The organism is Aquincola tertiaricarbonis (genome assembly GCF_000969605.1).
In the GTDB taxonomy this organism is placed as follows: Bacteria; Pseudomonadota; Gammaproteobacteria; order Burkholderiales; family Burkholderiaceae_C; genus Aquincola; species Aquincola tertiaricarbonis.
The window spans coordinates 1-45197 of sequence record NZ_JZUE01000033.1; the positions used below are offsets into that span (position 1 = coordinate 1).

General features: G+C 68.9%; 39 protein-coding genes, 1 other RNA gene and 1 pseudogene. 14 read left to right on the forward strand and 27 right to left on the reverse strand.

The features are described from left to right. Positions 1-2304, forward strand: a pseudogene (locus tag VO99_RS31020) (hypothetical protein); the annotation flags it as partial. Positions 2305-2335: 31 nt separating this feature from the next. Here VO99_RS31020 and VO99_RS24955 read toward each other — a convergent pair. Both VO99_RS24955 and VO99_RS24960 read right to left on the reverse strand, forming a co-directional pair. Further along, positions 2336-2788: a ribonuclease H family protein gene (locus VO99_RS24955; RefSeq protein WP_046115669.1), complete on the reverse strand. Its 453-nt coding sequence runs from the start codon at positions 2786-2788 to the stop codon at positions 2336-2338. Positions 2789-2847: 59 nt separating this feature from the next. Beyond that, the gene (locus tag VO99_RS24960; RefSeq protein WP_046115670.1) at positions 2848-3699 is read right to left on the reverse strand and encodes a class I SAM-dependent methyltransferase; all 852 of its coding nucleotides are present in this window, start codon (positions 3697-3699) and stop codon (positions 2848-2850) included. Between the two features lie 86 nt (positions 3700-3785). On the opposite strand from VO99_RS24960, the gene gloB reads away from it, so the two are divergent. Then, a complete protein-coding gene (gloB, locus tag VO99_RS24965) occupies positions 3786-4583 on the forward strand; it encodes a hydroxyacylglutathione hydrolase (RefSeq protein ID WP_046115671.1) in 798 nt (265 codons plus the stop codon). Then, entirely contained in the window at positions 4580-6280 is a 1701-nt protein-coding gene (locus VO99_RS24970; protein ID WP_046115672.1) for a transglycosylase SLT domain-containing protein, read from the forward strand. The genes gloB and VO99_RS24970 overlap by 4 nt, the downstream gene beginning before the upstream one ends. A 27-nt stretch (positions 6281-6307) precedes the next feature. On the opposite strand, the gene recR is transcribed toward VO99_RS24970, so the two are convergent. From recR to dnaX, 3 genes are read right to left on the reverse strand one after another with little or no spacing between them, the layout of a single operon-like run. After that, complete coding sequence (gene recR / locus VO99_RS24975) at positions 6308-6913, reverse strand: recombination mediator RecR (protein WP_046115673.1); 606 nt, start codon at positions 6911-6913, stop codon at positions 6308-6310. Positions 6914-6932: 19 nt separating this feature from the next. Beyond that, a complete protein-coding gene (locus tag VO99_RS24980) occupies positions 6933-7259 on the reverse strand; it encodes a YbaB/EbfC family nucleoid-associated protein (protein ID WP_046115674.1) in 327 nt (108 codons plus the stop codon). Positions 7260-7293: 34 nt separating this feature from the next. Next, positions 7294-9435 (reverse strand): DNA polymerase III subunit gamma/tau, encoded by a 2142-nt coding sequence (dnaX, locus tag VO99_RS24985; RefSeq protein WP_046115675.1) that lies wholly within the window; start codon positions 9433-9435, stop codon positions 7294-7296. Positions 9436-9503: 68 nt separating this feature from the next. On the opposite strand from dnaX, the gene VO99_RS24990 reads away from it, so the two are divergent. Together VO99_RS24990 and ffs are read left to right on the forward strand one after the other, a co-directional pair. Next, positions 9504-10643, forward strand: coding sequence for an AIR synthase-related protein (locus VO99_RS24990; protein WP_046115676.1), 1140 nt, complete (start codon positions 9504-9506; stop codon positions 10641-10643). Positions 10644-10700: 57 nt separating this feature from the next. Further along, an RNA gene (gene ffs / locus VO99_RS29810) (signal recognition particle sRNA small type) lies at positions 10701-10797 on the forward strand. 15 nt (positions 10798-10812) lie between these two features. Here the strand turns inward: ffs and VO99_RS24995 are convergent. Next, positions 10813-12618, reverse strand: a complete 1806-nt coding sequence (locus VO99_RS24995; RefSeq protein ID WP_157039781.1) for a serine/threonine protein kinase — start codon at positions 12616-12618, stop codon at positions 10813-10815. A gap of 199 nt (positions 12619-12817) precedes the next feature. Between VO99_RS24995 and trxA the strand changes: the two genes are divergently transcribed. From trxA to VO99_RS25015, 4 genes are all read left to right on the forward strand, one after another. Then, the gene (trxA, locus tag VO99_RS25000; RefSeq protein ID WP_046115677.1) at positions 12818-13144 is read left to right on the forward strand and encodes a thioredoxin TrxA; all 327 of its coding nucleotides are present in this window, start codon (positions 12818-12820) and stop codon (positions 13142-13144) included. A 237-nt stretch (positions 13145-13381) separates the two neighbouring features. Then, a complete protein-coding gene (rho, locus tag VO99_RS25005; protein WP_046115678.1) occupies positions 13382-14644 on the forward strand; it encodes a transcription termination factor Rho in 1263 nt (420 codons plus the stop codon). A gap of 102 nt (positions 14645-14746) precedes the next feature. Next, positions 14747-15007, forward strand: a complete 261-nt coding sequence (locus VO99_RS25010; protein WP_046115679.1) for a type B 50S ribosomal protein L31 — start codon at positions 14747-14749, stop codon at positions 15005-15007. A gap of 73 nt (positions 15008-15080) precedes the next feature. Next, positions 15081-16748: a hypothetical protein gene (locus VO99_RS25015; RefSeq protein ID WP_046115680.1), complete on the forward strand. Its 1668-nt coding sequence runs from the start codon at positions 15081-15083 to the stop codon at positions 16746-16748. A 1-nt stretch (position 16749) separates the two neighbouring features. Here VO99_RS25015 and phoR read toward each other — a convergent pair whose 3' ends face one another. The 11 genes from phoR to VO99_RS25070 form a co-directional block, all read right to left on the reverse strand. Further along, positions 16750-18105, reverse strand: a complete 1356-nt coding sequence (phoR, locus tag VO99_RS25020) for a phosphate regulon sensor histidine kinase PhoR (protein WP_046115681.1) — start codon at positions 18103-18105, stop codon at positions 16750-16752. A gap of 28 nt (positions 18106-18133) precedes the next feature. Beyond that, positions 18134-18844 (reverse strand): phosphate regulon transcriptional regulator PhoB, encoded by a 711-nt coding sequence (gene phoB / locus VO99_RS25025; protein ID WP_046115682.1) that lies wholly within the window; start codon positions 18842-18844, stop codon positions 18134-18136. After that, positions 18841-19548, reverse strand: a complete 708-nt coding sequence (gene phoU, locus VO99_RS25030; protein WP_046115683.1) for a phosphate signaling complex protein PhoU — start codon at positions 19546-19548, stop codon at positions 18841-18843. Before phoU ends, phoB begins: the two co-directional genes overlap by 4 nt. Before the next feature lie 13 nt (positions 19549-19561). After that, complete coding sequence (gene pstB, locus VO99_RS25035) at positions 19562-20347, reverse strand: phosphate ABC transporter ATP-binding protein PstB (RefSeq protein ID WP_046115684.1); 786 nt, start codon at positions 20345-20347, stop codon at positions 19562-19564. Positions 20348-20362: 15 nt separating this feature from the next. Beyond that, positions 20363-21229 carry a phosphate ABC transporter permease PstA gene (gene pstA, locus VO99_RS25040; RefSeq protein ID WP_046115685.1) on the reverse strand — a complete coding sequence of 289 codons (867 nt, stop codon included), beginning with the start codon at positions 21227-21229 and terminating at the stop codon, positions 20363-20365. Beyond that, the gene (gene pstC / locus VO99_RS25045) at positions 21226-22203 is read right to left on the reverse strand and encodes a phosphate ABC transporter permease PstC (RefSeq protein ID WP_046115686.1); all 978 of its coding nucleotides are present in this window, start codon (positions 22201-22203) and stop codon (positions 21226-21228) included. Before pstC ends, pstA begins: the two co-directional genes overlap by 4 nt. A 149-nt stretch (positions 22204-22352) precedes the next feature. Next, a complete protein-coding gene (pstS, locus tag VO99_RS25050; RefSeq protein WP_046115687.1) occupies positions 22353-23423 on the reverse strand; it encodes a phosphate ABC transporter substrate-binding protein PstS in 1071 nt (356 codons plus the stop codon). Positions 23424-23523: 100 nt separating this feature from the next. Next, complete coding sequence (gene glmM, locus VO99_RS25055) at positions 23524-24858, reverse strand: phosphoglucosamine mutase (RefSeq protein WP_046115688.1); 1335 nt, start codon at positions 24856-24858, stop codon at positions 23524-23526. Between the two features lie 12 nt (positions 24859-24870). Next, entirely contained in the window at positions 24871-25710 is an 840-nt protein-coding gene (gene folP, locus VO99_RS25060; RefSeq protein WP_046115689.1) for a dihydropteroate synthase, read from the reverse strand. Between the two features lie 97 nt (positions 25711-25807). Beyond that, positions 25808-27712, reverse strand: a complete 1905-nt coding sequence (gene ftsH, locus VO99_RS25065) for an ATP-dependent zinc metalloprotease FtsH (RefSeq protein ID WP_046115690.1) — start codon at positions 27710-27712, stop codon at positions 25808-25810. A gap of 153 nt (positions 27713-27865) precedes the next feature. Further along, positions 27866-28543 (reverse strand): RlmE family RNA methyltransferase, encoded by a 678-nt coding sequence (locus VO99_RS25070; protein WP_046115691.1) that lies wholly within the window; start codon positions 28541-28543, stop codon positions 27866-27868. A gap of 20 nt (positions 28544-28563) precedes the next feature. Here VO99_RS25070 and VO99_RS25075 point away from each other — a divergent pair, with 20 nt between their 5' ends. Continuing rightward, positions 28564-29034, forward strand: a complete 471-nt coding sequence (locus VO99_RS25075) for a YhbY family RNA-binding protein (RefSeq protein WP_046115692.1) — start codon at positions 28564-28566, stop codon at positions 29032-29034. On the opposite strand, the gene VO99_RS25080 is transcribed toward VO99_RS25075, so the two are convergent. The 5 genes from VO99_RS25080 to VO99_RS25100 form a co-directional block, all read right to left on the reverse strand. Next, entirely contained in the window at positions 29015-29428 is a 414-nt protein-coding gene (locus VO99_RS25080) for a DUF4149 domain-containing protein (protein WP_232315529.1), read from the reverse strand. The genes VO99_RS25075 and VO99_RS25080 overlap by 20 nt on opposite strands. Positions 29429-29448: 20 nt before the next feature. Then, positions 29449-29925: a transcription elongation factor GreA gene (gene greA, locus VO99_RS25085; RefSeq protein WP_046115694.1), complete on the reverse strand. Its 477-nt coding sequence runs from the start codon at positions 29923-29925 to the stop codon at positions 29449-29451. Positions 29926-30006: 81 nt separating this feature from the next. After that, the gene (gene carB, locus VO99_RS25090; protein WP_046115695.1) at positions 30007-33273 is read right to left on the reverse strand and encodes a carbamoyl-phosphate synthase large subunit; all 3267 of its coding nucleotides are present in this window, start codon (positions 33271-33273) and stop codon (positions 30007-30009) included. Further along, positions 33274-34425 carry a glutamine-hydrolyzing carbamoyl-phosphate synthase small subunit gene (gene carA / locus VO99_RS25095; protein ID WP_046115696.1) on the reverse strand — a complete coding sequence of 384 codons (1152 nt, stop codon included), beginning with the start codon at positions 34423-34425 and terminating at the stop codon, positions 33274-33276. A gap of 194 nt (positions 34426-34619) precedes the next feature. After that, complete coding sequence (locus VO99_RS25100) at positions 34620-35024, reverse strand: heme-binding protein (protein WP_046115697.1); 405 nt, start codon at positions 35022-35024, stop codon at positions 34620-34622. 130 nt (positions 35025-35154) lie between these two features. On the opposite strand from VO99_RS25100, the gene VO99_RS25105 reads away from it, so the two are divergent. After that, the gene (locus tag VO99_RS25105; RefSeq protein ID WP_046115698.1) at positions 35155-35853 is read left to right on the forward strand and encodes a Bax inhibitor-1 family protein; all 699 of its coding nucleotides are present in this window, start codon (positions 35155-35157) and stop codon (positions 35851-35853) included. Between the two features lie 67 nt (positions 35854-35920). Here VO99_RS25105 and rlmD read toward each other — a convergent pair whose 3' ends face one another. From rlmD to surE, 5 genes are read right to left on the reverse strand one after another with little or no spacing between them, the layout of a single operon-like run. Then, a complete protein-coding gene (gene rlmD, locus VO99_RS25110; RefSeq protein WP_046115699.1) occupies positions 35921-37285 on the reverse strand; it encodes a 23S rRNA (uracil(1939)-C(5))-methyltransferase RlmD in 1365 nt (454 codons plus the stop codon). A 34-nt stretch (positions 37286-37319) separates the two neighbouring features. Further along, complete coding sequence (rpoS, locus tag VO99_RS25115; protein WP_046115700.1) at positions 37320-38339, reverse strand: RNA polymerase sigma factor RpoS; 1020 nt, start codon at positions 38337-38339, stop codon at positions 37320-37322. Between the two features lie 26 nt (positions 38340-38365). Next, complete coding sequence (locus VO99_RS25120; protein ID WP_083440919.1) at positions 38366-39289, reverse strand: peptidoglycan DD-metalloendopeptidase family protein; 924 nt, start codon at positions 39287-39289, stop codon at positions 38366-38368. Positions 39290-39305: 16 nt separating this feature from the next. After that, positions 39306-40127 (reverse strand): protein-L-isoaspartate(D-aspartate) O-methyltransferase, encoded by an 822-nt coding sequence (locus VO99_RS25125; RefSeq protein ID WP_046115702.1) that lies wholly within the window; start codon positions 40125-40127, stop codon positions 39306-39308. After that, positions 40124-40876: a 5'/3'-nucleotidase SurE gene (gene surE, locus VO99_RS25130; RefSeq protein ID WP_046115703.1), complete on the reverse strand. Its 753-nt coding sequence runs from the start codon at positions 40874-40876 to the stop codon at positions 40124-40126. The genes VO99_RS25125 and surE overlap by 4 nt, the downstream gene beginning before the upstream one ends. 108 nt (positions 40877-40984) lie before the next feature. Between surE and VO99_RS25135 the strand changes: the two genes are divergently transcribed. The 3 genes from VO99_RS25135 to VO99_RS25145 all read left to right on the forward strand — a co-directional run bounded on the left by VO99_RS25135 (position 40985) and on the right by VO99_RS25145 (position 45128). After that, positions 40985-41962: an NADPH:quinone oxidoreductase family protein gene (locus tag VO99_RS25135; protein WP_046115704.1), complete on the forward strand. Its 978-nt coding sequence runs from the start codon at positions 40985-40987 to the stop codon at positions 41960-41962. Positions 41963-42077: 115 nt separating this feature from the next. Beyond that, complete coding sequence (locus tag VO99_RS25140; RefSeq protein WP_046115705.1) at positions 42078-42812, forward strand: LuxR C-terminal-related transcriptional regulator; 735 nt, start codon at positions 42078-42080, stop codon at positions 42810-42812. Positions 42813-42860: 48 nt separating this feature from the next. Further along, the gene (locus VO99_RS25145) at positions 42861-45128 is read left to right on the forward strand and encodes a sensor histidine kinase (protein WP_046115706.1); all 2268 of its coding nucleotides are present in this window, start codon (positions 42861-42863) and stop codon (positions 45126-45128) included. Positions 45129-45197 lie beyond the last annotated feature (69 nt).

Sequence of the window (45197 nt, forward strand, 5' to 3'; positions counted from 1 at the left end):
GGCGCCACCTGGGCCGCGGTCGGCAGCGTGACCGACGACAGCGCGCTGCTGCTGCGCGCCACTGACCGCCTGCGCTACCTGCCCGACGGAAGCGGCGCCGACAGCGCCAGCCTCGGCTTCCGCGCCTGGGACCAGTCCGCCGGCACGGCCGGCAGCCTGGCCGACACCCGCCTGCCTGGCGGCAGCAGCGCCTTCAGCAGCGCCAGCGACACCGCGTCCATCAGCGTCGGTGCGGTCAACGATGCGCCGGTGCTCACGCCCCGCCATGCGGTGCTGCCCGCCATCACCGAGGACGACCTGCAGCCGACTGGCCACAGCATCATCAGCCTGCGCGGCGGCGTCACCGATGCCGATGCGGGCGGCTCGGGCTCGGGCGGCATCGCGCTCACCGGCGGCACGGCCGGCTCCGGCGGCAGTTGGCAGTACTCGCTGGACGGCGGCGCAACTTGGCAGGCAGTGGGCAGCGTGAGCGAGGGCGATGCCCTGCTGCTGCGCGACGCCGACCTGCTGCGCTTCATGCCCGATGGACGCCAGGGCGGCACCGCGCGGCTGGACTACCGCGCCTGGGACGGCAGCACCGGCAGCGCCGGCCAGCACGCCGATGCCCGCCTGAGGGGCGGCAGCAGTGCCTTCAGCAGCGCCGACGACAGCATCACCCAGCCAGTGAGCGACGTGCCCGACGCGCCGGTGCTGCAGCCCAGTGCGCCCATGCTGCCCACGGTGCGCGAAACCGACACCGACCCGGCCGGCGCCAGCGTCTCGTCGCTGCTGGCCGGCCACCTGACGGATGCCGATGGCGGTGCGCCCGGCATCGCGCTCACCGGCGGCAGCGAACAAGGCGGCCGCTGGCAGTACACGCGCGACGGCGGCGGCAGCTGGCAGGACGTGGGCCCGGTGTCCGAAGCCAGCGCGCTGCTGCTGGGCGCCGACGACCGCCTGCGCTTCCTGCCCGGCGGGCCGGACGGCGGCAGCGGCAGCCTGCAGTACCGCGGCTGGGACGCCGCCGATGCCGGCGCGGCAGGCAGCCGCGCAGTGGTCGCGGGCCCGGCCTTCAGCCAGGCCACCGACCTGCTGCAGGCGCAGGTGCAGGCCGAGAACGACGTGCCCCGCCTGGGCGGCACCACCGCCGTGCAGTGGACCGGCGCGCCGGTGGCGCTGGCACCGGCGCTGTGGCTGTCCGACGCCGAGCTGTCGGCGCGCGACGACTTCGGCGGCAGCCTGCTGACGCTGGCGCGTGCCGGCGGCCCGGTGGCCGGCGACCTGTTCCTGGCCCCCGGCCTGCCTGCCACTGCCGGCGCCCTGTGGCTGCACGACGGCCAGCCGGTGGCCACCGTGGTACAGCACGGCAACGGCCAGCTGCAGCTGCAGGTGCTGCCCGGCGTGGGCGCCGCGCCGCTGCAGGCCGCACTGCGCACGCTGCAGTACCACCAGGCCGACCCCGCCGCCCAAGGCGAGCTGTGGCTGCGCTGGACGCTGGACGACGGCAACCGGGGCGCGCAAGGCCTGGGCGGCGCCCAGCGGGCGCTGGCCGACAGCCGCGTGGTGCTGGCGGCGCCTGCACCTGCGCCGGTCCCCCCACCCGCACCCACACCGACCCCCGCACCGGCACCCGCACCGGCACCCGCACCGGCACCGGCCCCCTCGCCAGCTCCCGATCCGGACCCCGCCCCCGCAGCGCCGCAGGCCACGCTGGCCCCGCCGCCCTGGCCCGACGTGCCACCTCCTCCGCCGCCCACCGCCGACGCGCCCGCGCCCGCGCCTGTTGCATCGCTGCCGAGCCTCGCGGTGCACAAGGCGCTGCCGCCGGAGGCCGCCGCGGCCGGCCGTGCCGCGGCCGTGCTGCACACGCTGTCGGTGGCAACGCTGCGCTGGTCCTACACCACCGGCCTGCCGGCCGGGCCGTTGTCGTCCGACAGCCAGCCATCGTTCATCGCGCCGGCCGCCGTGTGGGCCGGCTGGTACGAGCCGGCGCAGCCGTCGCCATGGCTGTCGCCGGCCCTGCGGCTGGAGAGCGCGCCCCCGGTGCCGGACGCCGCAGCGGATGCAATGCAGCTGTCGCTGCAGGTCGGCGTGGTGCTGCTGTCGGCCGGTGCGCTGTGGTGGGTGGGCCGCACCGGCGGCCTGCTGGCCGGCCTGGCCACCACCGCGCCGGCCTGGCGCGACATCGATCCGCTGCCCATCCTGGTGGAGGAGGACGAGGACCGGGTGGCGCGCATCGGCTGGGCACCGCGGGACGATGCCGACGAGGCCGCATTCCAGGCCATCGACGACCTGTTCGAGCCCGCCGCGCCGGCGCGTGCCTGAGCGCGGGCGCCGGCGCGGCGGCGCCGGTGGTTCAGGCCGCGCTGCTGTCGCGCAGCCGCAGCGCCTGGTTGGCCAGGGCGTCGGCGCGTTCGTTGTAGGTCTCGCCGTTGTGGCCCCGCACCCAGCGGGTGCTCACGCGGCGCGCGTCCACCAGGGCGAACAGGCGCTTCCACAGCGCCAGGTTGGCCACCGGCTCGCCCTTGGCATTGCGCCATCCCTTGCGCTCCCATCCGGCGCGCCATTCGCTGATGCCCTTGAGCACGTACTGGCTGTCGGACACCAGCTCCACCGCCGCGCCCTCGGGCACGCGCGACAGGCCCTCGATCGCCGCGGTGAGTTCCGCGATCTGGTTGGTGCCGGGGCCGATGAAGCCGTAATGGTCGCTCTCGGTCACGCCGTCGGGCGCGATCAGCACCACGCCCCAGCCGGCCGGGCCGGGATTGGACGGCGCGCAGCCGCCGTCGGTGTAGGCCACCCACTTCATGCGCAGGCTCCGGCAGCGGCGCGGGAACGGGTGTGGTTCTCTGTTCGGGTCATGGGTTCTCAGTCAACAGGGAAATCGTCGGACGGTTGCCGGTGGATGGCCGGCTGCCGATGCGCGGCCACCGCGGGCGCGGCCTGGCGGGCCACCTTCTGCCGCCGCGCCAGGCCCACCAGCCGCATGCCGCGCACGCGCTTGACGGCCAGCAGGAAGTACACGGAGCCCAGCACCGGCCACCAGCGGTCGCCCACGCCGTCCATCCAGCCGAAGCGGTCCAGCCAGGGCTGCGAGCGCAGCGCCGGCCGGTAGCAGCCGAAGCGGCCACCCTCCACCTCGAAGCTCAGCAGCCGCAGCCAGTCGCGCAGCCGCCAGTAGTGGATCAGGTCGGGCGACTGCGGCAGGTACAGCGGCGCCTTGCCGCCCAGGCCGCGGCGGATGCGGCCCAGCCGCTGGCGCAGTCCCCACAGCCCGGCCGGGTTGAAGCCAAGGATGGCCACCCGGCCCTCGGGCACCAGCACCCGCTCCACCTCGGCCAGCGTCAGGTGCGGGTCGCGCGCAAATTCCAGCGTGTGCGGCAGCACCACCAGGTCGATGCTCTGGCTGGGAAACGGCAGTGCATCGAAGTCGCAGTGCAGCGCGACCTGCCGCGGCGGCGCGGTGATCAGCGGCTCCGCCGCGGCGTCGGGCGGCGTCCCGGGCGCGGCCGGCTCCGCGCTGTCGGTGGCCAGCCACTGGTGTGGCATGCGGTTGGTGCGCAGGCCGTCGAGCTGCGGCAGGCCCAGCTGCAGCGCATGGAAGCCGAAGAGGTCGACCACGGCGCGGTCCAGCCGGTCCTGCTCCCAGGCCAGCAGGTAGCGCCCGGGCGGCGTCTGCAGCCAGGCCACGAGCCGATCGTGATCCGGCACATTAAGCATCGTATGTAAAGTGGCGTTGCGCAAAGGCTTTCACGGGGGATCGGCTTTCTATAATTCCGCTTGACTCGCGGTAGCGACCCCCACGCATGAACCTGGTAGCCCTCAGCGCCTTCACCGACAACTACATCTGGATGATCGACGATGGCCGCCGGGCCCTCGTGGTCGACCCGGGTGACAGTGCGCCGGTGGAGGCGGCGCTCGATGCGCGGGGCCTCGAGCTGGCCGGCATTCTAGTGACGCACCACCATGCCGATCATGTCGGCGGCGTGGATGCCCTGCGACCCCGCCTGCCCGCCGCCGATCCGCTGCCGCTGTACGGCCCGCGCGCCGAGCGCCTGCCCGAGCCCTGCACCCGCGTCGACGATGGCGACCTCGTCACGCTGATGGACCTGCGCTTCGAGGTCATCGACGTGCCCGGCCACACCGCCGGCCACATCGCCTACCTGCTGCGCGACGGCCTGCCCGGCGCGCCCGATGCCGGCCCGGTGCTGTTCTGCGGCGATACGCTGTTCTCCGGCGGCTGCGGCCGGCTGTTCGAAGGCACGCCGGCACAGATGCACCACTCGCTCGGCCGCCTGGCGGCCCTGCCCGGCAGCACCCGCGTGTGCTGCGCGCATGAGTACACCCTGTCCAACCTGCGCTTTGCCGCGGCCGTCGAGCCCGGCAACGGCGCGGTGGCCGACCACCTGCGCTGGTGCGAGCACCAGCGCGCCGCAGGGCAGCCCACGCTGCCCTCCACCATCGCGCGCGAGCGCGAGATCAACCCGTTCCTGCGCAGCGAGGCCCCGGCCGTCGTGCGCGCCGCTCGTGACCACGGCGCGCCCGACGCGGCCCCGGTCACGGTCTTTGCCACGCTGCGTGAATGGAAGAACCAATTCAGATGAATCCGCCACATCCCCGAAGAACACAGGGCCTGGTCGCCCTGGCCGCCTCCCTGCTGCTGACCGCCTGCGCCACCACCGCGCCGCCCACCGGCAATGGCCGCACGCCGGACACCGAATCCACCACCACCACCCCTGCCACGCCGCTGCCCGAGGCCGTCTCGGCACCCAGCGCGCCGGCCCAGCCGCCTGCGGCCGAAGCCGCCGGCATGCCGGTCGACCCCTTGCGCCCCGAGGTGCAGATCGACATCGACGATGCCGCCTCCCGTGCCGACCTGTGGGTGCGAGTGCGCAACGGCTTCGCCATGCCCGACCTGGACAACGAGCTGGTGCGCAAGCATGAGCAGTGGTATGCCTCGCGCCCCGACTACGTGGAGCGCATGACCAGCCGCGGCGGCCGCTACCTGTTCCACATCGTCGAGGAACTGCAGAAGCGCGGCATGCCAGCCGAGCTGGCGCTGCTGCCCTTCATCGAGAGCGCCTTCAATCCCAAGGCCATGTCGGTGGCCAAGGCCTCGGGCATGTGGCAGTTCATGCCGGCCACCGGCCGCGATTTCGAACTGCGCCAGAACATGTTCCGGGACGACCGCCGCGACGTGCTGGCCTCCACCCGCGCCGCGCTCGACTACCTGCAGCGCCTGCACAACATGTTCGGCGACTGGCACCTGGCCCTGGCCGCCTACAACTGGGGCGAAGGCAGCGTGCAGCGCGCCATCGCGCGCAACGAGAAGGCCGGCCTGCCGACCGACTACCTCAGCCTGCGCATGCCCGACGAGACGCGCAACTACGTGCCCAAGCTGCAGGCGGTGAAGAACATCGTCAGCCGCCCGGCCGACTTCGCGCTGACGCTGCCGCCGCTGCAGAACCACCCCTACTTCCTGAGCGTGCCCATCGAGCGCGACATGGACGTGGCGCTGGCCGCCAAGCTGGCCGGCATGTCGGCGTCGGACTTCGCGGACCTCAATCCGCAGATGAACAAGCCGGTGATCCTGGCCTCGGGCACGCCGCAGATCCTGCTGCCCTACGACAACGCCAATGCCTTCCTGCACAACCTGCGCCGCCATGAAGGCGCGCTGGCCAGCTGGACGGCCTGGGTGGTGCCGCGCACGATGAAGCCGGCCGATGCCGCGCAGCAGGTGGGCATGGGCGAGTCGGAGCTGCGCGAGATCAACCGCATCCCGCCGCGCATGCTGGTCAAGGCCGGTTCCACGCTGCTGGTGCCGCGCAGCCCGCAGCGCCAGTCGGACGTGCCGGTGCACGTGGCCGACAACGCCGCCATGCTGCTGGCGCCCGACGTGCCGCCGCTGCGCCGCGTGGCGCTGAAGGCCGGCAAGAAGGGCGAGACGGTGGCCTCGATCGCCCGCCGCTACCGCGTGTCGCCGGCCCAGGTGGCGCAGTGGAACGACGTGGGATCGGGCGCACGATTCAAGGCGGGCAGCCAGATCGTGGTGTTCGTGCCCAATGCGGTGGCCACCACCCGCACCGCATCGGCCGCCAAGACGGTCAAGCCCAGCCAGAAGGCCATCGCCGCGGTCGTTACCAAGGCCAGCAAGGCACCGGTCAAGCGCGTGGCCAAGGCCAGTCCGCCGGTGCGCAGCAAGGCGGCCAAGAGCACCCGGGTGGCCGGCACCGGCGGCTCCAAGTCGACCGACCGTTCGGGCCTGCGCGTGGCCGAAGGCCCGGGCAGCGTCCGCCGCTGAAGGGCCCCGGCGGGGACCGGCGCTGCGTCAGCGCCGGTCGACCAGCGCGTGGGCGATGGTGGAAAGGTCCACATATTCGAGTTCGCTGCCGGCCGGCACGCCCCGCGCCAGCCGCGTGACCTGCAAGGGCCGGTCGTCCGGCCCCTGGATGGCGCCCAGTGCCTGCTGCAGCACATGGGCGGTGACGTCACCCTCGGCGGTGAAGCTCAACGCCAGGATCACCTCCTGCACCTGCCCGTCGCGGGCGCGTGCCATCAGCGGCTGCACGCCCAGCTCGCGCGTGCCCACGCCGTCCAGCGGGCTCAGCCGGCCCATCAGCACGAAGTAGTAGCCGCGGTAGCCGCCAGAGCGTTCCAGCGCGGCCTGGTCGGCGGGTGTCTCCACCACGCACAGCTGCCGCGCATCGCGGCTGCCGTCGCTGCAGACGTCGCACACCGGGGTGTCGGAGAAGGTGTGGCAGCGCTCGCAGTGGCGCACGTTCTCCATCGCCGCGGCCAGCGCACCCGACAGCGCGATTGCGCCCGGCCGGTCGTGCTGCAGCAGGTGGTAGGCCATGCGCTGGGCCGACTTCACGCCCACGCCGGGCAGCCGGCGCAGCGCGTCGATCAGCGTGGTGAGCTGCGAAGTGGCCAAGGCTGCTGCGCCGCCAAGCTCAGAAAGGCATCTTCATGCCGGGCGGCAGCGGCATGCCGGCGGTCACCTTGGCCATCTTCTCCTGGCTCAGCGCCTCGGCGCGGCGCACGCCGTCGTTGAAGGCGGCTGCCACCAGGTCTTCCAGCATGTCCTTGTCGTCGGCCAGCAGGCTGGGGTCGATGGTCACGCGCTTGACGTCGTGCTTGCAGGTCATCACCACCTTCACCAGGCCGGCGCCGGACTGGCCTTCCACCTCGATGGTGGCCAGTTCGTCCTGCACCTTCTTCAGGTTGTCCTGCATCGCCTGGGCCTGCTTCATGAGGCCGGCGAGTTGGTTCTTCATCATGGTTGGATCGCTCCGTTGAATGGGGTGGAAGACGTCATTGCGGCTTGATGGAGCCGGGCACGATGCGCGCGGTGGGAAAGCGCGACATCAGGCCCAGCACCACCGGGTCGTTGAGGATGATCTGCTCGGCCTCGCGCTGGCGGCGCTCGCGCTCGGCCCGGTCGCGCAGCGCAGGTGAGTCCTGTGGGATGCCGGCTTCGGGCAGGAGTTGCACCTGCAGCCCCGCCACGTCGGCCAGCACCGCCTGCAGCTTGTTGACCAGCGACGGCGTGCGCAGCGATTCGCGCTCGACGCGCAGCCGCCAGGCCGGCTTGCCGCCATCGGACGCGGCCTCGTCGATGCCCACCAGCTCGGCCTGCATGGCCAGCTCGCGCACCATCGCCACCACGGCCTGCTTCTGGTTGAGCTCGGCCACCACCGCGGCCCAGCGCTCGCCCAGGGCGGTCTGGTTCAGCACCAACGGGGCCGGCGCCGGCCGCGAGGCCGGGGCTGGCGGGCGGGCGACGGCGGGCAGCGCCAGCACGTCGGCCTCGGCCAGGTCGAAGTCGGCGGCAACGGCGGGCGCCTCGCGCGCCAGGTCGGGCGGCGCCTCGTCCAGCCAGGACGGCGGCTCGGGCAGGCTGTGGCGCGGCGCGGCGGCCGTCGGCCGGTTGGGCATGGCCGCAGCGAGGGCCGCAGACGGCGTGGGCGCGGCCGGATCCGGTCGGCCGGGCGCCGGAGCCACCGGCGCGCTCGGCGCCGGCCTGGCGGGCAGCGGCGCGACCCGGGCCGCGGCAGCCGCGGCCGCACCTTCGGGCATCGGCGGCTGCGGCCTGCCGCCAGGGCTTGCCGCTGGAGCTTGTTCGACATGCGGCTCGGCGTTGGTCGCTGCCGTCTGCTGCACCTTGGGTGGCATGGCTGGCGCCGCAGCTGCCGGCGTCACCGGACTGCCCGCTGCCGGCCGCCGCGGCGGCACCTGCGTGCGCGCCACCGCCTGCGCCACCGGCGCCTTCAACGCGGCCGACGCCGGCGTGGCGGCGGGGCTGCGCGCCGCCGTGGAACCGCCCGGCCCGGGCGCGGCCGGCGCCGGCTCCCTGCCCGCGGGCGGGAAGGCGAACAACCGCAGCAGCACCATCGTCAGCGCCGCGTACTCGTCGGGCGCCAGCTGCAGCTCGCCGCGGCCGTGCAGCGCCAGGCTGTACAGCAGCTGCGTCTCGTCGGGCGGCAGCAGGCCGGCCAGCTCGCGCGTGGCGGGCGTGTCGGGATCGGTCTCGTCCAGCGCGCCGGGCACCGCCTGCTCCACCGCCATCTGCTGCAGCAGCACCGTCATCTCTTCCAGCGTGCCGGCGGGCGACAGGCCGCGCTCGCGCAGCGTGTCCACGCCAGCCAGCAGCGCCGGGCCGTCGCGCCGGGCCACCGCCTCGACGAAGTTGGCCGCATGGCTGCGGTCGACCGCGCCCAGCATCTGGCGCACGCCCTCGGCCTCGATGCGTCCGGCGCCGTAGGCGATGGCCTGGTCGGTCAGCGACAGCGCATCGCGCATCGAGCCGCGCGCCGCGCGCGACAGCAGCCGCACCGAGGCTTCGTCATGTTCCACCGCCTCGGCGTTCAGCACATGCTCCAGGTGCTCGTACACCACCTCGGGTGCCATCGGCCGCAGGTTGAACTGCAGGCAGCGGCTGAGCACCGTGGGCAGCATCTTCTCGGGGTCGGTGGTGGCCAGCACGAACTTCAGGTAGTCGGGCGGCTCCTCCAGCGTCTTCAGCAGCGCGTTGAACGACTCCTTGGTCAGCTGGTGCGCTTCGTCGATCATGAAGACCTTGAAGCGGCCGACGCTGGGCTTGTAGGCCGCGCGTTCCAGCAGGTCGCGGATCTCGTCGATGCCACGGTTGCTGGCCGCGTCCATCTCGATGTAGTCCACGTAGCGGTCGGCATCGATCTCGGTGCAGGCGCTGCACACGCCGCACGGATGGGCGGTGATGCCGCCGGTGCCGTCGGGGCCGATGCAATTCAGGCTCTTGGCCAGGATGCGCGAGACCGTGGTCTTGCCGATCCCGCGGGTGCCGGTGAACAGGTAGGCGTGGTGGAGCCGCTGCTGATCCAGGGCGTTGGTCAGGGCACGGACGACGTGCTCCTGCCCCACCATCTGCTCGAAGCTTCGGGGGCGGTACTTGCGCGCGAGCACGACGTAACTCATCGGGGCATTCTACGAAGCGCCCGCACACCGCCCGGGCGGGCAGCGCCGCTCCCCGATAATCCCGCCCCATGAATTCGAACGAAACCCGCGCCGACGCCGCGCCCGCCGAAGCCGCCCTCACCTATGAGCAGGCCGGCGTCAACTACGACCTGATCGACCCGCTGAAGGTCAGCGCGCAGCGCGCCGCCGCGGCCACCGCCGGCCACCTGGCCGCGCACGGCTTCACCGAGGTGGCCGCCTCGCGCGGCGAATCGGCCTACGTGGTGGACGTCGGCCCGTTCTACCTGGCCAGCATCGTCGAATGCCTGGGCAGCAAGGCCCTGGTGGCCGACGAGATGCAGCAGCTCACCGGCAGGAGCTACTACGACGGCATTGCCCAGGACACCATCGCGATGGCGGTCAACGACCTCATCACCGTCGGCGCCACGCCGCTGGTGGTGCAGGCCTACTGGGCCGCCGGCGGCAGCGACTGGTTCGGCGACGCGCAGCGCGCACAGGCCCTGGTGGCCGGCTGGAAGAAGGCCTGCGACACCTGCGGCGTGGCCTGGGGCGGTGGCGAGACACCCGCGCTGGCCGGCATCGTGGAGGCCGGCCGCATCGACCTGGCGGCCTCCTGCACCGGCCTGATCAACCCGAAGGAGCGGCTGTCGGTCGGCGACCGGCTGCAGGCCGGCGACGCCATCGTGCTGCTGGCCTCCAGCGGCATCCATGCCAACGGCCTGAGCCTGGCGCGCAAGCTGGTGGAGCGGCTGCCGCAGGGCTACCTCACCGAGGTGCAGCCGGGCCTGAGCTACGGCGAGGCGCTGCTTGCGCCCACCACGCTGTATTCGCCGGTGACGGAGGCGCTGTACAAGGCCGGGGTGGTGCCGCACTACTGCGCCAACATCACCGGCCACGGCTGGCGCAAGCTGCTGCGCCACCCAGCCGAGCTCACCTACCGCATCCACACGGTGCCCGAAGTGACGCCGGTGCTGAAGTTCATCCAGCAGCACGCCAGGCAGGACGACCGCGAGGCCTACAGCACGCTCAACATGGGCGCGGGCTTCGCCATCTTCGTGAACGCCGCCGATGCCGATCGCGTGGTGCAGATCGCGCAGGCGCAGGGCGTTCCGGCGCTGGTGGCCGGCCGCGTGGAAGCCGGCCCGAAGCAGCTGCTGATCGAGCCGCTGAACATCACCTTCGGCAACGACGACCTGCAGCTGCGCTGAGCCGCCGATCCGGTCGCCCGCGCAGGGTGACCGGCGCATGCCCCTACAATGGTCAGCGACGGGCCTCCTCGCATGGAAGCGCGGCCAACCGGGTCAGGTCGGGAACGAAGCAGCCCCAACCGTTGCAACCAGTGCCGAGATCAGGCTCGTCACCTTTCCCGCCTCACCGTCAGGCGGGCGTCGCAGGCAGTTCCGTCGCCTCGCCGGCCACCACGGCCTCCTGGACCACCGGCTGCACGCCGGCCCCCACCTCGTCTTCCTCACCCGCCAGCGGATCGCCCTCGCCGCGCATCGCGCCCTGCGCCGCGTCATGCAGTTCGCGCGGCTGCAGGTGCAGCACCCGGGCATAGCGCTGCGCCACCTTGTCGAGCGCGGCCGGCACCTGCCGCGCCGGCAGCCCCATGGCATCCACCGCCTCGTTGGCCGCGCTGGCCACGGTGCGCAGGGTGTCGTCGTCGTTGTCGCAGTGGCGCACCGGGGTGTTCACCGGCACGCGGCGGATCATGTGCAGCACCGCATCATCCATGCCCCAGTGGCGGGCCACTGCGGCGCCCATGGAAGCAATGTCCACGCCCAGCACCGCGAAGGCCGCCACGTCCTCCGGCATGCCGGGTTCGTCCGGGCCGCCGTCGCGCCCGGGTGCGGGCTGCATCAGCCGGTGGATCTGCTGGGCTTCGTCGGGGAAGTGGTAGTGCACCAGCAGCCGGCCCAGGTTCTGCATCAGCGTGACGAGGTAGACCACCTCGGCGTCATAGCCGGCCGGCCGCAGCGCCTGCGCCAGCCGCGCCGCCCGCTTGACCCGCAGGATGCAGCGCGCCAGCTCCGCCTCGCCGCTTTCGTTCAAGGGGCCCGGCCAGGCACGCAGGCCCTGGGCCGCGCGGCGCAGGCCGTCCAGGCCGATCATCGCGATCGCGCGGCGAACCGTCAGCACCGGGCCGTTGCCGGCCACCTGCGCGCCGCGCACCTGGGCGGTGTTCACCTGGCGCAGCAGCTCGAACGCCAGCGCCAGGTCCTTCAACGCCAGCTCGGCCAGTTCGCTCGTATGGCCGCTTTCCAGCGAAGCCAGTCGCGCCGCGCGCACCGCGCCGCCGCGCATCGCTGGCAGCGCGCCGATCTGGCGCACCCGCTCGAGCAGCACGTCGTGGGCATCGCCGCCTTGCGAGGCATTGTCCAGCCAGCCGTGCAGCGCGCGGGCCAGCGTGCGGGCGCTGTGGTAGCGCTGGCGCTCCTGGCGGTCGGTGGCGCGGTTGACGATGGCACGCAGCGCCTCCGGCACCGGTCGCGGAATCGCCCACGGCAGGCGCACGATGTCGCGTCCGGCCGGAGGCATGCGTTCTATGCAGCGCCCGGTGTCGGCCTCGCCCAGGGCCGGCTCGGCCGCCAGCAGCTGATGCATCAGCAGGCCCAGCGAAAGCACGTCGCGCCCGGCGGCCGCACCCTGGGCCTGCAGCCCATGCGCACCACCCGGCAGCCGGGCCTCGACCATTTCAGGAATGGCTACTTCCAGGCCCATCACCTGGAGCTGGTCGGTGTCCGTCAGGGCCAGCAGGTGCAGCTGCAGGTCGCGGTGCGCGATGCCGGCCTCGTGGGCGAAGGCCAGGCCTTCCAGCGCCTGCGCCATCCAGCGCGCCACGTCGACGGCGGGTTCGCCTTCACGCGAGAGCTTCTCCGCCAGCGTGCGGCCGCGGGCATAGGCTACGTAGGGCCAGCGGTCGTGCGCGTCCACCTCCAGCGCCGGCGCCAGGCCTGGATGGTCCAGGCGGGCGGCCTTGCGCGCTGCCTGCAGCCAGCGCTCCAGGCCTTGCGCATCGCTGGGCTGCGAGCGCGGCAGCACCAGCACCCGTTCCTGCTGGCAGGCCGGATCCAGCACCGTCCACGCCATCGTGCAGGCACTGCGGCCAAGCAGATGGCGCAGCTCGAAGCGGCCGAAGGTGCGGACAACGGGTTTTGACGATGACGGTGCAGCGGCGCTCATGGCTCGACGGCGACTGAAAACATCCCGATTGGACCGTGGCGCCGGCCTGTGCATGCGCCGAACAAAGGGCGGTTTGGGCGCCAGATGGTCCCGGTTTGCCAGCGGGCTCAGGCTATGGCTGCCATAGACCGCGCCACCGCGTCGCGAGAAAGCGTTGTGTCAGAATCGTTTCGCGCCTCACGGCAATTCAGGAAACGACATGAGCGAACTCATCAAGCACATCTCCGACGCGTCGTTCGAAGCCGACGTTCTGCAATCCGACAAGCCTGTGCTCGTCGATTACTGGGCCGAATGGTGCGGCCCCTGCAAGATGATCGCGCCCATCCTCGATGAGGTTTCGAAGGATTACGGCGGCAAATTGCAGATCGCCAAGCTCAACGTCGATGAAAACCGCGACGTGCCCGCCAAGTTCGGCATCCGTGGCATTCCCACGCTGATGCTGTTCAAGGATGGCCAGGTGGCCGCCACGAAGGTTGGCGCACTGTCGAAGTCCCAATTGACCGCATTCCTGGACGGTCATCTATAATCTGCCGGAGCTGCTGGCGGAAACGGCTCCCAGCCCCGCCAGCTCCCAGATTGCCACCACGCCCGATGCCCCAGAGGCATCCACCGCGTGGAGTCGGCTCCTCCCACCAGCGTGTATTTGATAGCCCGCACGCGAGTTTGCTGATCCAGCGAATTCGCCCCGCGGCGCTGGCACAGCCCGAGCCGATCGTTCGGTGCGCTTGCTTGGCAGCGGCGCACCCTCCCAAGGTCCGCCTCCATGCATCTTTCCGAACTGAAGGCCCAGCACGTATCCGAGCTCATCAAGATGGGCGAGGCGCTGGAGATCGACAACGTCAGCCGGCTGCGCAAGCAGGAGCTGATGTTCGCGATCATGAAGAAGCGCGCCAAGGCCGGTGAACAGGTCTTCGGCGACGGCGTGCTCGAAGTGCTGCCCGACGGCTTCGGCTTCCTGCGCTCGCCCGACACCAGCTACATGGCGTCCACCGACGACATCTACCTGAGCCCGAGCCAGATCCGCCGCTTCAATCTCCACACCGGCGACATGATCGAAGGTGAAGTGCGCGTGCCCAAGGACGGCGAGCGCTACTTCGCGCTGGTCAAGGTCGACCGCGTGAACGGCCTGACGCCGGAGGAGAACAAGCACAAGATCATGTTCGAGAACTTGACGCCCTTGTTCCCCAAGGAACAGTTCAAGCTCGAGCGCGACATCCGTGCCGACGAGAACATCACCGGCCGCATCGTCGACCTGATCGCGCCCATCGGCAAGGGCCAGCGCGCCCTGCTCGTCGCCCAGCCGAAGACCGGCAAGACGATGATGATGCAGCACCTGGCGCATGCGCTGGTGGCCAACCATCCCGAGGTGCACCTGATCGTCCTGCTGGTCGACGAGCGGCCGGAAGAAGTGACCGAGATGCTGCGCACCGTGCGCGGCGAGGTCATCAGCTCCACCTTCGACGAGCCCGCCCAGCGCCACGTGCAGGTGGCCGAGATGGTGATCGAGCGCGCCAAGCGCCTGGTCGAGCTGAAGAAGGACGTCGTCATCCTGCTCGACTCCATCACCCGCCTGGCCCGCGCCTACAACAACGTGCTGCCGTCGTCGGGCAAGGTGCTGACTGGCGGCGTCGACGCCAACGCGCTGCAGCGGCCCAAGCGCTTCTTCGGCGCGGCGCGCAACGTGGAGGAAGGCGGCTCGCTGACCATCATCGGCACCGCGCTGATCGACACCGGCTCGAAGATGGACGAAGTCATCTACGAGGAATTCAAGGGCACCGGCAACTGCGAGATCCACCTGGATCGCCGCATGGCCGAAAAGCGCGTCTACCCGTCCATCCTGATCAACAAGAGCGGCACGCGGCGCGAGGAGCTGCTGCTGAAGCCCGAGATCCTGCAAAAGAGCTGGATCCTGCGCAAGCTGCTCTACCCGATGGACGAGATCGAGGCGATGGAGTTCATCCTCGACAAGATGAAGTCGACGAAGAACAACCTGGACTTCTTCGACATGATGCGGCGCGGCGGCTGACGCCCCACGCTATACTTCCGGGTTTTCCGCTCGTGGGAAAGTGCGCATGCATGGGGCAGGCGTGGCTACCGTGTGACGAGTGGGCTGATGAACGAGGCACGTATGAAAGAAGGCATCCATCCCGCGTACCGCGAGGTCTGTTTCGTGGACCTGTCGAACGGTTTCAAGTTCGTCACGCGCTCGTGCGCCCAGACGCGCGAAACCGTGAAGATGGACGACGGCCGCGAGCTGCCGCTGTTCAAGCTGGAAACCAGCAGCGAATCGCATCCCTTCTACACCGGCACGCAGAAGAGCATCGACAACCTGGGCGGCCGGGTCGAGAAGTTCCGCAACAAGTTTGCGAAGGTCGGCATCAAGAAGTGATGCACGCCTGCAACGGCAACAGGGCAGCCTTGGCTGCCCTTTTTCTTGCCCGCTTGAACCCGGCCTTGCCCGCATGAACATTCCGACCCCTGCCCTGGTGGCCCAGCGCGCGGCCCAACCGCTGCCGCGCTGGGCGCTGTGGCTGTTCTGCGCGGCCTACCTGCTGCCCGGCGTGGTGGGCCGCGACCCCTGGAAAAACGCCGACCTCACCGCCTTCGGCGTGATGGCGGCGATGGCCGAGGGACGCACCTCCTGGCTTTCGCCCTCGCTGGGCGGGTTGCCGGTGGACACCGCGCTGCTGCCGCACTGGCTGGGGGCCGCCTTCATCTGGCTGCTCACACCCTGGATCGACGCGCCAATGGCGGCCCGCATTCCATATGCGCTGCTGCTGGCCCTGACGCTGGCACTGACGTGGTATGCCACCTTCCAGCTGGCGCGGACCGAAGCGGCACAGCCCGTGGCCTTTGCATTCGGTGGTGAAGCGACGCCGGTGGACTATGCCCGCGCGCTGGCCGACGGCGCCATCCTGGCGCTGATGGCCACGCTGGGCGCGCTGCAGCTGGGCCACGAGACCACGCCCGAGCTGGCACAGCTGGCCAGCGTGGCGCTGGCGGTGTGGGCCTTGGCGGCGGCCCCCTTCCGCGGGCTGCGGCCCCGGCTGGCCATCCTGGCGGCGCTGCCCCTGCTGGCGGCCTGCGGTGCACCCGCCATGGCGATGGCGCTGGGTGCCATCGCCACGGTGTTGTGCGCACGATCGGGCTTCGACGCCGTGCGCCGATTCATGCCTTGGGTGGCGGCCGCCACGCTGGCGGCGGCGCTGGTCGGGGCCACGGTGCACAGCTGGGCCTGGCGCATCGACGCCGATGTGCTGACGGGGCTGCCGCGCATCGGCCGGCTGCTGGTGTGGTTCCTGTGGCCGGCCTGGTTGCTGGCGCTGTGGACGGCCTGGCGCTGGCGGCGGCACCTGCAGCACCGCCATATCTCGGTGCCGCTGGCCGTGGCCGGCCTGGCCGTGGTGGCCAGCGTGGCGATGGGTGGCTCCGACCGGGCGCTGATGCTGGGTCTGCCCGGTTTCGCGGTGCTGGCGGCCTTTGCGCTGCCCACGCTCAAGCGGGGCACCAGCGCGGCCATCGACTGGTTCTCGGTGTTCTTCTTCAGCGCCTGCGCCATCGGCGCGTGGGTGGTGTACGCCGCCTTCCAGACAGGGGTGCCGGCCAAGACGGCCGCCAACGTGGCCAAGCTGGCACCGGGCTTCAGCGCACGCTTTTCACTGGTGAGCCTGCTGTTCGCCATCGCCGGCACCGTGGCCTGGATCGGGCTGGTGCGCTGGCGCACCGGCCGCCACCAGCATGCGCTGTGGAAGAGCCTGGTGCTGCCGGCCGGCGGCGTGGCCCTGTGCTGGCTGCTGCTGATGACGCTGTGGCTGCCGTTGCTGGACTATGCCCGCAGCTACCGGCCGTGGACGGAACGCCTTGCGCGGCATGTGCCTGCAGGCGCCTGCGTGATCACGCGCGGGCTGCCGCTGTCGGCCGTGGCTTCGCTGGAGTATTTCGGGCGCTGGCGCGTGGTGGCGCATCCGCGGGGCACGACCGAGCTGCGCAGCGAAGGCAGCTGCCAGGTGTTGCTGGTCAGCGAGATCCGCGGTCGGCCGCAGCCTGCACCTGCCGGCTGGCGCCTGGTGGCGCGCGAGAACCGCCCTACCGATCGTGACGAGGTGACGGCGATCTACCGCCGTCCCTGATTCAGAACTCGGAAGCGAAGCTGGCGCGCTGGTCGGCCGACTGGCGCACCCGTCGCACCCGCGGCGCCGGCAGCAGCAGGCGGAAGCAGGAGCCGCGGCCCAGTTCGCTTTCCACCACCAGCTCGCCGCCGTGGCGCTGCACCACGTGCTTGACGATGGACAGGCCCAGGCCGGTGCCGCCGGTCTCGCGCGAGCGGCTGCCGTCCACCCGGTAGAAGCGCTCGGTCAGGCGCGGAATGTGTTCACGCGCGATGCCGATGCCGGTGTCGCGCACCTCCAGCTCGCCGCTCTGGTCGGGCCGCACGCGCCAGGCCAGCTCGATGCGGCCTTCCTCCGGCGTGTAGCGCACGGCATTGGTCACCAGGTTGGTGATGGCGCTGGCCAGCTCGCTCGGGTTGCCGGCCACCTCGTAGCCCGGCTCCACCTCGAAGCGGATCACGTGCCGGCCGGCCGACAGCGAGACGGCATCGGCGTGCAGGCGCTGCAGCAGCATGTCCATCGCCGTCCAGCGATCGGGCGCGGGCCGGGGGCTGCCCTCCAACTGGGCCAGGGTGAGCAGGTCGCCCACCAGCGTCTGCATGCGCTCGGTCTGCTGGCGCATGAGCTGCAGCACCCGCTGCCGCTCCGCCTCGCTCAGCGGCAGGCTGGCCATCGATTCGACGAACCCCGACAACACCGTGAGTGGCGTGCGGATCTCATGCGACACGTTGGCGACGAAGTCGCGGCGCATGCCGTCGGCGCGTTCATGCTCGGTGATGTCCTGCGACAGCACCAGCTTGGCACCCTCACCATAAGGCCGCACCAACACCGACAAGGTGGCGCGCCCCAGCGGGCTGGCCAGCACGACCGGCTGCTCGAAGCGGCCGGCCTGCAAGTGGCTGACGAAGGCCGGCGACCGGATGAGGTTGGTGACCCGCTGGCGGCGGTCGCGCACCGGGTCCAGGCCGAAGTGGTCGGCCGCGACCGAATTGCACCAGTCGATCTGGTCATTGGCATCCAGCATCAGCACGCCGTTGGGCGAGGCTTCGATGCCCGACAGGAACTGTTCGAGCCGGCCGCGTTCACGCTCCAGCTCGCGCTCGCGCAGGCGCAGCACCCGCTCGATGCGGTAGCCCATCTCGCCCCAGTAGCCACGCCCGCGCGGGGCCGGCGCTTCCTGCGAACCGCGCAGCCAACGCATCAGCCGCCGGCCCTTGAGCGAATCGACGGCCACCAGCACGGTGACGGCCAACCCCGCGCCGAGCGCCGGCCCGGTGTGCGGCAAGGGGCCGGTACCACCCAGCAGCCATTGTCCGAGGAGCGCCCCGGCCAGCGCCGCCAGCGCGGCGGCCAGCGTGCGCAGCAACCACCAGCTCATCGGCCGGCTCCGGTGCGCGGCCGGCGGCTCACGCGGAGACGCTGGCCTGCTGCGTCAGCCGGTAGCCGGCGCCGCGCACAGTCTCGATCATCGGCGAGCAGCCCACCGGGGCCAACGCCTCGCGCAGCCGCTTGACATGCACGTCCACCGTGCGTTCCTCGATGAAGACATGGTCGCCCCAGACGCGGTCCAGCAGCTGGCCGCGGCTGTGCACACGCTCGGGATGCGTCATGAAGAAATGCAGCAGGCGGAACTCGGTGGGGCCGATCTTCACTTCGCGCGAGACGCCCTCCACCACCCGCGTGACCCGGTGCGTGGAAGGATCCAGCACGAGGCCGCCCACCTCCACCGCCGCATCCAGCGCGTCGGGCGCCTTGCGGCGCAGCACCGCGCGGATGCGCGCCAGCAGTTCCTTGGTGGAGAACGGCTTGGTCAGGTAGTCGTCGGCGCCGGCATCCAGGCCGGAGATCATGTCCGACTCCTCCGAGCGGGCAGTCAGCATGATGACCGGCAGCCCCTTGGTGCGGGCATCGCCGCGCCAGCGCTTGGCCAGCGCCAGGCCCGACTGGCCGGGCAGCATCCAGTCCAGCAGCACCAGGTCGGGCAGCACGCCATTGACGGCCTGCTGCGCCTGCTCGGCGTCGGCGGCGATCACCACGTCATAGCCTGCATGCCGCAGGTTCAGGGAAATCAGCTCGGCGATCGCCGGCTCGTCCTCGACCACCAGTACCAGGCTCATCGCACTGCATCCTCGACGGCTTCAACGGAATGGTGACGGACGTCGGTGCCCTTCACCACGTAGATGATGGCTTCGGCCAGGTTCTTGGCATGGTCGCCCACGCGCTCGATGGCCTTGGCCACGAACACGAGGTCGATGCTCGACGAGATGGTGCGCGGGTCTTCCATCATGTAGGTGATGAGCTTGCGCAGCAGGCCGTCGAATTCCTGGTCGATCTGGTCGTCCTGCTTGAGCACCTCCAGCGCGCGGGCGGTGTCCAGGCGGGCGAAGGCGTCCAGGGCCTTGCGCAGCAGCGCAATGGCCAGGTCGGCTTCGAAGGCCAGGTCGGCCACCGGCACGCGCAGGCGGCTGGACACGCCGGTATTGACCAGGCGCTGCACCGTGCGGGCGATTCGCGCGGCCTCGTCGCCCACGCGCTCCAGGTTGGCGATGGTCTTGCTGACGGCGATCAGCAGCCGCAGGTCGCGGGCGGTGGGCTGGCGGCGGGCGATGATGCCGGACAGGTCGCTGTCGATCTCGACTTCCATCGAATTGACGCGCGTTTCCTGCTGCAGCACCTGGTTGGCCGTCTCGCTGCTGAAGTTGCTGAGCGCATAGATGGCCTGCGCCACCTGGGATTCCACCAGGCCGCCCATTTCCAGCACGCGGTTGGAGATGCCGCTCAGCTCGGCGTCGAACTGGGTAGAGAGATGCTTGTCCGGCATGGTGTGACTCCGTTCAGCCGAAACGGCCAGTGATGTAGTCCTCGGTGTCCTTCTTCTTGGGCTTCATGAACAGCTCAGAAGTGGGCCCGAATTCGATGAGGTCGCCCAGGTACATGTAGGCGGTGTAGTCGGAGCACCGGGCCGCCTGCTGCATGTTGTGGGTGACGATGGCGACGGTGTAGTCGCTCTTCAGCTCGTGGATCAGTTCCTCGATCTTGCCGGTGGAGATCGGGTCCAGCGCCGAGCAGGGCTCGTCCAGCAGCAGCACCTCGGGCTTGATGGCGATGCCGCGCGCGATGCACAGCCGCTGCTGCTGGCCGCCGGACAGGCCGGAGCCGCTCTGGTTGAGCTTGTCCTTCACCTCGTTCCACAACGCGGCCTTCTTCAGCGCCCACTCCACCCGCTCGTCCATCTCCACACGCGGCAGGTCCTCGAACAGCCGCACGCCGAAGGCGATGTTGTCGTAGATCGACATCGGGAACGGCGTGGGCTTCTGGAAGACCATGCCGATCTTGGCCCGCACCAGGCTCACGTCCAGCTTGGACTGCAGGATGTTCTCGCCATCCAGCAGGATCTCGCCTTCTGCCCGCTGCTCGGGGTAGAGCTCGAACATGCGGTTGAAGGTACGCAGCAGGGTGCTCTTGCCGCAGCCCGACGGGCCGATGAAGGCGGTGACCTTCTTCTCCGGGATGTCCAGGTTGATGCGCTTGAGCGCGTGGAAGCTGCCGTAGTAGAAGTTCAGGTCGCGGATCGACAGCTTGGGTTTCTCGGTGACCGGCAGGTCGACTTTGGTGTCCATGGATCGGGCCTCGGGTCAGTGTTTGTTGCGGAAGAGCACGCGCGCCAGGATGTTCAGCGCCAGCACGCCCAGCGTGATGAGGAACACGCCGGCCCAGGCCAGCTTCTGCCAGTTCTCATAGGGGCTCATCGCGAACTTGAAGATGGTCACCGGCAGGCTGGCCATCGGCTCGCGCATGTCGGCGGTCCAGAACTGGTTGGACAGCGCGGTAAACAGCAGCGGTGCGGTTTCGCCGGCGATGCGGGCCAAGGCCAGCAGCACGCCGGTGATCACGCCGGCCCGCGCGGCCTTCAGCGTGACGGCCGAAACCACCTTCCACTTCGGCGTGCCCAGGGCGTAGGCCGCCTCGCGCAGCGCGTTGGGGATCAGCATCAGCATGTTCTCGGTGGTGCGGATCACCACCGGGATGACGATCAGCGCCAGCGCCAGCACGCCCGCGAAGCCCGAGAAGCTCTTGATCTGGTCCACCACCGCGGCATAGATGAACAGGCCGATGACGATGGACGGCGCCGACAGCAGGATGTCGTTGATGAAGCGCGTCACATTGCCCAGCCAGCCCTTCTGGCCGTACTCGGCCAGATAGATGCCGGCCATGATGCCGATGGGCGTGCCCAGCAGCGTGGCCAGCCCCACCATCATGGCGCTGCCGAAGATGGCATTGGCCAGGCCGCCGGTCTCGGCCTGCGGCGGCGGCGTCATCTCGGTGAACACCTGCAACCCGATGCCGCCGATGCCCAGGCGCACCGTCTCGAACAGGATCCACACCAGCCACACCAGGCCGAAGCCCATGGCTGCGAGGGACAGGGTGAGCGCGAGCGCATTGACGCGCTTGCGCTGGCGGTGCTTGGCCAGCTTGGAGCCGGTGATGCTCAGCGTGGTCATGTGCGGGTTCCTTCCGACTTCTTCAGGCGCGCCAGCAGCAGCTTGGACAGCGACAGCACGACGAAGGTGATGAAGAACAGCACCAGGCCCAGGTAGATCAGCGAAGCCTGGTGCAGGCCCTCGCCGGCCTCGGCAAATTCATTGGCCAGGGCGGAGGTGATGCTGTTGGCTGCGTCGAACAGCGACAGCGAGTTGAGCTGGTTGAAGTTGCCGATCACGAAGGTGACCGCCATCGTCTCGCCCAGCGCACGGCCCAGGCCCAGCATGATGCCGCCCACCACGCCGGTCTTGGTGTACGGCAGCACCACCTTGTAGACCACCTCCCAGGTGGTGGAACCCAGGCCGTAGGCCGATTCCTTGAGCATGGGCGGCGTCACCTCGAACACGTCGCGCATCACCGAGGCGATGAACGGGATGACCATGATGGCCAGGATGATGCCGGCCGACAGGATGCCGATGCCCACCGGCGGGCCGGACACCAGCGCGCCCAGGTACGGCACGTCGCCCACCCAGCGCTGCAGCGGCTGCTGCACCCAGGTGGACAGCAGCGGGCTGAAGACCAGCAGGCCCCACATGCCGTAGACGATGGACGGCACCGCGGCCAGCAGCTCGATGGCCACGCCCAGCGGGCGGCGCAGCCAGTTGGGCGACAGCTCGGTGAGGAAGAGCGCGATGCCGAAACTGACCGGCACCGCGATCAGCAGCGCGATGAACGAGGTCATCAGCGTGCCGTAGATCATCACCAGGCCGCCGTACTTGTCCTGCACGGGGTCCCAGTCGGTGGACCACAGGAAGCCGAGGCCGAACTGCTTGATGGCCGGCGCCGCGCCGACGATCAGCGAGACGATGATGCCGACCAGCAGCAGCAGGGTGAAGATGGCGGCGCCATGCGCCAGGACGGAGAACACTCCGTCGGCCCAGGGCACCCGGCGGCGGCGCGCGGGGGGTCCACCACGGGAGCTGGAACGGGCCATGGGGCGGGCGTTGTCTGATGGGGTAGCGGGCAGTGTAGCGGCCACATTCCCTCCGTTTGAGCCGGCAGCCCGGCGGGGTTGTCAACGCAGCTCAGGGTGCAGACACGCGGCCTGCACCCTGGATCAACTGCTTGTGTGCTGCAGGCGGCTTACTTGAAGGCGACGGCATTGCCGCCGGCGTCCTTGATCTGCGAGGACCACTGGGCCCGCACCAGGTCCTTCACCGAGGCCGGCAGCGGCACGTAGTCCAGCTCGTCGGCCATCTTGTCGCCGTTGGCGTAGGCCCACTCGAAGAACTTCAGGGCGGCCGAGGCGCTGGCCGGCTTGTCCTGGTTCTTGTACATCAGGATGTACGTCGGGTTGGTGATGGGCCAGGTGGTCTTGCCGGGCTGCTCGGTGGTGATCTGATAGAAGGTCTTGGTCCAGTCGGCGCCGGCGGCAGCCGCCTTGAACGTGTCGTCGCTCGGCGACACCCATTGGCCGTCCTTGTTGCGCAGCATCGTGAACGTCATCTTGTTCTGCTTGACGTACGCGTACTCCACGTAGCCGATGGAGTTGGGCAGGCGCTGCACGAAGGCGGCCACGCCCTCATTGCCCTTGCCACCCGCACCGGTCGGCCAGTTCACGGCGGTGCCCTCACCCACCTTGGACTTCCACTCCTCGTTCACCTTGCTGAGGTAGTTGGTGAAGATGAAGGTGGTGCCCGAGCCGTCGGCGCGGCGCACCACGCTGATGGCGGCGTCCGGCAGCGGCACGCCCGGGTTCAGTGCGGTGAGCGCGGCATCGTTCCAGCGGGTGATCTTGCCCAGGTAGATGTCGCCCAGCGCCTGGCCGGTCAGCTTGATCTGGCCCGGCTGGATGCCGGGGATGTTGACCACCGGCACGACGCCGCCGATCACGGTCGGGAACTGCACCAGGCCGTCCTTGGCCAGTTCCTCGTCCTTCAGGGGCATGTCGGTGGCACCGAAGTCCACCGTCTTCGACTTGATCTGCTTGATGCCGGCGCCCGACCCCACCGACTGGTAGTTGATGCGTGCGCCGGTCGCCTTGTTGTAGGCATCGGCCCACTTGGCGTAGATGGGGGCCGGGAAGGTAGCGCCCGCGCCGGTGACGTCCTGCGCATGGGCGAGCTGGACCGAGAAGGCCAGCGCGGCAGCCGCGGCGGCGAAACCGAAGGGCTGGAGGCGGGCACCTGCGGTGCGTTGAGCTTGCGACGACATGGACTAACCTTTCTACAGTGATCTGACTGGAAGTCACTGTAGGCAGGCTGTGTGACAGTGACATGACATCCCGCGCCTGGCGGGGCCATGCCGCAGGCGTTTACACGGTCACGGCCGCGGCCGCCAGGCGCTCGGCCGCTGCACGGGCCAGCTGGCCGTCGCTGGCCTCCACCATCACACGCAGCACCGGTTCCGTGCCTGAGGCACGGATCAGCAGCCGGCCGCTGTCGCCCAGCTCACGCTGGGCTCGCTCCTGCTCGGCGGCCAGGTGGCGGTTCTGCCGCCAGTCCAGCCCGTCCGGCAGGCGCACGTTGATCAGCACCTGCGGGAACAGCTCGACACCGGACAGCAGGGCCGAGAGCGAGGTGTTGTTGCGCCGCACCGCCTGCAGCACCTGCAGCGCGCTGACGATGCCGTCGCCGGTGGTGTGCTTGTCCAGCGCCAGCAGGTGGCCGGAGCCCTCCCCGCCCAGCTGCCAGCCGCGCGCGCCCAGCTCTTCGAGCACGTAGCGGTCGCCCACCTTGGCGCGCACGAAGGGCAGGTTGCGTTTGCGGAAGGCCAGCTCCACGGCCATGTTGGTCATCAAGGTGCCCACCGCGCCGGCCACGGCCTGGCCCTGCGCGAGGCGGTCGGCCACCATCACGTACAGCAGTTCGTCGCCGTTGTAGAGGCGGCCCGCGGCGTCCACCAGCTGCAGTCGGTCGGCGTCGCCATCCAGCGCGATGCCGTAGTCGGCGCCCCGTTCCTGTACCGCCTTGACCAGCGCAGCAGGCGCGGTGGCGCCCACGCCGTCGTTGATGTTGGTGCCATTGGGCGCGCAGCCGATGGAGCTCACCTCGGCGCCCAGTTCGTGGAACACATCCGGCGCGACGTGGTAGGCCGCGCCGTGGGCGCCGTCCACCACGATCTTCAGGCCCTTGAGCGACAGCTCGCTGCCGAAGGTGCTCTTGCAGAACTCGATGTAGCGGCCACGGGCGTCGTCGATGCGGCGGGCCTTGCCCAGGCCGGTGGAATCGACCCACTGCGGCGCCTCTTCCAGGGCGGCTTCCACCGCCGCCTCCCAGTCGTCGTCCAGCTTTTCGCCGCGGGCGGAGAAGAACTTCACGCCGTTGTCATTGAACGGGTTGTGCGAGGCGCTGATCACCACGCCCAGGTCCAGCCGCAGCGCGCGCGTGAGGTAGGCGACGCCAGGCGTGGGCAGCGGGCCGGACAGCAGCACGTCCACGCCGGCGGACGCGAAGCCGGCCTCCAGCGCCGACTCGATCATGTAGCCGGAGATGCGCGTGTCCTTGCCGATGACCACCGTCGGGCGCTCGGCACTGCGCCGCAGCACGCGCCCCACCGCATGGCCCAGCCGCAGCATGAAGTCCGGCGTGATTGGCGCGCGGCCCACCGCACCGCGGATGCCGTCGGTGCCGAAGTAACGTCTTCCCATGATGTTTTCTCCTCAGTCTTGTTGCGCCCAGCGCGGCAGGCCGATGGCCGCGAATACCTTCAGCGCATCCACCGTCTCGGCCACGTCGTGCACGCGCAGCACCCGCGCGCCCCGCTCCGTGGCGGCCAGGGCGGCGGCCACGCTGGGGATGAGCCGGTCGCCCACCGGCCGGCCGGTGACGGTGCCCAGTGTCGACTTGCGCGACAAGCCCACCAGCAGCGGATACCCCAAGGCCAGCAGCGCTTCCTGCTGCCGGATCAGGCCCAGGTTGTGCGCCACCGTCTTGCCAAAGCCATAGCCCGGATCCAGCACGATGCGCTGCGCCGCCACGCCCTGCGCCCGCAGCGCGTCAGCGGCATCGCGCAGGAACTGCATCACCTCCGCCACCACGTCCTGATAGGCCGGCGCCAGCTGCATGGTTTCCGGCTCGCCCTGCATGTGCATCAGGCACACGCCACAGCCCGGGTGGGCCGCCACCACCTCCGCGGCGCCGGGCACCCGCAGCGCCCGGACGTCGTTGATGATGTCCACGCCAAGTTGCAAGGCGGCCGCCATGACCTGCGGCTGGCTGGTGTCCACCGATACCGGCACGCCCAGCGTGACGGCATGGCGCAGCACCGGCAGCACGCGGGCCAACTCTTCATCCGGCGTAGGCCGGGGTGAGCCGGGCCGGGTGGACTCGCCGCCGATGTCCAGGATGTCGGCACCCTGCGCCACCAGCGTGTCGCAGTGGGCGCAGGCCGCGGCGGCATCCCGCCCGCCGTCGGAGAAGGAATCGGGCGTCGCATTGACGATGCCCATCACCTGCGGCCGGCGCAGGTCGATCTCGAAACGGGTGGTCTGCCAGATCATCGGAAACAGTCAAGCGGAGCGGCCGAGGCGCCGCGAAACGAAAAAACGGGGCCGAAGCCCCGTTTGCGCGCCGTGCAGGCGCTGCCGGTCAGCACGCTCAGGCAGCGGCCGGGGCGCTTTCCGGATTGACCGGCGGCGTCGGACCACCCGGCTTGGACGAGGTGGGCGTCCAGTCCTTCGGCGGGCGCGGCGGCTTGCCGTTCATGATGTCGTCGATTTGCTCGGCGTCGATGGTTTCCCACTCTAGCAAAGCCTTGGCCATCGCATGCATCTTGTCCTGGTTGTCCTCGATCAGCTTGCGAGCGATGGTGTACTGCTCGTCGATGATGCGGCGGATCACCAGGTCCACTTTGCGCATCGTCTCTTCCGACATGCTGGTGGTCTTGGTGACCGAACGGCCGAGGAACACCTCGCCCTCGTTCTCCGCATACACCATCGGGCCCAGCTCGTCGGTCATGCCGTAGCGGGTGACCATGTCACGGGCAATCGCGGTGGCCCGCTCGAAGTCGTTGCTGGCGCCGGTGGTCATCTGGTTCATGAACACCTCTTCCGCAATGCGGCCGCCAAACAGCACGCTGATGGTGGAGAGCATGCGCTCCTTGTCCATGCTGTAGCGGTCGCCTTCGGGCAGCTGCATCGTCACGCCGAGCGCACGGCCGCGCGGGATCACCGTCACCTTGTGCACCGGATCCGTCTTGGGCATCAGGCGGGCCACCAGGGCGTGGCCGGCCTCGTGGTAGGCGGTGTTGCGGCGCTCTTCCTCGGGCATGACCATGGACTTCCGCTCGGGGCCCATCATGATCTTGTCCTTGGCGCGCTCGAAGTCGACCATCTCCACCACGCGGCCACTGCGGCGCGCGGCGAAGAGGGCAGCCTCGTTCACCAGGTTGGCCAGGTCGGCGCCCGAGAAGCCCGGGGTGCCGCGCGCCAGGATGTCGGCCCGGATGTCCTGGCCGACCGGCACCTTGCGCATGTGCACGTTGAGGATCTGCTCGCGGCCGCGAACGTCCGGCAGTGTCACGTAGACCTGGCGGTCGAAGCGGCCTGGACGCAGCAGCGCGGGGTCGAGGATGTCGGGCCGGTTGGTGGCCGCCATCACGATCACGCCCAGGTTGGTCTCGAAGCCGTCCATCTCGACCAGCATCTGGTTCAGCGTCTGCTCGCGCTCGTCGTTGCCGCCGCCCAGGCCGGCACCACGATGGCGACCCACCGCGTCGATTTCATCGACGAAGATGATGCAGGGCGCGCTCTTCTTGGCCTGCTCGAACATGTCTCGCACGCGGGCCGCGCCGACACCGACGAACATTTCCACGAAGTCGGAGCCCGAGATGCTGAAGAACGGCACCTTGGCTTCACCCGCAATGGCCTTCGCCAGCAGCGTCTTGCCGGTACCCGGAGGGCCGACCAGCAGCACGCCGCGCGGGATGCGGCCGCCCAGCTTTTGGAACTTCTGCGGGTCCTTCAGGAAGTCGACCAGTTCCTTGACCTCTTCCTTGGCCTCGTCGCAGCCGGCGACGTCGGCGAAGGTGGTCGAGTTGTTGGCCTCGTCCAGCATGCGCGCCTTGGATTTGCCGAAGCTGAAGGCGCCGCCCTTGCCGCCGCCTTGCATCTGCCGCATGAAGTAGATCCACACGCCGATCAGCAGCAGCATCGGCCCCCAGCTGATCAGGATGCTCATCAGGATCGACGGCTCCTCGCGGGGCTTCACGTCGAACTTGACGTTGTTGTTGATCAGGTCGCCGACCAGGCCGCGGTCCAGGTAGGTTGCGGTGGAGCGCAGGCGCTTGTCATCGTTCGTGATCGCCACGATCTCGGTACCGCCTGCAGCACCTTCCTGCAGCGTCACCGATTTGATGCGCTTGGCACGCACTTCCTCCAGGAAATCAGAGTAGCCGATCTGGTTGCCGGAAATCGCACCTCGGTCGAACTGCTTGAAGACGGTGAACAGTACCAGTGCAATCACCAGCCAGACCGCCACCTTGGAAAACCATTGATTGTTCACTGCGGCTCCTTCTGCCCGTGACTGTCACGACGCCCAAATGGCGCCTTGCACGCAACTGGGGATGATTCTAGTGGACTCAAGTTAACGATCTCCGGTGCATGACCCGTACTGTGTCAGAGCTTTGAAGCAGGGATGACGTGATGAAAGGGGTCGTCATCCCGGCTTCTTCAGACCGATGCCGACGAGAAAGGTTTCAGAGGAACGGTCGCGGGAGGCCTTGGGCTTGATCGGCTTGACCACGCGAAACTGCTTCTTGAACATTTCCACCAGCTGGCTGTAGCCGCTGCCATGGAACACCTTGGCAACCAGCGCGCCTTCGGGCTTGAGGTGGGCCTGCGAGAACTGCAGCGCCAGTTCCACCAGGTGGCCGACGCGGGCAGCGTCCGAGCTCTCGATGCCCGACAGGTTCGGCGCCATGTCCGAGACCACCACATCCACGGCGCGGCCGGCCACTTCCGCCTCCAGCTGCTGCAGCACCTCGTCCTCGCGGAAATCGCCCTGGATGAATTTCACGCCTTCGATGGGCTCGAAGGGCAGCACGTCCAGCGCGATGATGGTGCCATTGAGCTCACCCACCGCCGCACCGCCGGTGCCTGCTTCCTTCGGGGCGAACTTGCGGCGCAGGTACTGGCTCCAGGCGCCCGGCACGGCGCCCAGGTCGACGACCAGCTGGCCGGGCTTGATGAGCCCCAACGCCTCGTCGATTTCCTTGAGCTTGTAGGCCGCGCGGGCGCGGTAGCCCTCGCGCTGGGCCAGCTTGACGTACGGATCGTTCATGTGATCCGCCAACCACGCCTTGTTGACCTTCTTGCTTTTCGTCTTGATTTTCATGCCGCACCGATAATAGGCATATGCCCGCAATCCAACTGACACCTTCGCAGCGCAAGGAACACCGCGCCGCTGCGCATCATCTTGACCCCGTCGTCCTCGTCGGCGGCGACGGCCTCACCCCGGCCGTGACCAAGGAAATCAACAACGCGCTGAACGCCCACGGCCTGATCAAGGTCCGCGTGTTCTCAGACGACCGGGCGGCCCGCGAGGCGATGTTCGCCCAGCTCAGCCACGAGCTCGACGCCGCGCCCATCCAGCACATCGGCAAGCTGCTGGTGCTGTGGCGGCCGATGCCCGAGAAGACCAAGGCCGAGCGGGACGACCGCATGGCCGGCCCGAAGATCGTCAAGATCCTCAAGTTCAGCAAGAGCGGCAATCACCGGCCGCAGATCAAGAAGGTGAAGGTGCTGGGCAACGAACGCGTGACGGCCGGTGGCGAGGTCAAGCGCGCCCGCAAGCGCACCACCAGCATCAAGAAGACGACGGCCTGATACCGGCAGCCGGCGCCGCCGCGCGCCAGGCCAGCGCCCCCACCAGCACGCCCTTCAGCGCAAACAGGCCCAGGCTGATGGCATGCAGCTGGCCGAAGCTGAGCGTGCCCTGCCCTGCACGCGCCGCCACCATCAGCGGCTGCAGTGCGTAATAGCCTGCCACGGTGCAGAACAGGGCGCCCAGCGCCAGCCACACACCCACCTGCCGGTCCGGCGCCAGCTTGCGCTCGATCGCAGTCACCACCAGCGCGAGCGCCATGCTCACCACCGCCTCCTGGGCAAAGATGCGCCCGACGATGCGGCCCGCCTCACCGGGCGCCATCGCGAACGCAGCCGGCGTGGCGATGGTGGCGATACAGATGAGCAAACCGGCCCAGAGGGCCGGCAGCAGCATGCGCAGGCGCGGCAGCATCGTCAGATGTACCGGACGTCCACCACTTCGTAGCTCTTGACGCCGCCAGGGGCACGCACCTCTGCGATGTCGCCGTTTTCCTTGCCGATCAGCGCCCGGGCGATGGGCGAACTGATGGAGATCAGGCCCAGCTTCAGGTCGGCCTCGTCGTCGCCCACGATCTGGTAGGTCACCTGGGCGCCGGAGGCTTCTTCCTCCAGGTCGACCGTGGCGCCGAAGACCACGCGGCCGCCGGCGTCCAGCGTGGCGGGGTCGATCACCTGGGCGGCGGCCAGCTTGCCTTCCAGCTCCAGGATGCGGCCTTCGATGAAGCCCTGCTTGTCCTTCGCGGCTTCGTACTCGGCGTTTTCCGACAGGTCGCCCTGGGCACGCGCCTCGGCGATGGCCTGGATCACCGCATGACGCTCGACGGTCTTCAGGCGATGGAGTTCTTCTTTGAGCTTTTCGAAACCGCGCCGGGTCAGGGGAATGGTGGCCATGTTCAAACCTGCAGAGACAAATGAAAACCGCCGCCGGGGTCGTGGACAACGACCCGGCGGCGGGCGCGAGGTGCGGTCAGTTTAGTGCACTTCGGTTCGCAACCGGGCGTGGAGTTCCTGCAGCGAGGCAACCGTCAGGTCGTCCTGGTGCTTCAGCGCCTCGGTGGCGGCTTCGCAGCCGGCCATCGTGGTGTAGTAGGTCACCCGGTTGGCCAGCGCCGCAGTGCGGATGTAGCGCGAATCGGCGATGGCCGTGCGCGTCTCGTCCACCGTGGTGAACACCAGCTGGATCTCGCCCGCCTTCACCATGTCGGCGATGTGCGGCCGGCCGTCCTTGACCTTGTTCACCGTCTTCACCGGCACGCCGGCCGCGGCGATGGCGGCCGAGGTGCCCTTGGTGGCCACGATGTTGAAGCCCAGGTCGTGCAGGTCGGAAGCCACCTTCACCGCGCGGTCCTTGTCGGTGTTCTTCACCGAGATCACGACCGTGCCCTTGGTGGGCAGCCGCGAGCCGGCGCCGAGCTGGCTCTTCAGCATCGCCTCGCCGAAGCTGTCGCCCGCGCCCATCACCTCGCCGGTGGAGCGCATCTCGGGGCCCAGGATCGGGTCGACGCCCGGGAACTTGTTGAACGGGAACACCGCTTCCTTGATGCTGAAGTACGGCGGCACGATCTCGCGCGGCGGCTTGCCGTCGGCATTGCGCTGGTCGGCGAGCTTCTGGCCGGCCATGCAGCGTGCCGCGATCTTGGCCAGCGGCTGGCCCGTCGCCTTGCTCACATAGGGCACCGTGCGCGAGGCACGCGGATTGACTTCCAGCACGTAGACCACGGCGTCGTCGCCCTCGCCCTGGATCGCGAACTGCGTGTTCATCAGCCCGACCACGCCCAGCGCCTTGGCCATCACCGCGGCCTGGCGGCGCAGTTCGTCCTGCAGCGCAGGCGACAGCGAATACGGCGGCAGCGAGCAGGCCGAGTCGCCGGAGTGGATGCCGGCCGCCTCGATGTGCTCCATGATGCCGCCGATCAGCACCTCGGTGCCGTCGCAGATGCAGTCGACGTCGACCTCGATCGCGTCTTCCAGGAAGCGGTCGAGCAGCACCGGCGACTTGTCGCTGACGCGCACGGCTTCGCGCATGTAGCGCTCCAGGTCCTTGTCGCCGTGCACGATCTCCATCGCGCGGCCGCCCAGCACGTAGCTCGGGCGCACCACCAGCGGATAGCCGATCTCGTGGGCCAGGGCCATCGCCTGGTCCTCGGTGCGGGCGGTGCGGTTGGGCGGCTGCTTCAGGCCCAGGTCGTGCAGCAGCTTCTGGAAGCGCTCGCGGTCCTCGGCAATGTCGATGGAGTCGGGCGAGGTGCCGATGATCGGCACGCCGTTGGCTTCCAGGTCCAGCGCCAGCTTCAGCGGCGTCTGGCCGCCGTACTGCACGATCACGCCGACCGGCTTTTCCTTGTCGACGATCTCCAGCACGTCTTCCAGCGTCACCGGCTCGAAGTACAGGCGGTCGGAGGTGTCGTAGTCGGTGGAGACGGTTTCCGGGTTGCAGTTGACCATGATGGTCTCGTACCCGTCCTCGCGCATTGCCAGCGCCGCGTGCACGCAGCAGTAGTCGAACTCGATGCCCTGGCCGATGCGGTTCGGCCCGCCGCCCAGCACCATGATCTTGCGCTTGTTGGTGGGCTCGGCCTCGCACTCCTCGTCGTACGTGGAGTACATGTAGGCCGTCTGCGTCGCGAACTCGGCGGCGCAGGTGTCCACCCGCTTGTAGACCGGGCGCACGTTCATCGCATGCCTGGCGCGGCGCACGTCGTGCTGGTTGCTGCCCAGCAGCTTGCCCAGGCGCTTGTCGGAAAAGCCCTTGCGCTTGAGGAACAGGAACTCGTCCTTCGACAGGCTGTCCACCGTGCGGCCGGCCAGCGCCTGCTCGGTCTTCACGATGTCCTCGATCTGCGCCAGGAACCACGGGTCGATCGCGGTTTCCTCGAACACCTCGTCCAGCGTCATGCCGATGCGGAAGGCGTCGCCCACGTACAGGATGCGCTCGGGACCGGCTTCGCCGATCTCCTGGATGATCTCCTCGCGGTCCGTGGAGCGTTCGGTCAGGCCGTCGATGCCGGTCTCCAGGCCGCGCAGCGCCTTCTGGAAGCTCTCCTGGAAGGTGCGGCCCATGGCCATCACCTCGCCCACCGACTTCATCTGCGTGGTCAGGCGCGAATCGGCCGCCGGGAACTTCTCGAACGCGAAGCGCGGGATCTTGGTGACGACGTAGTCGATGCTGGGCTCGAAGCTCGCCGGCGTGGCGCCACCGGTGATGTCGTTGCGCAGTTCGTCCAGCGTGTAGCCCACCGCCAGCTTGGCCGCGATCTTGGCGATCGGGAAGCCGGTGGCCTTGGAGGCCAGCGCCGACGACCGCGACACCCGCGGGTTCATCTCGATCACCACCATCCGGCCGTTGTCCGGGTTGATCGAGAACTGCACGTTGGAGCCGCCGGTGTCCACGCCGATCTCGCGCAGGATGGCGATCGACGCGTTGCGCAGCAGCTGGTATTCCTTGTCGGACAGCGTCTGCGACGGCGCCACGGTGATCGAGTCGCCGGTGTGGATGCCCATCGGGTCCAGGTTCTCGATCGCGCACACGATGATGCAGTTGTCCGCCTTGTCGCGGACCACTTCCATCTCGTATTCCTTCCAGCCGATCAGCGATTCCTCGATCAGCAGTTCCTTGGTCGGCGACAGGTCGAGGCCGCGCTTGCAGATCTCCTCGAACTCCTCCGGGTTGTAGGCGATGCCGCCACCGGTGCCGCCCAGCGTGAAGCTGGGACGGATCACCATCGGGAAGCCGTTGCCGCCGATCTGCTGGACGATCTGGCGCTGCACTTCCAGCGCTTCTTCCATCGAGTGGGCGATGCCCGACTTGGCCGAATCCAGGCCGATGCCGGTCATCGCGTCCTTGAACTTGAGGCGGTCCTCCGCCTTCTCGATGGCCTTCTCGTTGGCGCCGATCATCTCCACGCCGTACTTGGCCAGCACGCCGTGCTTGTGCAGGTCGAGCGCGCAGTTCAGCGCCGTCTGGCCGCCCATGGTGGGCAGCACCGCGTCCGGCCGCTCCTTGGCGATGATCTTCTCGACCACCTGCCAGGTGATGGGTTCGATGTAGGTCACATCGGCCATCTCCGGGTCGGTCATGATGGTCGCCGGGTTGGAGTTGACCAGGATGACCTTGTAGCCCTCCGCCCGCAGCGCCTTGCAGGCCTGGGCGCCGGAATAGTCGAACTCACACGCCTGGCCGATGATGATCGGGCCCGCGCCGATGATGAGGATGCTCTTGAGGTCGGTGCGCTTGGGCATTTACTTTTGCTCCATCAGGCTGACGAAGCGGTCGAACAGGTAACCGATGTCATGCGGACCGGGCGAGGCTTCCGGGTGGCCCTGGAAGCAGAACGCCGGCTTGTCGGTGCGGGCCAGGCCCTGCAGCGTGTTGTCGAACAGGCTCACGTGCGTGGGGCGCAGGTTGTCCAGCAGCGTCTTCTCGTCCACCGCGAAGCCGTGGTTCTGGCTGGTGATGCTCACGCGGCCGCTGTCCAGGTCCTTCACCGGATGGTTGGCCCCGTGGTGGCCGAACTTCATCTTGTAGGTCTTGGCACCCGAGGCCAGTGCCATGATCTGATGGCCCAGGCAGATGCCGAAGGTGGGCAGGCCGGCGGCGATCACCTCGCGCGTCGCTTCGATCGCGTAGTCGCAGGGCTGCGGGTCGCCCGGGCCGTTGGCCAGGAACACTCCGTCGGGCTTCATCTTCAGCACCTCGGCGGCGGGCATCTGCGCCGGCATCACGGTGATGCGGCAGCCGCGGCTGGCCAGCATGCGCAGGATGTTGCGCTTGACGCCGTAGTCGAAGGCCACCACGTGGAAGCGCGGATCGGCCAGCTTGCCGTAGCCGCTGCCCAGCGCCCACTCCGTTTCCAGCCATTCGTAGGGCTGCGTCGCCGACACCACCTTGGCGAGGTCGAGGCCCGACATGCTGGGCGCGGCCTTGGCCTTGGCGATGGCGTCGTCGATGTGCTGCTGCGTGAGCACCGTGCCGGGCTCGAAGGTCGCGATGCAGCCGTTCTGCGCGCCGGTGGTGCGCAGCACCCGCGTCAGGCGGCGGGTGTCGATGTTGGCGATGCCCACCGTGTTCTCACGGCGCAGGTAGTCGGACAGCGTGGCCGTCTGGCGGAAGTTGGAGACACGCAGCGGCAGGTCCTTGATCACCAGGCCGGCGGCATGCACCTTGGACGCCTCGACGTCCTCCTCGTTGACGCCGTAGCTGCCGATGTGCGGATACGTCAGGGTGACGATCTGGCGGCAGTAGCTCGGGTCGGTGAGGATTTCCTGGTAGCCGGTGAGCGCGGTGTTGAACACCACCTCGCCGACCGTGTGACCGGCAGCGCCGATCGACGCGCCTGAAAAGACCGTGCCGTCTGCGAGTGCGAGCAGTGCGGGAGGCAGGACGGGTAGCAAAGGGAAGGCTCCGAAGCGGTGCGCCCCCTGGTCCTGTTGCGCGAATCCGCACGCGGGCAGGCCTGCGTGCGGCGGCTCGGTTCCGGTGCGAAAAACGTCAGTGGTTTCTCGGGGGCAGCGTGAGAGGGTAAACCTGCTGAGTATAGCCGCCCGGCCTCGGCCCGAGCCCGATGACCCTTGGACGAATCCTGCCGTCAGCCCAGCGCGGCGATGCCGGCGCGTGCGATCTGGGCGTCTTCGTTCGACTTCACGCCGCTGACACCCACCGCACCCACCACCTGGCCCTGCACCAGCACCGGCACCCCGCCTTCCAGCATGCCTTGCAGCACCGGCGCGCTGAGGAAGGAGACGCGGCCCTGGTTGATCATGTCCTCGTAGCCCTTGCTTTCGCGCCGGCCGACGGCGGCGGTGTGCGCCTTGGCCGGCGCGATCTGCGCCGAGATGGGCGCGGCACCATCCAGGCGCTGGAACCACAGCATGTGGCCGCCATCGTCCACGATGGCGATGGACACCGCCCACTGGTTCTTCACGGCCTCGGCTTCGGCGGCGGCGGCGATCTTCTTCACGTCCTCAAGGGACAGGTACGGCTTGGTATTCATGGAAATCTGGGCTGGATGAGGGAACACACGCACTTTACCGGCCTTGGCGGTGCCTTCCGGTGACGGGATGCGGAACTAGAATCGCGCCGCTCGATCAGAGCGCTGTCACATCCCTCTGGAGGCTCCCGCAATGAACGAATCCCTGCAAACCTCGTACCCCGGCTTTGCTGGCGGTGCGGCGCTTGCCGAGCAGCGCAACCGCGTGCTGCGCAACACCTATTGGCTGCTGGCCCTGTCGCTGGTGCCAACGGTGCTGGGCGCGTGGATCGGCGTGAGCACCGGCATCGTCGCGTCGATGGGCATCGGCATCAGCACCATCGTCTTCCTGGTGGGCGCATTCGGCTTCATGTTCGCCATCGAGAAGTTCAAGCACTCGTCGGCTGGCGTCGGCCTGCTGCTGGGCTTCACCTTCTTCATGGGCTTGATGCTTTCGCGCATGCTGGCGGCGGTGCTGGGCTTCAGCAACGGCGCCACGCTGATCATGTACGCCTTCGGCGGCACGGCACTGTCGTTCTTCGCGATGGCTTCGCTGTCGACCATGATCAAGCGCGACCTGTCCGGCATGGGCAAGTTCCTGTTCATCGGCGCGATCATGCTGCTGGTGGCGGGCATCGCGAACATCTTCCTGCAGTCGAGCGCGATGATGCTCACGCTGTCGGTGATCGCGGTGGGCCTGTTCTCGGCCTTCCTGCTCTATGACATGAAGCGCATCATCGATGGCGGCGAGACGAACTACGTCTCGGCCACGCTGGCCATCTACCTGGACCTGTACAACATCTTCCAGAGTCTGCTGGCCATCTTCGGCATCGCCGGCGGCGACCGCGAGTGACACGCGGACAGCCATGAACAAAAGGGGCCTCCGGGCCCCTTTTTCATGCCCGCATCACGCGCCGTCGTCAGGCCGCGGCCGGTGCGCGCTCGAACACCGCGATGCTTTCCACGTGGGCCGTGTGGGGGAACATGTTCACCGCGCCGGCGGCGACGCAGCGGTAGCCGGCCTGGTGCACCAGCAGCCCGGCATCGCGCGCCAGCGTGCCGGGATTGCAGCTCACGTAGACGATGCGGCCGGGGGGTGCCCAGTCACCGGTGTCGGTCAGCTGGCAGGCCTCGGCCAGCGCCTTGCACAGCGCCAGCGCACCTTCGCGCGGCGGGTCCACCAGCCACTTGTCGGCCCGTCCGTCCTGCATCAACTGCTGTGGCGTCATCTCGAACAGGTTGCGGGCCACGAAGGCCGTCTTGGCGGCCAGCCCGTTGGCCGCCGCGTTCTCGCGCGAGCGGGCCACCAGCGCCTCGCTGCCCTCGATGCCCAGCACCTCGCGCGCCTGGGTGGCGATCGGCAGGGTGAAATTGCCGAGGCCGCAGAACCAGTCGATCACCCTGTCAGTGGCCTGCGCCTGCAGCAGTCGCAGCGCACGGCCGACCAGCACCGCATTGATGTGCTGGTTCACCTGCGTGAAATCGGTGGGCTTGAAGGGCATGGTCAGGCCGAACTCGGCCAGGCGGTAGCTCAGCACCGGGCCGCCCTCGTCCAGCAGCCGGACGGTGTCAGGACCCTTCGGCTGCAGCCACCATTGCACGCCGTGCTGGCGGCCAAAGGCGCGCAGGCGCTGCAGGTCGGCATCGGTCAGCGGCTCGAGGTGGCGCAGCACCAGCGCGGTCACGTCGGTGCCGGCCGCCAGTTCGATCTGCGGCAGCCGCTCGCGCTGGTCCATCGACATCACCAGCTCGCGCAGCGGCAGCAGCATCGCGCTCACATGCGCAGGCAGCACGGGGCACACCTTCATGTCGGCGATGTAGCGCGACTTGCGCTCGTGGAAGCCGACGAGCACCTCGCCCTTCTTCACCACGTGGCGCACCGACAGCCGCGCGCGATCGCGGTAACCCCAGGCCGGCCCTTCGATCGGGCGCAGCACACGCTCTGGCTTCACCTTGCCCAGGTGCCACAGGTTGTCTTCCAGCGTGCGCTGCTTGACCGCCACTTGCGCCGACACATGCAGGTGCTGCATCTTGCAGCCGCCACAGGCGCCGGCGTGCAGTCCGAAGTGAGGGCAGCCCGGCTGCACCCGCTGGCTGCTTTCGCGACGCAGGGCCGTCATCGTGGCCTGTTCCCAGGCGTTCTTGCGCCGTCCCACCTGCACCTGCACCTGCTCACCGGGCAGCGCACCTTCGATGAAAACGACCTTGCCTTCTTCGTTGTGGGCGACGCCTTGCGCTTCGAGATCGAGCGATTCGACCGTCAGCCATTCATTCACTTGAGTCATGCACCGGATTATCCGGTGCGGCCCGCCAACGGCTTCAGAACACCGAGTCGCGGTCCACGCCGTGGCGCATCATCCGGCGCTTGAGCTTCAGCAGCGCCTCCTGCTGGATCTGGCGGATGCGCTCGCGCGTCAGGCCCATGCGCTCGGCCAGCACCTCCAGCGTCTCCGGCTCGCGGTCGCGCAGGCCGTAGCGGCCAGACAGCACCTCGCGCTCGCGGTCGTTGAGCTCGGCCAGGCCGTTGTTGAGCAGGGCCTCCACTTCATGGCTGAGGGTGATGCCCATCGGGTCGATGGCCTGTTCATCGGCCACCGTGTCCAGCATCGACTCACCGGCGTCGCGCTCCAGCGGCGCATCGAGCGAGGCGGGCTGCTCGGCGAACTTCAGCAGTTCGGACACCTCGTGCACCGGCCGGCCCACCAGCGACGCGATCGCCTCCACCCGCACCGGCCGCTCGCCTTCCGGGCCATGCGAATGCTCGGCCTCCAGCGTGCGGCGTGCCTTGAGCACCTGGTTCAGCTCGCGCACGATGTGCACCGGCAACCGCACCAGGCGGGCCTGGTGCATGATCGCGCGCTCGATGCTCTGGCGGATCCACCACGAGGCATAGGTGGAGAAACGGAAGCCCCGCTCCGGCTCGAACTTGCCGATGGCATGCATCAGCCCGAGGTTGCCTTCCTCGATGAGGTCGGTCATCGGCAGGCCGCGGCCCAGGTAGTTCTTGGCGATGCTGACGACCAGCCGCAGGTTGCGCTCGATCATCGCCTGCCGGGCAGGGAAGTCGCCGGAGCGTGCCTTGACCGCGGTGTCGTACTCCTCCTGCGGTGTCAGCAGGGGCGCCTTGCGAATTTCGCGCAGGTAGGTCTGCAGCGTGTTGCCGACGTCGCTTTCGCCGGCCGGGATCTCGACCGGCACCTTGGCATCGCTTACATCCGGCTCGGCGCGTAGTTCGATGTCAGGCGTCTCCTCCAGCGCGGGCCTGGCAGGTAGCAGCGGCAAGCGCGCCGCTGCGCTGTCCACCCCATGTCCGTTCTGCGTTTCGATTCGCCTGGTCATGGGTGGATCTCCGCTCCATTGAAGCCTTAACGCGGCGGAAGCAGCCTGGCCGGATCGACCGGACGGCCCTGCTTCCGGATCTCGAAGTGCAGTTGTACACGGTCGGCGTCGCTGGAGCCCATTTCAGCGATCTTCTGGCCCCGCTTGACCGACTGGTCTTCCTTGACCAGCAGGGTCTGGTTGTGCGCGTAGGCCGTCAGGTAGGTGCTGTTGTGCTTGACGATCACCAGGTTGCCGTAGCCGCGCAAGCCCGAACCGGCATACACCACCCGGCCGTCGGCCGCCGCGAGCACAGGATCGCCTGCTTTGCCAGCGATTGCCAAGCCCTTGTTTCGCGACTCATCGAAACCACTGGTGACAGCGCCGCGTGCAGGCCAGGCCCAGTTGATGTCGTCGTCGCCCGAGGCGCTGGTGGCAGTGGCGGTGCGTTCGGGCACGCTGGGCGCCGGCGTGCTGGCGGCGGCGGGCGTGGCGGCGGCCACGCCGGACGCCGCGGACGCGCCGGCCTTGGCGTCCAGCGCACGGCTCTCCACCTTGGCCGGTGGCACGCCGCGTGTGGAAGCGACCGCGGGATCGGTGCCCGGCGGCACCACGCGAACCACCTGCCCGACCTCGATCAGGTTCGGGTTCTCGATGTTGTTCCAGCGCGCGATGTCGCGCCAGTTCTGGCCCGATTCCAGGCCGACGCGGATCAGCGTGTCGCCCGGCTTGACGGTGTAGTAGCCTGGCTTGCCGGCGTTCTCAATGCCGGGCGGTGGCGGCTTGTCGGCCTCCGGCGCGGCGGCCACGGGTGCGCGCGCAGCCGAAGGCACGCCCACGCGGTCCTCCACCGGTGCCTTGTTGCGCGGGGAGGCGCAACCTGCCAGCGTGACGGCCAGCACGCAGGCCGCCAACACTCGGAACGAACTCGTCGTACGCCCGGGGACCGGGCGCTGCCAGTGCAATCGCATCAGAAAGGAATCTCCGCTATTCAACGCCGGATTTTAGGGGGACGAAGTTGACGGCATCGTGCTGCCGCCGCACCCACTGCGTCTCGGTCCGGTCGACGATGACCAGGACCTGTCCGCGCCCGCTGGGGGCCTGCATCGGCGCCACCAGACGGCCGCCAACCGCCAGCTGGTCCAGCCAGGCGGCCGGCAGGTCCTCGCCGCCGGCGGCCGCGATGATGCTGTCGTAAGGCGCATTCGGCCCGTGACCGATGCGGCCATCGCCATAGATCAGGCGCAGGTTGTTGCGCCGCAAGGGCGCCAGCAGTTCGCGCGCCTTGTCGTGCAGCGGCTTCAGCCGCTCGATCGAATACACCTGCGTGCCCAGCACCGATAGCAGCGCCGCCTGGTAGCCGCAACCGGTGCCGATCTCCAGCACCTTGCCCAGAGACTCACGCTGCCGTGCGGCGCGGCCCTCCAGCAGCAGCGAGATCATCAGCCCCACCACCGACGGCTTCGAGATCGTCTGGTTGAGGCCGATCGGCAGGCTGGTGTCCTCGTAGGCCTGGGCTGCCAGCGCGGTGTCGACGAAGAAGTGCCGGGGCACCTGGGCCATCGCGGCGAGCACCGGCTCGCAGTGCAGGCCATCGGCGCGCAGGCGGGACACCATGCGCGCCCGCACGCCTTGGGAGTCGAGCCCCAGGCCGCTCGGGGCCGCCTGCTGGCGCGCTGCCACCGCGGCCTCGTGCATCGGCCGCTGCGGGCGCAGCAAGGTCTGGCCGGTGGTGCCGGCCGGTCGCGGACTCTTCTGCGAAGAGGCCTTGGCCAGCGGGATCGGGAACGAACGCGCCCGGGTGGTCATGCCACCGTTCCAAGCGCCTCGCGCCATGCCGGCAGCGCCGCATGGTCCGTGAGGTCGACCTGCAGCGGCGTGATCGACACGCAGCCCGATGCGGTGGCGTGGAAATCGGTGCCCTCCCCGGCTTCACGCGCGTCGCCGGCCGGCCCGATCCAGTAGATGGTCTCGCCGCGCGGATTGGTCTGCCGGATGGCGGGCTCGCTCGCATGGCGGCGGCCCAGCCGGGTGAGCTTGCGCGGCAGTTGGTCCGCATCCGCGCGATTGGGGATGTTCACGTTGAGGAGCCAGGGCCGGCCTTCCAGCGGCAGCGCCAGCACCTGCTCCACGACGGCACGCGCGACGCGGGCTGCGGCATCCAGGTGCTCCCAGCCCCGCTGAACCTGCGAGAACGCGATGGCCGGCACGCCGAAAAGAAAGCCTTCCATCGCGGCGGCAACGGTGCCTGAATACAGAGTGTCGTCGCCCATGTTGGCGCCGTTGTTGATGCCGGACAGCACCAGGTCAGGGCGCTCGGGCAACAGGCCGGTCATCGCCAGATGCACGCTGTCCGACGGCGTGCCGTTCACGTATTGGAAGCCGTTGGCCGCGCGGTAGACCTGCAGCGGCCGCCCCAGCGTCAATGCGTTGGACGTGCCGCTGGCGTTCTGCTCCGGGGCGATGACGTCGATCTGGCCCAGCCCTTCGATGGCCCGCACCAGGGCAGCCAGTCCAGGGGCGAGGTAACCGTCGTCGTTGGCGATGAGGATGCGCATCGGGGCATTGTAGGGATGGGACCGTCGCCTGCGCGACCGCGCCGGGTGGCACCGCTGCCTATCATCCCGCCACGAAACGCGGCGCCGTGCCGCAGCAGGAGACAAGCGATGCAAGCGTGGGTGTGCGACAACCCGGTGGGCGTGGAAGCCCTGCAATGGAAGCAACTGGACATGCCGCAGCCGGCGGCCGGTGAGGTGCGCATCGCCATCCATGCGGCCAGCCTGAACTTCCCCGACCTGCTCATCGTGCAGAACAAGTACCAGGTCAAGCCGCCGCTGCCCTTCGTACCGGGCGCCGAGTTCTCCGGCCGCGTGGACGCCGTGGGCGAGGGTGTGTCGCACCTGCGCGTGGGCGACCCGGTGGCGGCCATCGGCGCCACCGGCGGCTTCGCCACCCATGCCTGCGTCAAGGCCGACCGCGTGATACCGCTGCCTTCCGGCTTTGCACTGGAAGATGCCGCCGCGTTCGCGTTCACCTATGGCACCTCGCACCATGCGCTGATGGACCGTGCCGCATTGCAGCCCGGCGAGACCGTGCTGGTGCTCGGTGCCGCCGGCGGGGTCGGCACCTCCGCCATCCAGATTGCCAAGGCCGCGGGGGCGCGGGTGATCGCGGCGGCTTCCAGCGACGAGAAGTGCGCGCTGTGCGCCGAGATCGGTGCCGACGCCACGATCAACTACGCCACCGCCGACCTGCGCGAGGCCTTGAAGGAACTGACGCAAGGCCACGGCCCCGACGTCGTCTACGACCCGGTGGGCGGCGACTTCGCCACCGCGGCCTTCCGCTCGATCGCCTGGCGCGGCCGCTACCTGGTGATCGGCTTTACCGCCGGCACCATTCCGGCCGTGCCCTGGAACCTGCCGTTGCTCAAGGGTGCCTCGGTGGTCGGCGTGTTCTGGGGCGACTTCGTGCGCCGGGAACCCAAGGCCAGCGCCGCGGCCATGGCCCAGTTGGCCGACTGGTACGCGCAGGGCAAGATCAAGCCGGTGATCGACACCCGGCTGCCGATGTCGGAGCTGCACGCCGCCTATGCGCGCATGGGCAGCCGGCAGGTGCGCGGCAAGGTGCTGCTGGTCAACAGCTGAGCCCGCGGCCGCTGTCAATCACCCTCCCCCGGGGGAAGCTCGATGCGCTACGATGCGCCGCACAATCTGCGGCGCAGAAACACCTGTTTCGGGTGTGGCATGAGGGGGTAGAGCCATGGCCGTCAAGGTCCTGATCCTGGAAGACAATCCGGTCGCACGCAGTTTCCTGTGCCGTGTCGTGAGAGAAAGCTTCAGCGACACCATCGTCATCACCGAGGCGGGCGACCTCGAAAGCGCGCGCAAGCACATCAACCTGACGGGCGGCGCCCGTGGCCTGCACGGCGTCGATCCCTTCAAGCTGATCCTCGTCGACCTCGAGTTGCCTGACGGCAACGGCATGGAACTGCTGGCCGAACTGGTGCACTACCCGGCCACCAAGATCGTCACCACGCTCTACTCCGACGACGACCACCTGTTTCCCGCCCTGCAGCGTGGCGCGGATGGCTACCTGCTCAAGGAAGACCGGTTCGAGGTGCTGGTGGAGGAACTGCAGAAGATCGTGCGGGGCCAGCCCCCGTTGTCCCCCGCCATTGCGCGCCGGCTCCTGACGCACTTCCGTGGCAATCCACAGGAGGGCGCGGCCGTGGATTCGGGCTTTTCCACGCCCTTCGGCTACGCCACCAGCCGACCGGTGCCCATCGAGAAGCCACTGGATCACGAACGGCTCACCCCGCGCGAGAACGAGGTGCTCACGTACCTGAGCAAAGGCTTCACGATCAAGGAGATCGCCAGCCTGATGGGCATCAAGTGGTTCACCGTGAACGACCACATCAAGTCCATCTACAAGAAGCTCAACGTCTCCAGCCGGGCGGAAGCGGCTGTGCTGGCCAGCAAGCAGGGCCTGGTCTGACCGCACACCCCTTGCGCAGGCCACCGCCTGCCCACCGCCGCGCGCTTCATGACCCCCACTGCCCTCCCCTCGCGAGGCGCCGACACGGGCCCTGACTCCAGCTTCGATGCATCCGCATGGGAGCGCACGCTGGGCCGGCCCCTGGGCCACGCGGTCGCGGTTGGCTGGCGAACGCGGGTGGTCGCAGCGGCGGCGCTGCTTGCCTGCCTGGCCGTGTTCCTGCTGGTGCGCGCCCTGGCCGCGACGCCTTCTCTCGGCGCCAGTTGGCGCGTGGACGCCGATGGCCGCCTGATCGCCAACGCCGTGCCCGCCCGCTCTGGCGCCATCGACGCCGCAGTGGTGGTTGGCATGCTCGACGCCCACGGCCGACCGCTGGCCGTGGCGCCGGGCATGCTGCAGCGCTCGCCTCGCTGGATCGTCGGAGACGACGAGCGGGCGCAACATGCCCGGCTGCATTCGAAGCTCAACGAAGCGGTGAAGCTGGGGCCTATCACCCTCGTGCTGGCTGAGCAATCGCCGGTCGCACTGCGCCCCCATGCCCGCGGCATCGGCGGCTTGGGAGCTGGTTTCTGGCTCATGGCGGGGCTGGCGCTGGCGCTTTTCCTGACGGCTGCCGTCGTCGCTGCCGCGCGCCCGAACGAGCGCAATCTGCTGTATGCCGTCATGGCGACCTGCCAGGCCGCCAATCTTGCGTTCATCGCCGCAGAGTCGGTGCCGGGCCTGTTGCTTCCTCAGTGGCTGTTGGACTGGGACTTCACCGCACGGACTTCCTTGGACCTGGCCACCGGCGCCGCCTTGATCCAGGCCACCGGCATCCACCCACGCACCTTGCGCCATCGCACCGTCATTGCCGCAACGGGATGGATGGTGGCGCTGCTGCTCATGTGGTGGGTATGCACTGGGCAGTTGCCCGGCGCGTGGTGGTGGACTCAGGGCGCAGCCATCGCAGCAGGACTGGTGGCCATCGCGCAGCTCCAGCAGGCACGCAAGCTGGAGCCTCATCCCGCCTCCCTGCTGTTGCGTCGATTGGCCACCGTCGCCGTGTCCACGCTGGGCCTGCTCACCGTCGCGATGGCGACCGCTTCCGGCAGCACCGCCAACGCACACCTTGCCACCGCCATCGGCTCGACGGTGTGGGTGGTGTTCCTGGCATCGCTGCTGGCACTGCTGCCCTTTCTATCGCGGTCGCAGCAGGTCCTGCGCGAATTTTCGATGCTGGCGGGCGTCAGCACCGTTGCCACTTCGCTCGACCTGCTGTTCGTGGCCTTGTTTTCCCTCGGTCAATTCGCCTCGGTGACGCTGGCGCTGTTCATCTCAGTCGCCATCTATGCCGGCGTCCGCCAGTGGCTGCTGAACCGCATCATGGACAGTACCGTACTCACCACCGAGCGCGCGTTCGAGCAGCTTTACCGCTTGGCGCGTGAGGTAGAGCGGCAGCCCGAGCATGTAGGCGAGCGGCTGTGCCAGTTACTGCGCGAATTGTTCGAGCCCATGGAAACGATGCTGGTGGCCAGGTCACTGCCCTTCGCGCGCGTGGCGGGCGACGGCTCCACCCTCATCGTGCCGGTCCCGCCGGTGCCGGGCGCCCATGAGCAGCCAGACGCCACGGTCGTGCTCCGGTATGCCAGAAAAGGCACCCGCCTGTTTTGCGACGAGGACGCCCGGCTGGCTGACCGCATCTGCGAGCAGCTCAAGCGCGCCGTGGCCTTCGATCAAGCGGTGGAACAGGGCAGGAGTGAAGAGCGCATGCGGCTGGCGCAGGATTTGCACGACGACATTGGTGCTCGCCTGCTGACGCTGATGTATCGCGCCCCGGATGCCGAGACCGAAGAATATGTGCGCCACACGCTGAAGGACCTAAAAACACTGACCCGAGGGCTCGCCGCATCCAACCACAGACTGTCCCACGCCGCGGCGGAATGGAAGGCGGATATCGCTCAACGCTTGAATGCCGCGAACTGCCAGCTCGCATGGTCCTTTTCCGCAGACCGGGACCTGGTATTGAACGTCGTTCAATGGTCTGCACTTACACGCGCCCTGCGCGAGCTCATCAACAACATCATCAGCCATGCCGAGGCGTCGCGTGTCGAAGTAGATGCCTCGCTCCAGCATGGCCAGTTCACCATCACGGTGAGGGACAACGGCGTTGGTGGCCCACCTTCGGCCTGGACACATGGTCTGGGTTTGAACGGCGTCAGGAAGCGAGTCCGGCAGTTGGGGGGCCACGTCGAATGGCAGCAGCGATCTGCGGGGGGCATCCAGTGCCGCATATGGATTCCAGCGCTCGGTGCCGAGACGAACAAAACCCTTAACTGAACTTGCGCCTCACACCGATTTTTGCTGCCCCCAAAGGCAAAACCCCCGCACAACTGTTCGTTATGCGGG

Coding starts and splice junctions, on each gene's coding strand:
- VO99_RS24955 (WP_046115669.1), bottom strand. CDS start 2,788: ATGAAGTGGGTGGCCTACACCGACGGCGGCTGCGCGCCGTCCAATCCC.
- VO99_RS24960 (WP_046115670.1), bottom strand. CDS start 3,699: ATGCTTAATGTGCCGGATCACGATCGGCTCGTGGCCTGGCTGCAGACG.
- gloB (WP_046115671.1), top strand. CDS start 3,786: ATGAACCTGGTAGCCCTCAGCGCCTTCACCGACAACTACATCTGGATG.
- VO99_RS24970 (WP_046115672.1), top strand. CDS start 4,580: ATGAATCCGCCACATCCCCGAAGAACACAGGGCCTGGTCGCCCTGGCC.
- VO99_RS24980 (WP_046115674.1), bottom strand. CDS start 7,259: ATGATGAAGAACCAACTCGCCGGCCTCATGAAGCAGGCCCAGGCGATG.
- dnaX (WP_046115675.1), bottom strand. CDS start 9,435: ATGAGTTACGTCGTGCTCGCGCGCAAGTACCGCCCCCGAAGCTTCGAG.
- VO99_RS24990 (WP_046115676.1), top strand. CDS start 9,504: ATGAATTCGAACGAAACCCGCGCCGACGCCGCGCCCGCCGAAGCCGCC.
- VO99_RS24995 (WP_157039781.1), bottom strand. CDS start 12,618: ATGAGCGCCGCTGCACCGTCATCGTCAAAACCCGTTGTCCGCACCTTC.
- trxA (WP_046115677.1), top strand. CDS start 12,818: ATGAGCGAACTCATCAAGCACATCTCCGACGCGTCGTTCGAAGCCGAC.
- rho (WP_046115678.1), top strand. CDS start 13,382: ATGCATCTTTCCGAACTGAAGGCCCAGCACGTATCCGAGCTCATCAAG.
- VO99_RS25010 (WP_046115679.1), top strand. CDS start 14,747: ATGAAAGAAGGCATCCATCCCGCGTACCGCGAGGTCTGTTTCGTGGAC.
- VO99_RS25015 (WP_046115680.1), top strand. CDS start 15,081: ATGAACATTCCGACCCCTGCCCTGGTGGCCCAGCGCGCGGCCCAACCG.
- phoR (WP_046115681.1), bottom strand. CDS start 18,105: ATGAGCTGGTGGTTGCTGCGCACGCTGGCCGCCGCGCTGGCGGCGCTG.
- phoB (WP_046115682.1), bottom strand. CDS start 18,844: ATGAGCCTGGTACTGGTGGTCGAGGACGAGCCGGCGATCGCCGAGCTG.
- phoU (WP_046115683.1), bottom strand. CDS start 19,548: ATGCCGGACAAGCATCTCTCTACCCAGTTCGACGCCGAGCTGAGCGGC.
- pstB (WP_046115684.1), bottom strand. CDS start 20,347: ATGGACACCAAAGTCGACCTGCCGGTCACCGAGAAACCCAAGCTGTCG.
- pstA (WP_046115685.1), bottom strand. CDS start 21,229: ATGACCACGCTGAGCATCACCGGCTCCAAGCTGGCCAAGCACCGCCAG.
- pstC (WP_046115686.1), bottom strand. CDS start 22,203: ATGGCCCGTTCCAGCTCCCGTGGTGGACCCCCCGCGCGCCGCCGCCGG.
- pstS (WP_046115687.1), bottom strand. CDS start 23,423: ATGTCGTCGCAAGCTCAACGCACCGCAGGTGCCCGCCTCCAGCCCTTC.
- glmM (WP_046115688.1), bottom strand. CDS start 24,858: ATGGGAAGACGTTACTTCGGCACCGACGGCATCCGCGGTGCGGTGGGC.
- folP (WP_046115689.1), bottom strand. CDS start 25,710: ATGATCTGGCAGACCACCCGTTTCGAGATCGACCTGCGCCGGCCGCAG.
- VO99_RS25070 (WP_046115691.1), bottom strand. CDS start 28,543: ATGAAAATCAAGACGAAAAGCAAGAAGGTCAACAAGGCGTGGTTGGCG.
- VO99_RS25075 (WP_046115692.1), top strand. CDS start 28,564: ATGCCCGCAATCCAACTGACACCTTCGCAGCGCAAGGAACACCGCGCC.
- VO99_RS25080 (WP_232315529.1), bottom strand. CDS start 29,428: ATGCTGCTGCCGGCCCTCTGGGCCGGTTTGCTCATCTGTATCGCCACC.
- greA (WP_046115694.1), bottom strand. CDS start 29,925: ATGGCCACCATTCCCCTGACCCGGCGCGGTTTCGAAAAGCTCAAAGAA.
- carB (WP_046115695.1), bottom strand. CDS start 33,273: ATGCCCAAGCGCACCGACCTCAAGAGCATCCTCATCATCGGCGCGGGC.
- VO99_RS25100 (WP_046115697.1), bottom strand. CDS start 35,024: ATGAATACCAAGCCGTACCTGTCCCTTGAGGACGTGAAGAAGATCGCC.
- VO99_RS25105 (WP_046115698.1), top strand. CDS start 35,155: ATGAACGAATCCCTGCAAACCTCGTACCCCGGCTTTGCTGGCGGTGCG.
- rlmD (WP_046115699.1), bottom strand. CDS start 37,285: ATGACTCAAGTGAATGAATGGCTGACGGTCGAATCGCTCGATCTCGAA.
- rpoS (WP_046115700.1), bottom strand. CDS start 38,339: ATGACCAGGCGAATCGAAACGCAGAACGGACATGGGGTGGACAGCGCA.
- VO99_RS25120 (WP_083440919.1), bottom strand. CDS start 39,289: ATGCGATTGCACTGGCAGCGCCCGGTCCCCGGGCGTACGACGAGTTCG.
- VO99_RS25125 (WP_046115702.1), bottom strand. CDS start 40,127: ATGACCACCCGGGCGCGTTCGTTCCCGATCCCGCTGGCCAAGGCCTCT.
- surE (WP_046115703.1), bottom strand. CDS start 40,876: ATGCGCATCCTCATCGCCAACGACGACGGTTACCTCGCCCCTGGACTG.
- VO99_RS25135 (WP_046115704.1), top strand. CDS start 40,985: ATGCAAGCGTGGGTGTGCGACAACCCGGTGGGCGTGGAAGCCCTGCAA.
- VO99_RS25140 (WP_046115705.1), top strand. CDS start 42,078: ATGGCCGTCAAGGTCCTGATCCTGGAAGACAATCCGGTCGCACGCAGT.
- VO99_RS25145 (WP_046115706.1), top strand. CDS start 42,861: ATGACCCCCACTGCCCTCCCCTCGCGAGGCGCCGACACGGGCCCTGAC.